The sequence below is a fragment of the Geodermatophilus sp. SYSU D00867 genome (genome assembly GCF_054050315.1).
This window is the reverse complement of sequence record NZ_JBJGZC010000029.1, coordinates 1-56,475: the sequence shown is the minus strand read 5'-3', so window position 1 is coordinate 56,475 and position 56,475 is coordinate 1. Positions and strand designations below refer to the sequence as shown.

Genomic DNA, 56,475 nt, shown 5'->3' with positions numbered 1-56,475 from the left:
GGCCGGGCGGTGGTCGAGCCGGGTCCGGAGGCCGAGCATGTGCACGAGCTCGTCCGTCCACGCCGGATCCGGCCGCTTGCCGGCCAGGGTCAGCGGCAGCGCGATGTTCTCCGCCGCGGTCAGCGCCGGGATGAGGTTGAACGCCTGGAACACGAAGCCCAGCCGCTCGCGGCGCAGCAGGGTGCGGCCGCGCTCGGACAGCGCGCCCAGGTCGGTGTCGCCGACGAACACCTGGCCGGAGTCGATGTCGTCCAGGCCGGCGAGGGCGTGGATCAGGGTGGACTTGCCCGACCCGGACGGTCCCATGACGGCGGTGAAGTCCCCAGCAGGGATGGTGACGCTGGCCGAGTCGAGGGCGCGGACGGCGGCCTCGCCACGGCCGTAGGTCTTGACCACGTCGACCGCGCGGGCGGCGATCACGGGCCGGGTCGGGGGCGGGGCGGGCTGCGTGTCGGTGACGGTCATCGTCTCTCCCGGGAGGAGCGGGTCGTCGGGGGCGGCAAGCGGGTCGAGGTGGTGGAGGCGGCGGTCAGGCGCAGGGGCACGGGCGGGGGCGTCGCCAGGGCCGGGCCGGGCGCAGGCAGCGGACCAGCCGGGCGTGCTCGGCCTCGCGGATCAGTTCCTGCTGGCGCGAGCGGGTGAGGTGCTCGTGGGTGGAGGTCATGGCGGGCTCCTGGCAAGCGGTGGCGGACGGTGGACTCCGGACGCCGCTGCCCGGGTCGTGGGGCCGGAGTGCCGGTGGACGACCCGGACAGCGGGGTGGCGATGAGGGCTACGGGACGAGGGCGTAGCCGGCCTCGTCGACGGCGGCGGCGATGTCGGCGCGGTCGACCGGGCGGTCGGCAGTGACGGTGACGGTGCCGCTGGCCAGGTCGACGGTGACCGACCGGACGCCGGCCACGCCGGAGATCTCCTCGGTGACCGCCCGCTGGCAGTGCGCGCAGGTCATGCCGGTGACGGTGAAGGTGGTCGAGCCGACGAAGGTGCGGGGCGTGTTGGACAGCACGGGGACTCCTCGGGGTGGTGGTGGGGTCGGGGACGAGAGTCGGCGTGGGGGTGGGTCGCTCTCACCGGGGAAACCGCCGGGATCCACGCCGGGTTCGCCAGGAGGCCGGGTTCGCCAGGAGGCCGGGAGCGCCGGGTGGCTCAGTGGCCGTGGGCGCCGTGGCCCTGGGCGCCGTGGGCGCCGTGGCCCTGGGCGCCGTGGCCGTGGGCGCCGTGGCCGTGGGCGCCGTGGCCGGCGGCTGCGGCGGCCGGCCGGCCGCCGGGCACGGCGAGTGCGGTGAGGACGAACAGGGCGACCAGGACACCGGCGGCGGCAGCGAAGGCGCGCCCGTAGCCGTCGACCAGACCGGCGGAGGTGGCGAGGTCACCGGCGACGGCGGTGAGCCCGGCGACGCCGAGGGCCGCGCCGATCTCGTGTCCGGTCATCATCAGCCCGCTCGCCACGCCGGAGCTCTCGCCCGGCACGTCGCCCATCGCGGCGACCGCGATCGCCACGAACATCGGCCCCACGCCCGCGCCGACGAGCAGGAGGCCGGGCAGCACGTCGGCGGCGTAGGAGGTGCCGCCGGCGTTCGCGGCCAGAAGGAGCGCGCCGCCGGCCATGACGACCAGGCCGCCGAGGACCAGCGTGCGGGCACCGACCCGGCCGACCACCTTCGACGCGGCGGTGGCGGCGAGGGTGATCGCGCCGGCCAGGGGCAGGAACTCCAGGCCGGCCACGACCGGCGAGGCTCCGACGACGTCCTGCAGGTACAGCGAGGTCAGGAAGACGGCGCCGACCACCACGCCGGTGACGCCGGCCATGACCGCCGACGCGGAGACCAGCGACCGGATGCGCCAGGTCGCCGGGGGCACGAGGGGATCGGTGGTGCGGCGCTCGAGCCGGGCGAAGGCGGTCAGCAGCACCGCGGCGGCGGCCAGCGCGAGCCAGGTGCGGGGCGCCGTCCAGCCGGCCGAGCGGGTGGCCTCGATGCCGGACACCAGGGCCAGCAGCCCGCCCACCAGGGTCAGCGCGCCCGGCACGTCGAGCCGGCGCAGCGCCCCCGCCCGGGAGGCGCCCCGGGCCACGGCGCGCAGGGTGCCGAGGACGACGGCGACGCCGATCGGCACGTTGACGAAGAACACCGCCCGCCAGCCCAGTGCGCTGGTCAGCGCCCCGCCGAACAGCACGCCGGCGGCGATGCCGAGGCTGCCGACGGTGCCCCACACGGCGAGCGCCGTCTGCCGCTGCCTGCCGGCGTAGGCGGTCATGACGATCGACAGCGCCGCGGGGGTGAGCAGCGCGGCGCCGGCTCCCTGCGCGGCGCGGGAGACGACCAGCATCCACGGGGCCTGGGCGAGCGCGCTGGTCAGGGAGGCGGCGGTGAACAGGCCGACGCCGGTGAGGAACGCCCCCCGGCGGTCGATCAGGTCCGCGATGCGACCGCCGAGCAGGAGCAGGCCGCCGGAGAGCAGCACGTAGGCGCTGACGGTCCACTGGTAGTCCGCGGCCGAGAGGTGCAGACCGCGGCTAATCGACGGCAGTGCGACGTTCACCACGGAGACGTCGAGGATCACCATCACCTGCGCGGTGATCATCAGACCGAAGACGGTCCACGGCCGGCGCGGCTCGTCGACGGTGGGCACGGTCGGGTGGGCTGACGGGTGCGGGTGGGCGGGCGCCGCCGGTCCGGCGGCGGAGTGGGTCGTCACGGGTTCCCTCCTCGGGAGGCAGGTCCGGGTGTGCCGCCACCGTCCGGCGTGGCGGAGTCCGGTCGCGCCGGTGGTTCCGCCGGGATGGCCTGCCCGCGGGCGACGACCCGTCCGGCCGGGAACCGCGCGGGGAAGGCGGCTCGGTTCCGTCCGGTGGCGCACTAGGGTCTCGGCGTGCTCTCCGGCAGGGACTCCGAGCGGGCAGCCATCGCCGCACTGGTGGACGAGGCATGGGCCGGCCGGGGCGGGGCGCTGGTGCTGGTCGGACACCCGGGCGTGGGCAAGTCGGCGTTGTTGCGCGACACGGTGGCCCGGGCCGACGGCATGACGGTGCTCCGCACGCAGGGTCTGGAGTCGGAGTCCCCGCTGGCGTTCGCCGCGCTCCACCGTCTGCTGCGCCCGGTCGTGGCCGACTGTGCGCACCACCTGCCGCAGCCGCAGGCCCGGGCGCTGCGGGCGGCCTTCGGTGAGGTCGACGACGGCCCCGGCGACCGCTTCCTGGTCTTCCTGGCCGCGTTGAACGTCCTCGCCGACGCCGGACAGCGCCGCCCGGTGCTCGCCGTCGTCGACGACGCCCACTGGCTCGACGACGCGTCCGCCGCGGCGCTGCTGTTCGTGGCCCGGCGACTCCAGGTGGAGCGGGTCGCCCTCCTGTTCACCGCCCGCGACGCCGACGTGCGCACCTTCGACAGTGGTGACCTGCCCCGCCTCGCCGTCGGGGCCCTCGACGCCCAGGCCGCCGGTGACCTGCTCTCCGCCCGCGCCGGGGTCCCCGTCCCCCCGGAGGTGCGCGACGCGCTGGTCGCGAGCACCGGCGGCAACCCCCTGGCGCTCGTGGAGCTCGCCGGGGCCCTGACGCCGGAGCAGCTGTCCGGCCGGGTGCGGTTGCCGACCCGGCTGCCGCTGACCGAGGGCGTGGAGCGGGCCTTCCTCGACCGCTACCGGCGGCTGCCGGAGCAGGCCCGGACGGTTCTGCTGGTCACGGCCGCCGACGACTCCGGTCAGACGCGGGTGGTGCGGCAGGCGGCCGCCTCCCTGGGAGCCGGTGAGGACGCACTGCAGGTGGCCGAGCGCTCGGGGCTGCTCCAGGTCCGCGACGCCGCCGTCGACCTCCGGCACCCGCTGGTGCGCTCGGCGGTGTACGGCGCCGCCACCAGCACCGAGCGCCGACGGGCCCATCGAGCCCTGGCGGCCGTGCTGACCGGCCCTGACGAGGCCGACCGGCGCGCCTGGCACCTCGCCGCCGCCGTCGAGGAGCCGGACGAGGCCGTGGTCGCCGAGCTCGACGCCGCCGCCGAGCGGGCCCGGGCGCGAGGAGGTCTGGAGGCGGCCGCGTCCGCCTGGGAACGCGCCGCCGAGCTCTCACCGGCCGGGAACGCCCAGGCCGAGCGGCTCTACGCCGCCGCCCGCTCCGCCTGGCTGGCCGCCCGACCCGCCCGGGCCCGGGCGCTGGTCGACGCCGCCGCGGCGCAGGCGCGTGACGCGCTGCTGCTCGCGGACGTCCTCCGGCTCCGGGCGCGCATCGAGTGGAACACCGGCTCGCTGCACGCCGGGCAGCGGATGGTGCTCCAGGCCGCCGCCGAGGTGGCGCCGCACGACGCGCAGCGTGCGCGGGAGATGGCCATGTTCGCCGCGGCGCTGGCCGCGTTCGGTGCGCGCTCCGGCAGCGCCGTCGCCCCTCCGGCCCTGGTCCCCCGCCCCGGGCCCGACGCGCCGGTGCGCGCCCGGTGCTTCTCCGACCTGCTGCACGGCCTCGACGCCGCCGTCCACGGCGACTGGCAGGGGGCGATGCCGCCGCTGGAGGAGGCCTTCGCCCTCGCCGAGCACCTGGCCGAGGAGGACCTGGACCTGCTGCCCAACCTGGGCATCGCCGCGATGTACCTGGGCGACGACGCGTTGACCCGGCGCTACCACGAGCAGCTGCTGACCCGGGCGCGCAGCACCGGCGCCGTGCTGATGATCCTCTACTCGCTGGCCCGGCTCGGCTTCGCGGAGGTGGCCACCGGGCGGTGGACCGCGGCCCGCGCCGCGGCCGCCGAGGCGCTGCCATTGGCCGACCAGTCCGGGCACCGGGGGCTGGCCGCCCTGCCGACCGCGTGGCTGGCGTTGCTGGCCGCGCTGCGGAGCGACGGGGCGGTGGACCGGTACCTCGCCGACGCGGAGCGGATCTGCGCCGATCACGCGCTCGGCATCCTGGCCGAGGTGGTGCCCGACGTGCTGCGGTGGGCCCGTGGCGTGCGCGACGCGGCCGATCCGGCCGCCGCGCTGCACCAGCTGGAGCAGATCCGCCATCCGATGACCCGCCGGCTGGCCGCCACGGACCGCATCGAGGCCGCCGTGCGGGCCGGGCGGCCGCACCCGGCTCACGCCTGGGTGGAGGAGCTGGCCGGCTTCGCCGAGGCCACCGGCTCCGCCTGGGCCTCCGCCGTGGCCGAGCACGGCCGGGCGCTGCTCACCGACGGCCCCGAGGCCGAGCGCCACTTCGAGCAGGCCCTCGCCGCGCACGCCAAGAGCGACCGCCCGCCCGACCGGGCCCGCACCCAGCTGGCGTACGGCGCCTTCCTGCGCCGCTCCCGCCGCCGGGTCGACGCCCGGCCCCACCTGCGCGCCGCCCTCGAGACGTTCGAGGACCTCGGCGCGCAGCCGTGGGCCGAGCGCGCCCGGCAGGAGCTGCGCGCGTCCGGCGAGACCGCCCGCCGTCGCGACGCGTCCACGGTCGTGGACCTCACCCCGCAGGAACTGCAGGTGGCCCGGTTGGTGCGTCAGGGCCTGGCCAACCGGGACGTCGCCGCGCAGCTGTTCGTCAGCCCGCGCACCGTCGACTTCCACCTGCGCAACGTGTTCGCCAAGCTGGGCGTCACCAGTCGCACCGAGCTGGCCGCCCACCCGCTCGACTGACGCCCGCGTCGGCGGCCGGGACCCACCCGGCGGTCTCGCCGGTGCCACGGGAGCTCCGCAGCGCTCGGTACGGTCGGCGCCGTGCTGGCCGGACGGGACGCCGAGCGTGCGCGGATCGCCGCCCTGCTCGACGGCGCACGCGCCGGGACCGGGGGTGCGCTGGTGGTCCGCGGCGTCGCCGGGGCCGGCAAGTCGACGCTGCTGGCCGAGGCGGTGGACGCCGCCGCGGGCATGCGGGTGCTGCGCACCTCGGGCGTGGAGTCGGAGTCGCCGCTGGCCTTCGCCGCCCTGCAGCGGCTGCTGTGGCCACTGCGGACGCTCCTCACCGGGCTGCCGGCGCCACAGCAGGCCGCGCTCGGTGCCGCCCTCGGCGAGGCGGCCGGTGAGGGCGAGCGCTTCCTGGCGTTCCTCGGCACGCTGAGCCTGCTCGCCGACGCCGCCGAGGACTCCCCCGTGCTGGCCGTCGTCGACGACGCCCACTGGCTCGACGACGCCTCGGCCGCGGCGCTGCTGTTCGTCGCCCGCCGGCTGCAGGCCGAGCGGGTGGCCGTGCTGTTCGCCGCCCGCGACGGCGACGCCCGCCGCTTCGACGCACCCGACCTGCCCGCCGTCGTCCTCGGCGGCATGGCCGGGGCGGACGCCGAGGCGGTGCTGTCCGCGCGGGCCGGCGCCACGGTGGACCCGGCGGTGCGCGACCGGCTGGTGGCGGCCACCGGCGGCAACCCGCTGGCGCTGGTCGAGCTGGCCGGGGTGCTCACCCCCGAGCAGCTGGCCGGGCGGTCGCCGCTGCCCACGCAGCTGCCGCTGACCGGTGGGGTGGAGCGGGGCTTCCTGGACCGCTACCGGCGGCTCGGCGAGCCGGCGCAGCGGTTGCTGCTGCTGGCCGCGGCCGACGACACCGCCCGGCTGACGGTGGTCCGGGCCGCGGCGGAGCACCTCGGAGCCGGCGACGACGCCCTCGACGAGGTGGAGCGCGCCGGGCTGCTGCACGTCGACGGGGACGTGCTCGCCCTCTACCACCCGCTGGTGCGCTCCGCGGTCTACCGGGCCGCCACCAGCGCGCAGCGCCGCGCGGCACACCGCGCCCTGGCCGCGGCGGTCGGCCCCGACGCGGACCGCCGGGCCTGGCACCTGGCCGCCGCCGCCGACCGGCCGGACGAGACCGTCGTCGCCGCCCTCGACGACGTGGCCGAGCGCGCCGCCACCCGCGGTGGCCACGAGGCGGCGGCCGCCGCGTGGGCCCGCGCCGCCGAGCTCACCACCGCGGGCGCGGCCCGTGGCCGGCGGCTGTACACGGCCGCGTCGTCGGCCTGGCTGGGGGCGCACCCCTCCCAGGCCACGGCGCTGGCCGCCGCGGCCGCGGCCGAGCCGCTCGAGCCGCGGGTGCGGGCGCGGCTGCTGACCCTGCAGGGGCAGATCGAGTGGAACACCCGCTCGCTCGACGACGGCTACGACCTCGTCCTGCAGGCCGCCCGGGTCGCCGCCGAGGCGGACGAGGCGATGGCGCAGGAGCTGGCGATGCTCGCCGCCTCACTGGCCGCCTTCGGTGCCCGGTCGCCCCGGGACGTCGACCCGGCCGCGCTGGTCCGCCCCCCGGCACCGGACGCGCCGCCCCGCGTGCGGGCGGCCTCCGCCCTGCTGCGCGGGTTCCGCGCCACCGCCTGCCGGGACTGGGCCACCGCCGCCGAGTGCTTCCGCGGCGCCTTCGCCCTCACCGACGCCGACCCGGTCGACGACCACGTGCTGCAACCCAACCTGGGGGTCGCGGCGATGCTCGTCGACGACGACGAGCGGGGTCTCCGGCTGCACGCCGAGCAGCTGACCGCCGCCCGCCGCGCAGGCGCGCTCACCATGGTCGAGCACGCCCTCACCCGGGGGGCGCAGTTCCAGATCGCCACCGGCGACTGGGCCCAGGCCGCCGGCGCCGCGACCGAGGCGCTGGCGCTGACCGCCGGCACGGGACACCCCGGCCTGACCGCGCTGCCGACCGCCGAGCTCGGGCTGCTGGCCGCCCTGCGCGGGGACGACGCCGCCGACCGCCTCCTGGCCGAGGCGACCGCGATCCGGGAGGCGCACCCGGTCGGGCTCGCGGACTTCCTCGTCGCCGACCTGGTGCGCTGGGCACGGGGCCTCCGCGCCCGGCAGCCGGCGTCGGCCCTGTACCACCTCGAGCAGATCAGCTCACCCGGATACCGCCGCATGGCCGCGCTCGACCGGCTCGAGACCGCGGTCCGCGCCGGCCGCGAGGACCTCGCCCGCACCTGGCTGGGCGAGCTGGAGGACTTCGCCGCGGGCACCGGCGCCCCGGCCGCGCGCGCCGTCGTCGAGCACGGTCGCGCCCTGCTCGCCGGGGACGACGCCACCGAGGAGCACTTCCGGCGTGCCCTGGACGCGCACGCCGCGTCGCTGCGGACGCCCGCCCGGGCCCGCACCGAGCTGGCCCTCGGCGAGCACCTGCGCCGTGCACGGCGCCGGGTGGACGCCCGGGAGCACCTGCGCACCGCGCTGTCGCTGTTCGAGGAGCTGGACGCGACCCCGTGGGCCGAGCGGGCGGCGCAGGAGCTGCGTGCGTCCGGGGAGACCGCGCGGCGCCGCGACGTCTCCACGACCACCGAGCTGACCGCGCAGGAACGTCAGGTGACGGCCCTGGTCCGGCAGGGCCTGTCCAACCGGGACGTCGCGGCACAGTTGTTCGTCAGTCCGCGCACCGTCGACTTCCACCTGCGGAACGTGTTCAGCAAGCTCGGGGTGGCCTCCCGCGCCGAGCTCACCGCCCTCCCGCTGGACTGACGCGCGGCTGCCCGGCTCCCGGGGGACGGCGGGGAACCCGGTGGTTCTCCCGGCGTGACGCCTCCCGTCCGCTCCTAGCGTCCGGCGCAGAGCCAGCCCGGACCGAGGAGCCTCCACGACCAGCACCGCCGCGCACGCTCACCGCGGCCTCGGCTGACCGCACCGCCCGTCCCCTCCCCCACCCCTGCCAGGAGCCGTCATGCCCACCCCCGTCCCCACCGATCGGTCCGTCGACGTGCTCGTGATCGGTGCCGGCCAGGCCGGTCTCGCCATCGGCCACCACCTCGCCCGCCGCGACGCGGACCTCCTGCTGCTCGACGCCGGACCCGAGGTCGGCCACTCGTGGCGCTCCCGCTGGGACTCGCTGCGGCTGTTCAGCCCCGCCCGGTACGACTCGCTGCCCGGCCTCCCGTTCCCCGCTCCCGCGGACACCCACCCGAGCAAGGACGACGTCGCCGACTACCTGGCCGCCTACGCCCGGCGCTTCGCCCTCCCGGTGCGGACGAACTCCCCGGTGCTGCGGTTGTACCGCGACGGCGACGGCGGCTTCACCGCGACCACGCCGACCGGGACGGTGCGCGCCGAGCAGGTCGTCGTCGCCACCGGGCCGTTCCAGACCCCGCACGTCCCGGCTCTGGCCCAGCAGGTGGACCCGGCGGTACCGCAGCTCCACAGCGCCGGGTACCGCAACCCGACCCAGCTGCCCGGCGACGGCCGGGTGCTCGTCGTCGGCGGCGCCAACTCCGGCCTGCAGATCGCCGCCGAGCTCGCCGCCACCCAGCCCGTCACCGTCGCCGTCGGCACCCGGCCGACCGAGCTGCCGCAGCGCATCGCCGGCCGTGACCTGTTCACCTGGCTGGACACGGTCGGGTTCTTCACCGTGCCCGCGCACACCCGCATCGCCCGCCGGCTGCGCGCCCGCGGTGACCTGGTCATCGGCACCCGCACCCGCGACCTGCGCCGCCGCGGCATCGACCTGCGGCCCCGGCTCACCGCGGTCACCGGACGCACCGCCCGCTTCGCCGACGGCACCACCCTCGACGTCGACGCGGTCGTGTGGGCGACCGGGTACCGCAGCGACCACTCGTGGCTGCACGTGCCCGGCGTGGTCGTCGACGGGCAGGTCCGGCACGACGCCGGGGTCACCGCGGTGCCCGGGCTGTACTTCCTGGGGTTGCCGTGGCAGACGTGCCGCGGCTCGGCGCTGCTGGGCTTCGTCGGCGCGGACGCCGCCACCCTGTCCGACCGCATGGCCGCCGACGCGCGCGGGTCGCGGCCGCAGGCCGCACCCGGCCGTGGAGAGCCCGAGATCCCGGCGGTCACGCCGGCGTGACGCCTCCTCCGCGTCACCGTCCCGGGTGGGGACCTCGGAGGCGGCCGAGGTGGTCGTGGACCATGCGAATGGCGACCGCGCCCTCCCCGACCGCGGAGGCCACCCGCTTCACCGACCCGTGCCGGACGTCGCCGACGGCGAACACGCCGGGCACGCTGGTCTCGAACTCGCGGACCTCACCGCCGGCGGGGCCGCCGCGCCGGTCGGCGCCGGTCAGGACGTGGCCCGTGCCGTCCCGGTCGATCGCACCGGGCAGCCAGTCGGTGTGCGGCTCGGCGCCGATCAGCACGAACAGGCCCGCGGCGGGGACCGTCTCGGTGTCCCCGCCGTCCCGGTCGCGCACCACCAGGTGGGTCAGCCGCCCCTCACCGCTGCCGCCGACCGCCTCGGCGCCGTGGCGGACGGTGACGTTGGCCGCCGCGTCGATCTCGCGGACCAGGTAGTCGGACATGGTCGCGGCCAGTGAGGCGCCGCGTACCAGGAGCGTCACCCGCCGGGCGTAGCGGGCCAGGTGCAGCGCGGCCTGCCCCGCCGAGTTGGCCCCTCCGACGACGTACACCTCCTCGCCCGCCATCGCCTGCGCCTCCGGTGCCGCGGCGCCGTAGAAGACCCCCGCCCCGACGAGCGCGTCCAGGGACGGGACGCCGAGCCGCCGGTAGGTCACCCCGGTGGCGAGGACGACGGCCCGGCTGGTGACGGCGCTGCCGTCGCTCAGCGAGACGACGAGGCCGTCGCCCGAGGTCTCCAGGCCGACCGCGCGCGGTCCGTAGACGAACTCCGCGCCCAGCAGCCAGGCCTGCTCGTAGGCCCGCTGCGCCAGGTCGGCGCCGGGGATGCCGCGGGGGAAGCCCAGGTAGTTGCGGATGAGCGAGCTGGTGCCGGCCTGCCCACCCATCGCCTCGGCCTCCAGCACGACCGTGCGCAGCCCCTCGGAGGCGCCGTAGACCGCCGCGGCCAGCCCCGCGGGGCCCGCACCGACGACCGTGACGTCGTGGGGCCGCGGGTCCGGCCGGGTCCTGACGCCGAGCGCGTCGGCGATCTCGAGACCGGACGGGTCCTCGAGGACCCGTCCGTCGAAGAGGACGACCACCGGCAGGCGGGCGGCCGGCCGGCCCACCTCCCGCAGCAGCGCCCGGCCCTCCTCGGACGCCACGTCGTGGAAGCCGTAGGCCACGCTGTTGCGGCTGAGCAGGTCCCGGATCTCGTGGGAGCGCGCCGTCCAGCGCTCCCCGACCACCCGGGCCGCCAGGAACCGCGGCCGGTTCGGCAGCGCCCACTGGTACAGGAACTGCCCGATCGCCTGGTGGAAGTGCTCGTCCCCGGGCTGCCAGGGCTTGGTGACCCAGTCGATCTGCCGCAGCACCGACACCGGCAGCACGGGGGCGGTCGACCGGTCGTGCCAGGTGATCAGCACCGACCGTCGCGCCTCCGGGTGCAGCGCCCGCACGCGGTCGAGGAACTCGACGCCGGTCATCCCGGGCATCCACTGGTCGGCGAGGACCAGCGCCACCTCCCCGCCCGCCGCCCGCACCCGCGCCAGGTCGCCGAGCGCCTCCTCCGCCGAGGTGAGGCAGCGGACGTCGTAGTCGGTGCCGTAGCGCTTGGTCAGCTCCTCCTGCACCGGACGCAGCGCGGCCGGGTCGTCGTCCACCGCCATCAGCACGGGCCTGTCCATCGCGTCCCCTCCGCCGGTGACCGCGCAGTGTGCCGCAGGCCGGTTCGCGCGTGGGGTGGGTGCTCGGCCCCCGCCACGGCAGGAGGCCCCGCGGTCGCCGACCACGGGGCCTCCGTGCGTCCTCGGAGCGGCCTGACGTCAGCCGCTGCGATCAGGCGGCCGTCGCGCGGGCGGCCTCCTCGATCAGCCGCGCGACGACGTCGGGCCGGGAGACGGTCACGGCGTGCGACGCATCGACCTCGACGGTGTGCGAGTTCGCCCGCTCGGCCATGAACCGCTGGGCCCCGGCCGGGACGGCCAGGTCCTGGAGCGTGACCAGGGTCCAGGACGGGACGGTCCTCCAGGCCGCCTTCGTCGCCTTGTCCGCGAGCGCGTCGCCGGTAATCGGCCGCTGCGTGACGGCCATCAGCTCGGCGACGTCCGCCGGCACGTCGGCGGCGAAGACCGGCCGGAACCTCTCCTGCTCGATGTAGAGGTCGTCGACGGTCTGCCCGTCGGGACCCTGCACGGGCACCGGGCGCAGCGCCGACCCCAGCTCGTTGCCCGGGAACCTCCCGGTCAGTTCACCGGTGCTCTCCCCCTCGTCGAGCAGGAAGCTGGCGACGAAGACCAGCGCCCTCACCTGCGGGAGCCCCGCGGCCGCCTCGCTCACCACGCTGCCGCCGTACGAGTGGCCGGCCAGGACGACCGGCCCGTCCACGCTCTCCAGGACGTCGCGCAGGAGCGCGGCGTCGCCGTGCAGCGAACGGAGCGGGTTGGCCACCCCGATCACCGGATGGCCGTCCCGCCGGAGCCGGGCGATCACGCCGTTCCAGCTCGACGAGTCGGCGAAGGCCCCGTGGACCAGCACCACCGTGGGCGGGGCGGTGCGGGTCTCGAGCGTGCTGCTGGTCATGGCTCCTCCTCATCGGTCAGGCGGGCGCTCCGACGTCGCCCGTCCGGTGGCACCTCTCCTGCGTCCCCCGCCAACGCCTCCGCTATGCGATATATTGCATGCAGGGATGATGGGCAGGAAGGGTCTCCTCCGGGCTTCCTCGTTCCGCCTCGTCCCGCCGTCCGTGCGCCCGGTACCGCCAGGAGGTCCACCCGTGCCGATCCCCCCGACGAGCCCCGGGGTCGACCGCGGCCTGCTGCGCGACGACGTCTACCGCCGCCTGCGCGACGCGATCGTCGACGGCACGTTCACCCCCGGCGAGCAGCTCAGGGACCTGGAGCTCGCCGCCTGGCTCGGCGTCAGCCGGACGCCGGTCCGCGAGGCGCTGCTGCGCCTCGCGCACAGCGGGCTGGTCCTGGCCCGGCCGGGCCGGTCGACGGTCGTGAGCCCGCTCGACGTCCGCGCGGTCCGGGACGCCCGCGACGTCGTCGCGGCGATGCACGAGCTCGCCGTCCGGGAGGCCGTCCCCGTCCTCACCGAGGCGGACCTGGCCGCCATGCGCGACGCCAACCGCCGGTTCGCCGCCGCCGTCGACTCCGGGGACGTCGAGTCCGCCCTCCGGATCGACGACGAGCTGCACGGCGTCCTGGTGCGCATCTCCGGCAACCGGGCGCTCGCGACCGTCCTCGAGCAGTTCACGCCCACGGTGCGCCGTGCGGAGCGGTTGCGGTTCGGCTCCCTCCGCGGCCGGGCGTCGGTCCCCCGGCACGACGAGCTGATCCGGCTCTGCGCCGCCGGTGACGTCGAGGGCGCGGCCGCCGTCGCGTACGACACCTGGCACAGCCTGCCGAGCGCCGGGGCGTGACCGCCGGACGGCGGTCGTCACGGGGCGATGACCAGCCCCGCGACGAGGTCGCCGTCCATCGTGAAGCGGTAGCGGAGGTCGACGACGCCGCCGGGGAAGTCGCCCTCCAGCCGGTGGGTGGCGACCCAGTGCGCGTCGTCGACGCGCTCGGCACCGACGAGCTCGGTGGTGTAGCTGAACCCGGCGCCGGCCTCGGACAGGAAGCGCCGGATCTCCTCGGTGCCCCGGTGGGTCCTGCCCTCGTCGACGACCACCGCGGTCGGGGTGAAGGCGCGCAGCGCGACGTCGGCCTCCCGGGCCCGGTGCGCGGTGAGGAAGCCGCGGATCGTCGCGGGCAGCTGGTCGGGCCGGATGCCGGTCGGTGTGGTCACGCCCCGACGGTGCACCCTCCCCCTGGGGGAGGGTCGAGCGGTGGACCCTCCCCCAGGGGGAGGGTCCACAGTGCTCCGGTGCTGGCGATCGGCGAGTTCTCCCGGCTGACCCACCTCAGCGTGCGCACCCTGCGCCGGTACCACGACGCGGGCCTGCTCGAGCCGGCGACCGTGGACGAGGCCACCGGCTACCGCTACTACAGCGCGGACCAGATCCCGACCGCCCAGGTCGTCCACCGCCTGCGCGAGCTCGACGTCCCCCTGTCCGACGTCCAGCGCATCCTGCGCTCCCCCGACCCGGGCGCCCGTGCCGCGCTGGTCTCCGAGCACCTGCAGCGGCTGGAGTCCGAACTGGACCGCACCCGGGCCGCGGTGGCGTCGCTGCGCCGGCTGCTGCGACCGGAGCCGGCCCCGCTCGACGTCGAGGTGCGCGCGGTGCCGGCCACGACCGTGGCCGCGGTCGAGGACGACGTGACGCACGACCAGCTCCTCCCCTGGTACGCCGGCGCCACGGCCGAGCTGGACGCCGTGGTCGGCGAGCCGACCGGCGTCCCCGGAGGGCTGTACGACAACGCGCTCTTCGAGGCCGGCCGCGGGCACGCGCTCGTGTACCGGCCGACGGCCCGGCCGCCGAGCAGCGGCCGCGTGCACCCGGTGACCCTGCCGGCCGTCGAGCTGGCCGTCACCACCCACGTCGGCGAGCACCACGACATCGACGTCACCTACGGCGAGCTGGGGACCTGGGTGGTGGCCAACGCCCTCGCGGTGGCCGGGCCGGTGCGGGAGACCTACCTGGCCGGCCCGCGCGACACCCCCGACCCGTCGGCCTGGCGGACCGAGATCGGCTGGCCGGTCTTCCGCGTGGCCGCGCGCTGACGGTCACCCGCGCGGCGTCAGGCCCCGCCGCAGCTCCTCCAGGGCCTGCGCGAGGCCGACCCGGGGCACCCAGCCCCACCTCCGCGCGCGGTCGGTGAGCAGCTGCCCGGTCCACACCGGCTCGTCGGTCCACTCCGGGGCGACGCCCAGCGCGTCGGTCACCGTGCCGAGGTAGTCCCGCCACGTCGCGGGCTCACCGGCGACGATGACCGGGGTCGTGCCGCCGGCCACGGGGCCCCGCTCCGGGTCGTCGGACGTCGCGACGGCACCGGTGGCGACGTCCGCGACGAAGGCCGCCGGGTCCTCGACGTGCACCCAGGGCCAGGTCTGCGACGGGTCGGCCCGGCGGTCCCCGCCGTCGCGGATCCCCCGCGGTCGCAGCGTGTTCCACACCGAGGTCTCGCCGGTGCCCAGGACCGCCGGCGGGCGGACCAGCACGGTCGTGAGCCCGCCGACCTGCGCCAGCGCGGCGTCGGCGGCGTTCTTGGTGTCGGGGTAGTCGCCGCTGCCCTCGGGCAGGAGGGGGCCGTCCTCGGCGATGTCCCCGACGCCGGCCGAGCGGTCGTAGACCCCCGCCGTGGAGAGGTGCACCAGCCGGGCGACGCCGGAGTCGCGGGCGGCCCGGGCGAGGACCGCCGTGCCCTCGACGCCCACCCGGTGCTGGACCTCCCGTGGCGAGCCCATCGGGTGGACCGTCGTGACGGCCGCGTCGGCGCCCCGGGTCACCGCGCGGGCGAGGGACTCGTCGGCGAAGTCGCCGACGTGCTCGGTGACCCCGTCGAGCGCGGGCGCGCCGCCGGCGCGGCGGACCACGGCGCGCACCCGCGCCGACCGCTCGACGAGCGCCCTGCACACCGCGGTGCCCACCAGGCCGTTCGCACCGGTCACCACGACGACGGGAGAGACGGGGGCCATGTCGCCCACCCTGTCAGCGAGCCCCCGACGGCGCTCGTCGGTGGGCCCCTCACGACGAGAGGTAGCGGATCACCGCCAGCACCCGGCGGTGGTCGTCGTCGCTGGGCGCCAGGCCGAGCTCGTCGTAGATGTGGGACGTGTGCTGCACGACCGCCCGTTCGGTGACGGACAGGGTCCGGGCGATCGACGCGTTGGTCCGCCCCTCGGACATCAGGGCGAGCACCTGCTGCTGGCGGGGGGTCAACCGGTCGAGCGCACCGTGGTGCCCCCTGGCGCGGGCGACCATGAGGCTCACGACCTCGGGGTCGAGGACGGTGCCGCCGGCAGCGATGCGGCGGATGTCGTCGGTGAACGTGTCGACGTCGGCGATCCGCTGCTTGAGGAGGTAGCCGACGCCCGACGAGCGGTCGCCCAGCAGCTCGACGGCGTAGGCGCGCTGGAGGTGCTGCGACAGCACGAGGACGGCGATCCCGGGGTGCTCCCGGCGGATCCTCACCGCCGCGCGCAGGCCCGCGTCCTTGCGGTCGGGGGGCATCCGGATGTCGGTGACGACGACGTCGGGGGCGTGCTCCTCCGTGCTGCGGACCAGCTCGTGGGCGTCCCCGACCGCGGCGACGACGTCGAAGCCGGCCGCCTGCAGCACGTGCGTGAGCCCGGTGCGCAACAGCGCCTCGTCCTCGCCGATCACGACCCGCACGGCAGCTCCACCAGCAGCCGGGTGCCCCCGCCGGCCGGGCTGTCGACGGTGAACCGGCCACCGAGGGCGTCGACACGGTCGGCGAGGCCGCGCAGCCCCACCCCACCCTCCTGGGTCGCACCGCCGACGCCGTCGTCGGTCACGCCGATGACGAGCCGCGCCGGCGCGTGCTCGAGCGTCACGGTCAGGGTGGCGGCCGCGGCGTGCTTGACCGCGTTCGTCAGCGCCTCCGCGACCACGAAGTAGGCCGTCCTCTCGACCGTCGCCGGCAAGCGCCCGTCGACCTCGGCCACCGCCAGCCGGGTGGGCAGCGGCACGCGGTCGACCAGGTCCTCGATCGCCGCGGTCAGGCCCCGCTCGACGAGGGCGGCCGGCATCAGGGCGTGCACGATCCCCCGGAGGTGCCGGGCGGCACCGTCGATGCCGACACGGAGGCGCGTCGCCGCGCCGGGGAGATCGGCCGCCCCGTCGACGTGCGCCAGCTGCTGTGCCTCCAGGGCGAGCAGGACGAGCTCCACCTGCAGACCGTCGTGCAGGTCCTGGGCGATGCGCTGCCGCGCCCGGTCGCCGGCCTCGACGAGGCGGGCGCGCGACTGCCGGAGGTCGGCGTGGCTGGCCCGCAGCTCGGCCGTCAGCCGGTCGTGGTCGATGGCGAGGGCGGCCACCTGCCCCGCCCCGCGGACCAGCTCGGCGTCGTCGACCACCGTCGTGTCGTAGACGACGGCGCCGATCCGTCGCGACCCGAGCTCGATGTCGACCAGGTCGCGGTGCTCGCCCAGCGCCGACGCGTCGAACGGTGCGCCGCTCCCGTCCACGAGCGTGCGCCCGTCGCGCGAGGCGTAGACGACCTGCAGCGACGGGTCCCCGAGGACCCGCCCGAGGGCCTCGGCGAGCCGCTCCGGGGTGGCGGCGGGCGAGGCCACCCAGGCACCGAGCTCCTGGATCTCGGCGGTCCTCGCGAACCCCCCGCGCAGCACCGCCGCCGCGAGGGCGACGGGCACCCCGGCGAGCAGTCCGATCTGGAGCCCGACCACCTGCACGGGCGAGAGACCGGCGGACGGACCCAGGAGAGGACCCAGCGGCGTCGCCAGGACGGCCAGGATCCCGTAGGCGTACAGCGGCAGCAGGACCCTCCGTTGGCCGGGCGTCGCGGTCCGCAGCCGCCCGGCGAGCACACCCGCCGTCATGAGCATGACGACCATCCCGGCGGCCCGCTGGAGCCAGGTCCCGGCGGCGAGCAGGTCCACCCGGTGGCCGACGGAGAGCACGCCGCCCGGGCTGGCACCCGCGTCGAAGAGGTAGGTCGGGACCTGCAGGACCAGGGACACCCCGAAGGCCCCCACCACCGTCAGGCGGGAGGTGCGCGAGCGGAGGCGGCCGGACGGGAAGGCGTGCAGCAGCCAGACGGTCACGGCGAGCGGGGTGGTGGCGAGCACGACACCGACCGCCACCAGGACGGGTGTCCCGGTGTTGGCGAGGGCGGCCACGAACCACGAGAGAGCCCCGATGACCATGATCGGGCCGGTCCGGTTGCTCGGCCGGCGCCGCCACGCCTCGAGCCCCGCGGCCAGGTGGACGAGCCCCCCGGCCGGGAACAGGGCGAGCAGCCACCACCCGGCGCCACCCCGGTCGGCGAACAGGGCGATCTCGACGCCGGCGACGACGGCACCGGACGCGCCGATCAGCGCGAGGCCCACCATCAGCGCCCGGGCCAGCGGCGACCGGACACCGCCCCGATGCGCCACCGGTGCAGCATGGCACCGGCGACGTGCGCCCGGTGCGGCGTCGCACCGGCCACGACTCCCGCCGGACCCTGTACCCAGGTCCAGGTGAGCGGGCCACCCCGGTCCATTGGCCGGCGGTCGCGACCTCGCCAGGGTCGGCTACGCCCCCGGACCGGCTCCCCTCGGAAGGTCGACCATGACAGCTGCAGAGCGCTCGTGCGGGTCGCGTCGTCCCCGGTCGGCCGGCTCGCTGACCGCCTCGATCGCGGCCACGGCGGCCGCGCTGCTGGTCGTGGCCCCCGCCCCGGCGCACGCGTCGCCCGGGAACGCGACGGCGTCGTCGGGGGTCCCGGCGTACGCCGCGGCCGTGCAGCCCGAACTCGACCGGATCGTGCGGGACCTGGCGGTCACCGGCGCCGTCGTCCTGGTGCGGTCCCCCGAGCTGGGCGACTGGGCCACCACGATGGGCACCGGGACCTGGCACGGCACCGAGCCGGTCTCGCTCGCCGACCACGTCCGGATCGGCAGCAACACCAAGACCTGGACCGCCACGGTGGTCCTGCAGCTGGTCGACGAGGGCAGGATCGGCCTGGACGACCCGGTGTCGCGGTATCGCCCCGACGTGCCCGACGGGGAGGACATCACCATCGCCCAGCTGCTCGACATGACCAGCGGCCTGGCCAACTACACCACCGACCTCACGCTGAACGAGCAGATGGACAGCAACCCCGGCCGGGTGTGGGACCCGGAGGAGCTGCTCGCCATCGGCCTCGCCGAGCCGCCCGCCTTCCCCCCGGGCGAGGGGTTCCTGTACTCGAACACCAACACCGTGCTGCTGGGCCTGATCATCGAGCAGCTCACCGGGGTCCCGGTGGAGCAGGCCTTCCAGGACCGGATCTTCGACCCGCTGGGGCTGGACGAGACCTCCTTCCCGGCCCGGACCGACGCGTCGATCCCCGAGCCGCACCCGCGGATGTACACCTTCGGCACGAACGTGGAGACGATCGACAGCCTCGTGCTCCCACCCGAGGTCCAGGCCGCGGCCACCGCCGGGACCCTGGAGCCGATGGACGTCACCGACACCAACCCCTCCTGGGGGTGGACCGCGGGCGCCGGGATCTCCACCGCGGAGGACCTCGCCGATTACGTGGAGGAACTGGTCGACGGGTGCCTGCTCAGCCCGCGGCTGCAGCAGGAGCGGATCGCCAGCGTCCAGCCGGTGGACCCGGACGACCCGGCGAGCCCCGGCTACGGGCTCGGCCTGGCCCGCTTCGGGCCCGTGTACGGGCACACCGGTGAGCTCCCCGGGACCAACTCCTTCATGGGCCACGACCCGGTGCGGGACATCACCGTCGTCACCTGGACCTCCACCGCCCCCGCACCCGACGGCGAGGGCCCGGCCGTCGAGCTCGCCAGGACGGTGATCGACGAGCTCTACGCCGGCTGACCGGCACCCCGGCCGGCCGGGTCCCCACGACGGGGCCCGGCCCCGGGACCCCACCCCGTCCCCTCCACGGGAGGAGCTGTTCCTCGTGCGCCGATGGATGCGACCCGCCGCCCTCGCCCTCGCCCTGCTCGCCGGGGCCGGGACGACCGGCTTCACCGCCACCCCCGAGCACCCGGCGGGGTCCGCTCCCGCCCCGGCCGCGACCCTCGACCCGGACCTCGCCGCACGGATCGACGAACTGGCGCGGGCCGCGCTGACCGACGGCGTCACCGGCGCGGTGGTCGGCATCTCCGACCCGGCCCGTGGGAGCTACCTGCAGGCCTACGGGACCGCGGACACCACGGGGACCCCGATGACCACCGACGTGCACTACCGCATCGCCAGCGTCACCAAGACCCTCACCGCCCAGGCGGTGCTGCGCCTGGTCGACCAGGGGCGGCTGTCCCTCGACGACCGCCTGGACGAGTACGTCCCCGACATCCCCCACGGGGACGAGATCACCATCCGGGACCTCCTGGGCATGCGCGCCGGTGTGTACGACTTCGTCGCGGACGAGGACTTCCTGGCGCGGTACGCCGCCGATCCGCTCCTGCCGGGGTGGTCCCCCTACGACGCGCTCGAGATCATCCGCGCGCACGCCGGCGAGGCCACCCCACCGGGCGAGGCGACCGTGTACTCCAACTCGGAGTACGTGCTGCTCGGGCTGGTCCTCGAGCGGGTCACCGGCCGCTCGGCACAGCAGGTGACCACCTCGGTGATCGAGGAGCTCGGCCTCCCGGAGACGTCGTACCCCACCACCGCGGCCCTGCCGGAGCCGTTCGCCCACGGCTACGTGAACACCGACAGCGAGCTGGCACCGCCGGACCCCGGCGCGGAGGAGCCCCGGGACGTGACGTACAGCAACCCCGAGGTCCCGTTCACCGCCGGCGCGGTCGTCTCCACCGTGCCGGACATGCTCCGCTACGCCGAGCAGCTGGCGACCGGGGCGGGCCTCACCCCGGAGACCGCCCGGCTGCGCCAGGAGTGGACGCCGCTCACCTCCAGCGGCATCCGGGTGCAGTACGGCCTCGGCGTCCTCCAGCTCGGGGACTGGGTCGGCCACAACGGCTCGGTCTTCGGCTACAGCGACGTGATCTCCCACCTGCCGGAGCAGGGGGCGAGCGTGGTGGTGATGGTGAACGCGGCCGACGGCGAGGCCGTCCCCGCGACCGACCTCTGGGGCGGGATCGTCAGGCTGCTGTACCCCGACAGCCTGCCGACCTGGTGACCGTCCGGGCGTCGCGGTCCGCCGCGACGACGGAGCACGGGCGCCCACCCGACCAGGCCGCCGCACCGCCCCGACCCCCGCGCGACGACCACCCGCGGCACGCCGTCCGCGACGGCGCGCCCGGCACCCTGGCCCCGCACGCCGCCGAGGGCCACACTCCGTGTCCCGTCCTCCTCCTGGAGCTCGCGATGCTGCGGACCCGGTTGTGCGACCTGCTCGACATCGCCGTGCCGGTGGTGGTCGCGCCGTTCGGGCCCTGGGACGAGACGGCGCTGGCGGTGGAGGTCTGCCGGGCCGGGGCGCTCGGCAGCCTCGGCACCGCGCTGCGCCGGCCGTCGGAGCTGCGCGCGCAGTGGCAGCGGGTGCGGGAGGGCACCGACCGCCCCTTCGCGGTCAACCACACCGGGCGGCCGTTCGACCCCGAGGCGTTCGCGGCCACGCTCGAGTTCGCCCCCGCGGCGATCAGCTTCCACATGGGCGTCCCCGCCGACCTCGTCGCGCGTGCGCACGACGCCGGGATCCGCTGGATCCAGGCGGTCGGCGACGTCCGGGCCGCGGAGGCCGCGCTGGAGGCCGGTGCCGACGTGCTGGTCGCCCAGGGCACGGAGGCCGGCGGCAACGGCGGGTGGGTCGGCAGCCTGGTCCTCGTGCCGGCCGTCGTCGACCTGGCCGGGGACGTGCCGGTGGTCGCCGCCGGCGGCATCGCCGACGGCCGGGGCCTGGCCGCCGCCCTCGCGCTCGGGGCGCAGGGGGCGAGCCTGGGCACCCGCTTCCTCGCCACTCCCGAGATGGGCGTCGACCAGGAGTGGAAGGACCGGATCGTGGCCGCGGACGCCACCGAGGCGGTCAAGGTCCCGCACAGCGAGCGGGTGATGCCCCGGTTCACCCTCCCGCAGATCGGGCAGCCGTACGCGCCCCGGGCGCTGCGGACCGAGCTGGTCTCCCGGCTGGAGCGGGCGCCGGAGACGGTCGACCCGGAGCGCGTGGGGCACGAGCTGCGCGCCCGCGTGCGGGCCGGCGGCGGCCACGACCTGCTGCCGTTCGCCGGGCAGTCGGTCCAGCTCGTCCACGACGTCGTCCCGGCCCGCGAGCTGGTCGCCCGCCTCGTCGCCGAGGCCGAGGAGGCCCTGCGGACGGCGGCGGGGGCGGTCACGACCGGGCCGGCACCGCGGCCGCGGACCCCGGCACCCCCGGCCGCGCGGGGACCCGTCGACCAGCGGGCGTGAGGGCGCCGCGAGGACGCGGCCCCCGCCGGGACCGGGACCGATGCCCCGGCCCAGCGGAGCGAGCGGCGTGCGGTCAGGGGATCCGGTCCGGTATGCGGCGGCCCTCGATGAGCAGGCACACGTGCTGCAGGCCGGCGATCGACGCCGCCTGCAGCAGGGGCAACCGCACGAACACCGCGCCGAGGGGACCCAGGAACGAGGCGAAGAGCCACACCGAGGTCGCCAGGCACAGCAGGCGCCGGCCGGACCCTCCGCTGTCGACACCGCGCCGGGCGAGGGGCAGGACGCCCAGCCCGAAGGCCGTTCCCAGGACCACCGACAGCAGCGCGGCGCTGCGGGCACCCCCGAGCCAGTCCGCGGGGAGGACGCCCAGCACGGCCGCCGCGATCGCGGCCGACCACCACAGGCGTCCCGCCGGGCGGCCGGTTCCGCGGCCTGGCCGCTCGTAGCAGTCCAGTTCGGTGGGCGGGTGCTCGGCGAGCATCCGGGACCGGTCCTCGTAGACCGCCACGGAGGGGTGGTTCCGCCGGACCCGCGCGGTGAGGTCCACCGGCACGGCGCCCGACAGCCAGAGCGCCTCGATCCGGCAGAACTCGGCGCGCAGCCCACGGGTCCCCGCGACGACGTGACCCCAGCAGGAGACCACGGCGAGGACGTGGCGGCTGCGCGGCTGGTCACCGGCCCACTGCTCCGCGCCGAAGGCGTAGAAGCCGCACGTGCAGTCCGGAGCAGGGCTGGGGTGCGGCGGGCGGTCCCCGTTCAGGCAGCGCGCCTCGTTGGCGCCGTCGTGCCAGGGGTCGGTGGAGAACAGCGGGTAGAGGGCACCGTCCGGACCGATCCGGAAGGTGCGCAGCGCTCTGATCTGGCCCACACGTGGCTCGAAGCCACCGTAGGGATCCACCGCTGCTACTCCACGGGCGAGGGATCCCGGGGCGGCTGGGGTCGCTCCGGGGAGACCGGCTCGAGGGGCGGCTCGGGCACGGGCAGGACCTCGATGCGGCGGACTTCCTTGCCGATGTTGCCCACGACACCAGCGTAGGGATCCACTGCGCGATCGGGACGTCTTCCGTCCCCGCGAGCTCGGGCGGTGCCGGGGGCGGCGCACCGTCCCGTGGACGTGCCGTCCGCTCCGCGCACGGGACCGCTCGTCGCGGGGAGCGCCCGGTGGGAGGATCGGGCGTCGGGGACGGAAGGGGTGGCGCCGTGGCCGGGCAGCAGCCGATCGAGCCGAGCGAGATCTACCGGGCGGACGGCAGCCGGGTGCCCCGGCGCCGTGCGCCGCTGGGCACGGTGCCGGCCGCGGTGCGGTCCCTGCTCCCGGCGCTGTCACGCGGCACGACCGCCGGGTCCCTGGTCACCGCCTCGGCGCTCGCGGTCGCGGCGGCCGTCACCGCACGGGCCGCCGAGGCGGCACGCCACGTGCTGGAGCAGGCGGCTCGGGAGGCGCTGTCGACGCGTCCCACCGGGTCGTGGATCGAGGTCTCCGTCACCCGGATCGAGGTGCGCTGGCCGCGCTGAGCCGTGCCGGGCGCCGTGGAGGACGCGGCAGGCGGCGCCACGGAGGTCCGGCACCGTCGCGGGCGGGCTCGCGAGCGGCGGGGTGGACCGGCGTCGGCGTCTCCGGGTGGGGTCGTGTCCCGGCCGGGCGGAGTCCCGTCCCGGGTCGAGCGGACGCGCCGGACTCCCTGGCGCGACCGGGCGACCGGATGTAGCAAGGAGGTCCTGCCGTCGACGAGGGAGCACTCCGATGGCCGACAAGTCGCCCCACGACGACCACGCGACGAAGAGGTCGGGCAAGGCCGTCAAGGCCAAGCGCGACGAGCGCAAGGAGAAGCAGCGGGCCGCCAGGGAGATGGAGCGGCTGATGCGCCCGCGGAAGGCCAAGGCCTGACCGACCTCCGCGGGCGGGACCCCGCCCGCGCCGTCACCGGTCCCCGGGCAGGAGGCCCGGCGTGTGTGCGCGACCGCTCCAGCGCCCGGGGCGCCGCCCTCCACCTCATCCCGGGGCGATGTTCTGGTTGCGCCGGAACAGGTTCGTCGGGTCGTACTGCCGCTTGAGCGCGGTCAGTCGCCGGAGCTTGGTCTCCCCGTAGGCCTGCCTCACCCGGGCCTGCCCCTCCTCCATGAGGAAGTTGACGTAGACGCCGGTGTGGAACGGGGCCAGGGCCGTCCAGTAGTCGCGCGCCCACTGGCGCTGCTCCTCGAAGCCGTCCGGGCCGGCGGTGTTGCCGTTGATGTTGAAGGTGAACCCGGCGGACCGGCCGTTGAAGGCGGTGGCGTCGTCCGGGACCCGGGCGACCGCCCCGCCCATCTGCCACAACGCCACGCTGCTGAGCGGCGAGGTGATCCGGCGGCCGAACTCCACGACGACGTCGATCACGTCGTCGCTGAGCCGCGCCACGTCGCAGGAGCGGACGGAGTACCAGCAGCCGTGCCGGAACGAGGGGTCGAACATCTTCTGGTGCGCCACGAACGGCTTCGGCGACACGACGTCCAGCACCGGCGTCCCGAAGCCCCGCATCGGCGCCAGGACCCGCTGCCCCTCGTCGACGTCGCCCGCGTAGCAGGCCGCCACCGCCACCACCGGCCGGCCGACCAGCTCCGGCGGGACCACCGGCAGGGCCGGGGCGAGCCGCTGGACGACGATCGTCATCAACTCGTCGGGCCCCTCGGCCACCCAGTCCCGGTAGAAGCGCAGGACCCGCTCGGCGTCGTCCGTCGACCAGAAGGTCGCCCCGGCCATCACCTGCGGCCCCAGGGGGTGCATGCGGAACCGGAACCCGGTGACCACCCCGAAGTTGCCGCCGCCGCCGCGCAACCCCCAGAACAGGTCCGCGTTCTCGTCCTCGCCGGCCCGGACGACCTCGCCGTCGGCGGTCACCACGTCCGCGGACAGCAGGGAGTCGACGGTGAGGCCGTCCCTGCGCATGACCCAGCCGATGCCACCCCCGAGGGTCAGCCCGGCCAGCCCGGTGTGCGAGACGATGCCGGCCGGCACCACCAGGCCGTGCTCCTGGGTCCGCTCGTCCAGCTCCCCCAGCAGCACCCCCGCCTGGACGGCCGCCACCCGGGAGTCCGGATCCAGCCGGACGCGGTTCATCCGCCGGAGGTCGATCACCAGGCCGCCGTCGCAGGTGGACAGCCCCGGGAAGCTGTGCCCTCCGCTGCGGACGGCGATGGGCAGCTGCTCGTCGCGGCCGAACCGGATGGCGGCGCGGACGTCGTCCGCGCCCGTGCACCGGGCGATGACGGCGGGCCGGCCGTCGATCGACCCGTTCCAGAGCCTGCGGTGCTCGTCGTACCCGGCGTCCGCAGCGGTGAGGACCTCGCCCCGCAGCGCGGCACGGAGGCCGGCGACGGCGGTGTCGCTGACCGGGGCGGCCGTGGACCGGACGCCCCCGGGATCCGTCGTGGTGGTCATGGGAGAAGTGTCGGGACGACGGGCGGGCGCGACAGGGACCTAGGTTCCACCCTGCTCCCGGCTCAGCCGGACGGGGTCGAGGACGTCGATGTGGTCCCGGTGCGTGGCGATCACCCCGGCCTCGCGGAGCTCCCTCAGCACCCGCACCACCACCTCACGGACGCTGCCCACCGCATCGGCGAGCGCCTGCTGGCTCACGGGGACCGTGAGCACCGGCCGCGTCCCCCCGGCGGTCCGGGACCCCTGGGACGCCAGGTCCAGGAGGTGCCGGGCGACCCGTTGCCGCACGGTGGTGAAGGCGCTTCCGGGGATCTCGGAGATGAAGCTGAGCGCCCGCTCGGCCATCTCGCGCAGGAGCGCGTCGGCCACCTGCGGGTCCTGGGCGGCGGCGCGGCGCACGACGTCGGGCGACAGACGCAGCACCTCGGAGTCGACCACCGCCTGGATCCCCGCGGGCAGGCGGAAGTCGGCCCCGTACATCGACACGACGCCGACGAGCGCTCCGCGACGGGCGTACCGCACGGTCAGGCTGCGTCCGTCCGGCGCCGTGACGAACACGCGGACGAGACCGTCCACCACCAGTTCCAGCAGCTCGGCCGTCTCGCCCTCCCGGTGGATCACCGAACCGGTCGGCACGCGGACGAGACGCGCCCCCGTGAGCAGCCGCTGCTGGGCGGGGGCGGGGAGGCGGGCGAGCTTCGACGCAGCGAGGGCAGCCAGGACGCCGTCCACCCCCGCACGGTAGGTCCCCGGGGCGGGCGGATCCACGGCCGCACCGGGCGCCCCGCGCGGGGCGACCGTCAGGAGCCGGCGGTCAGGCGCCTGCCCATCTGCTCGTGGACGGCCTGGATCGCCTGCAGCGGGCGGATCATCACGCGGAACTCGACGATCCGCCCGGCGTCGTCGCAGCGCACGATGTCGACCCCGTTGACGTACCTGCCCTGCACGCTCGTCTCGAACTCCAGCACCGCGGTGTCGCCCGCGACGACCTGCTTGGTGTACCGGAACGCCCCGTCGGGACCGTCGCCGGCGAGGGCGTCGGCCGCCGCCTGGAGGTACCGCGTGGTGATCGCCCTGCCCTCCTGCGGCGTGAACACCACCGGCGAGTAGAAGACGACGTCGTCGGCGAGCAGCTCGTCCAGGGCGTCCGGCGCCTTGCTCTCCATGTAGCGGTGCCAGCGGGCGACGACGTCGTCGATCACGGGGTGCCTCCTCGGCGGCGGGTCAGCGGACCGTGCTCACGGAGCCTGCCGGGGCCCCTGCCGGTCCAGCCAGTCGACCATCGCCGCCCGGGTGGCGGCCGACAGCCGGTGCCAGTCGGCCAGCGGCACCCGCGGCACCCCGGCGGCCCGGCAGGCGGCGGCCACCGCGCCGGCCGGCGCCTCGGGGTCCCAGGCGGGGTCGAGCACCACCGCGGGGCGGTCCGCCGTCGTCGCGAGCAGGTCCGCGAGCGTGTACCCGGGCCGGGCGCGCAGCAGCGGCTCCCCGCAGCTCGGGGCGGTGAGCACCATCCCGGCCGGCGGCACGTCCCCCAGGGCGGACAGGTGCAGCGCCACCAGCGCCCCGGTGCCGTAGGCGGCGACCCAGGCCCGGTCGTGCCCGGTGGCCGCCGCGGCGACGGCGGCCACCGCGGCCGCGTCGGCGGTCATCCGGCCCAGCGGGGAGGAGTCCGGCCCGGGGTGCTCGCCGTGCCGCGAGCCGCTGCCGACCGGGTCGTGGCAGGCGACGGCCCAGCCGGCCGCGGCCAGCAGCGCGGGCAGCGGCTCGGCCTGCTCGTACCCGGCCCGCCACCCGGTCGCGGCGCACGGCGGGCCGAGCCAGAGCACCAGCCCGCGGCTCCTCCGCCCGTCCGGCGGGCGCAGGAGGGTGACCGCGACGCCGTCCGGGGTCCGCAGGTCCTCCTCCCCCGCCCCGCCGGCGGCGGTCCCGGCCGGGCCGAGTGCGGCGCGGACGGCGGCTCGCAGCTCCTCGCCGCGGAACGGGCGTGGCCCCGAGCGCACGCGGTCGGCCGGCCACGGGACCGGTGACGGCGCTCCCGGCGCGCGCCCGGGACGGCGGGGTGGGCCGCCGAGCGCCGCCTGCGCCCAGTCCAGCTGGGCGGCCACCGCGGACCCGTCCGCCCGGTGCCCGCCCGGGCGCAGCACCAGCTCCAGCGCGTCGGGCCGGCCGAGCAGCGCGTGGGCCTCCCGCGCGGCGTCCACCGCGGCGCGGGCGGCCGGGACGCGCTCGACCGGGTCCTCGACCGCCACCGACACCAGCACCGGGCGCGGGGCGGCCAGCGCGAGCAGCTCGTGCGCGTCGGTGGGCAGCCGGTGCTCCCGCCCGGCGAACCAGCGCAGCCGCGGGTGGAACCAGCCCGGGTAGTGCCGGGTGAGCAGCTCCACCCCCTCGCCGAAGTGCCGGTCGGTGCACAGCCGGGCGGGGATGGCGCCCAGCACGCCGCTGGAGCTGGACACGACGCCGGCGAAGCGGTCGTCGAACGCGGCGGCGAGCAGCGCGGTCTTGCCGTTGCGGCTGTGCCCGCCGACGAGCACCCGGCGGGCGTCCACGCCGGCCTGGTCCTGCAGCGCGTCGAGGACCCGGGACAGCGCCCACGCCCGCCAGGCCAGCCGGCCGGCGACCACCGAGGGGAAGGCTCGCTCCACGTCCTCGGTGTCGTCGTCGCCGTCCGCGGCCGAGACCAGGCAGGCCCCCCACCCGCGGGCCAGCGCCGCCTCCGCCCACGACCCGTGGCCGGACTGCAGGAGGTAGACCGGGACGTCGCGGCGCACGCCCGCCGCGGGCACGGGCAGCAGCAGCCGCGCCCGCACCGACCAGCCCGCGCCGACGACGAGCTCGCGGACCTCCACGCCGCCCGCCGTGCGCACCCGGTCGACGCGGGCGGGCGTGCGGCGGGGTGGAGGCGGGAGGTCCCCGGTCAGCCACCGCCGCCAGCGGGCGCGCAGCACCGCCCGCCGCGCCGGCCACCCGGCGGCACCGGCGCGGCCGCCGGGGAGGCCCTCGACCGGGGACCACAGGCCGGTGCGGGCCGGCAGCCGGGCGAAGTCCGGCGCCGGCTCCCCGCCGGCCGCCAGCCAGGCCTCGAAGGGCCCGCTCGGCGGCAGGATGCCGGCGAGCTCGGCGGTGTTGCGCCGCCGGCGGGCCGCGGCCGAGCGCCCGTCCCGGGACCGGCTCCCCGGCACCACCTGCGTCATGCGTCCGCACCGTAGGACCGCCCGGTGTCCTGACGCTGTCCCACGCGTCGCGTCGGTGCTGCGCCGGGCCCGGGGGGTTCGGCGGGCCCGGGGCCCGGGCACCAGGGCGGCGTGCGCGTGCTGCTGGTGATCACCGACGAGGACTGGTACGAGGACGCCGGCTACGCGGCCGCGTGGGTGCGGGCGCTGGAGGCGGAGGGCGCGGAGGTCGAGCGGCTGGCCCGGGTGCCGGACGACTGGCCGGTCACCGGCCCGCCACCGAGCCGCTACGACCTGGCGATCGCGCACGTGCTGGTCGAGGAGGTCGTGGCCTACGCGCCGACCTTCGCCCTGGCCACGCTGCTCGAGGCGGCCGGCGTGCCGCTGCTCAACCCCGTCACCTCCCTGGTCGCCTCCGCCGACAAGCTGGTGACCCACGCCGTGTGGGCGGCCGCCGGCGTGCCGCAGCCGGCCGCGTGGGACCTCGCCCGGGTCCGGGAGTGGCCGATGCCGGGACGGCGGATGGTGCTCAAGCCCTCGCTCGGCGACGGTGCCCGCTACGTCGAGCTGGTCGGCGACCTCGACGCCGCCCGTGCGGTCGAGGCCGGCTGGCGGGAGCACGAGGCGGCCGGCGGGCACCGGCGCGGCACGTCGCTGCTGCAGGAGTGGATCGCCGAGCCGGCGTGCGCGCGGGTCTTCGCCACGCCCACCACCACCTCCCTGGTCTACGAGAAGTCCCGGGAGGAGGGGGCGCTGGTCACCCACGGCACGGTGTACCCGAAGGTGTACGAGGCGCCGCCGGAGATGGCGCAGCTGGCCTCGCGGATGGTCGCCGCGCTCGGCGGCGGGCTGATGGGCGTGGACGTGCTCGTCGAGCCGGACGGCCGGCTGCTCGCGCTGGAGGCCAACGCCCCCTTCGGCTTCGACGTCACCGACCCCGAGCAGGGCCGGTGGGTGGCCCGCGCCGCGCTCGCGGTCGCCGAGCGCGCGGCCGCGAACCGCCCGGCGGCGGCCGCGTGAGCCCGGAGGACGGCCTCGACGAGGCGCTGCACCGGCTGCCCGAGCTGGTGCTCGAGCCGCGCTCGGGCTCGGGCGGCTGGGGCGTGCTCATCGGCCCGCGCGCGGACGCCGGCCGGCTCGCGCGCGCCCGTGCCGCCGTCCTGGCCGACCCCGGGGAGTGGATCGCCCAGGAGCCGGTGGCGCTGTCGACCCACCCCACGGTCGTCGACGGCGCGCTCGTGCCGCGGCACGTGGACTACCGGCCGTACGCCTCCTGCGCCGGCGAGGAGACGACCGTGCTGCCGGGCGGCCTCACCCGGGTGTCCCTGACCGGGGGTGAGCTGGTGGTCAACGCCTCGCAGGGCGCCGGTGCCAAGGGCACCTGGGTGGTCGGCTGAGCGTCCCCCGGCGCCGGGATGGGCGAGCATGCACCGGTGGGATCCCCCTCCCGCACCCGCCGGGTCGCGGCCGTGGTCGTGGCCGCCGGGTGCACCGCCGCCGTTCCCGTGTCCGGGGAGCTGTCCCCCGGCGCGCTGCTGGCCGTCGGCGGCACCGGCCTGCTGGCGACGGCGGCCGGGCTGGCCGCGCACGCCGGCGCGGGCGCCCCGCGGGTCGGCCGCCGGGCCCTGCCCTGGCTCGCCTGGCTGGCCGCAGCCCTGGCGTGGGAGGCGGTCACCCTCCTCGACGGCGACCTGCCGGCCCTGAGCGACCTCGCCGACCTGCTCCTCGCCCACCCGGCCGCGCGGGCGGCGGCGACCCTGGGCTGGCTGGCGGCCGGGGCCTGGCTGCTGACCCGGCCCGCGGCTCCTCCGGAGCGGTCGTGACCGGCACCGCGGTGTCGGTCACGGCGGTGCTGCTGCTCCTGGCCGCCGGCCTGTCCCTGGAGGTCTCCGCCCGCCGGAGGGGCTCCCCGGCTCCCCTGGCGCAGGCGCTCGCTGCGGCGATGCGCACGACCCCCGGCCGGCTGGCGGTGCTCCTCGCGTGGGCCTGGCTCGGCGTGCACTTCCTGGCCCGCTGACCAGGCCGTCCCGCTCCCGGCCCCTGGTGGACGGCGGCCGGCGGCCACCGCGGCGGGGTCCGCTTCCTGTCACACCCCGGGGCCACACTGTGGCTGTCCGGATCGCACCGCAGGTGTCGCCCCCGCACACCGGAGCCACCGCACACCGGAGCCACCGCACCGGCGGGATCCGGGAGGAGGTGAGGACGAGATGAGGACCTACGACCCCGCGGACGGCATCCTCTACGTCCACCTGGCACAGGACGCCGGCACCCCTCCGTCGCCACCGCCCTCCCCCGAGGAGTGCCGCCGGCTGCCGACCGGCTACCCGAACGTCTCCCTCCGGGCCCGGCTCGCCGGCACCCGGGCGACCGCGTCCCGTCCCGCGCTCGTCCTCCTCCCCGGAGGATCGGCAGCGGCCGACGTCCCCGCCCCCGTCGCGGCGCCGCTGCGCCTGGCCCGGTAGCGGGGAGGGCGGCCTCCGGGCGCGGCGTCCGGCGACCCCGCAGCCCAGCCCGGCGCCCCCGTCAGTGCCTGCACGGGCACGGCCCCCGGCGCCCCGGGGCCGAAGTGCCCTGGAGCGGCGCGCCCCCGGAGGGCTTGGCTGGTCCCACGGGGGTGTCCGACACACCGGGGAGCCGATCCGATGGTCACCACCCTGCCGGCCCTGACGCCGCTGGAGCAGAGCCTCCTCGTGACGCTCCGCTCCCGGGCGGCGGACGCCCGCTCGCCGCGTCCCGTCCTGGGGGACGCGCTGGCCGACGAGATCGTCCGGGAACTCGGCCCGGACGCCGCCCGGGTGCGCGTCGACGCCAACCTGGTCACCAGTTGCGCGCTGCGCGCCAAGCGGCTCGACGAGATCGCGGCCGACTTCGTGCACCGCCACCCGGACGCCGTCGGGCTGGACCTGGGCGCCGGGCTGGACACCCGGTGGGCGCGGATCGCCCCGCCGCCCACCGTGGACTGGTTCGACGTCGACCTGCCCGCCGTCGTCGCCGTCCGGGACGCCGTCGTGCCCGCCCGCGCGCGGACCCGCACGATCGCCGCGGACGTGCGGGACGGGCACTGGCTGGACGCGGTCCCGGCCGGCCGTCCGGCGGTGGTCGTCGCCGACGGCCTGATCGGGTTCCTCGACCGGAGCGAGGTGACCACCCTGCTCGACCGGCTCACCGGCCACTTCCCCACCGGCGAGATCGCCTTCAACAGCTACTCCCGCTTCGCCCTCCGGGCGACCCGGCTCGTGCCCGGCACCAGGGCCGTCTCCGGGCTCCTCCGGTTCCCCGGCATCGACGACCCGCACGAGCTCGAACGCTGGGACCCGCGCCTGCACCTGGTCCGGGAGATCCTGCTCAGCCGGGAGCCCGAGGTCGCCCTGTTCCCGCCGCTGCTGCGCCTGTACCACCGGCTCGCGGCGCACAGCACGGCCTGGTCCCGCCGGGGGACGGTCGTCCTGCACTACCGCTTCCCGCGCTGACCCGTCGTCGCCGCGGCCGGGGCGGCGGGCGCGAGGGCGCGGCCGACGCCGGCCGGGGAGGCGTCGCGTCGCCGCACGCGCGCCGGCCACTCGGCGAGGAGGGCGCGCAGGACCGCCGGCCGCTCGTGGGGCAGCGCGTGCCCGGCGTCGTCGACGACGGCGAGCGTGGCGTGCGGGTGGACGTCCAGCAGGTCCACCGCGGCGGCGTACGCGACCGTGGAGTCCGTCCGCCCGGCCACGACCAGCGTCGGGCCCGGGTAGGGCGGCGCACCGTCCGGGGTGAGCTCCCAGCGGGCGCCGATCCGCGGTGCCCCGGGACGTCGCGCACGCCCGGCAGCAGCGGGCAGACCAGCGCGAGGCCCGCGACCTGCGCCGGGCGCCGCGCGGCCATCGCCCGGGCGAGGTGGCCGCCCGCCGAGTGCCCGACCAGCAGGTACCGGGTCCCCGCCGGTCACCTCGTCGGCGGAGGCGAGCAGCGCGCCGAGGACGTCGTCGGCGCTGCGCAGGGCCGCGGAGCGGGCGTCCGGCCCATCCCGGGCAGGTCGGGGTGGACGCGCCGGAGGCCGGGGACGCCGGCGAGCAGCGGCTCGAAGCACGCCTCGGTCTCGCGGTGGTCGACCTCCGCGCCGTGCAGCACCCGCACGGCCCGCCCGGTCCCGTGCTCCACGGGGTGCACCGCCACCCGGGCAGCCTCCTACCGCGCGGCCGCGGCATCCACCGGGACCGGCGCCCCGTCCGGCCGGGCGCGCGCCGGCATCATCGGGCCGTCGCCGGCGGGGTCGAGCACGTCCTCCTCGAACCACGCGTAGCGGCCGGCGAGCACCCGCTGCGCGGCCGCGTACTGGCGGTCGTCGTCGTTGGCCCACAGCTCGCGGAACAGCCGGCCGGCCCGGCGGCGGGCCTGGCCGCAGAACAGGTCGGCCAGCTCGACCGCCTCCTGGCGGTGGTCGGGCCGCTCGCGGGCGAGGGTGTCGGCGTGCACGCAGGCGCAGGCGACGGCGTAGAGCTCGGCACCGATGTCGACGATCCGCCCGAGCAGCCGGCCCTTGCGCTCCAGGCGCCCCTGGTGGCGGGCCATCGCGTAGAAGGTCGAGCGGGCGAGCTTGCGCGCGGAGCGCTCGGCCCAGCGCAGGTGCCCGGCCAGCTCGCCGAACTCGGCGAAGGCGCCGGGACGCCGGCCGGGGCCCGTGGCCAGCGCCGGGAACCACCGGGCGTAGAAGGCGCCCGCCCTCCCGGCGGCCCGCGCCTTGTCGGCCAGGCCGGAGTCGCCGAGCAGGCCGCCCGCGACCTGCAGGTGCTGGTCGACGGCCTCGCGGGCGATGAGCAGGTGCATGATCTCGGTGGAGCCCTCGAAGATCCGGTTGATGCGCATGTCGCGCAGCATCTGCTCGGCCGGCACCGGCTTCTCGCCGCGCCGGGCGAGGGACTCGGCGGTCTCGTAGGCGCGGCCGCCGCGGATCTGCACCATCTCGTCGACGGCGGTCCACCCGAGCTCGGAGCCGTAGAGCTTGGCGAGGGCGGCCTCGATGCGGATGTCGTTGCGCTTGTCGTCGGCGAGGCGGCTGGACACCTCGAGCACTGCCTCGAGCCCGAACGCGGTGCCGGCGAGCCACGCGAGCTTCTGCGCGATCGCGTCGTGCTCGCCGATCGGCCGGCCCCATTGCCGGCGCTCGGCCGACCACTCGCGCGCGATCTTCAGGGCGTACCGGGCCTCCGCCAGGCAGAACGCCGGCAGCGACAGGCGGCCGGTGTTCAGCGTGGTGAGCGCGATCCGCAGCCCCCTCCCCTCGCCGCCGATGACGTCGCCCGCGGGGACGAGGACGTCGTCGAAGCGGGTCACCGAGTTCTCGATGCCCCGCAGCCCCATGAACGCGTTGCGGTGCTCGACCGTGACGCCCGGGCGGTCGGTGGGGCAGATGAAGGCGGTGATGCCGCCCCGGTGACCCTCGGACGCGGGGACGACGGCCATCACCACGACGACGTCGGCGATGGCGCCGTTGGTCGCCCACAGCTTGGTGCCGGTGATCCGGTAGCCGGTGCCGTCGTCGGTCGGGACCGCCGTGGTGCTCATCCGGGCGGGGTCGGAGCCGACGTCGGGCTCGGTGAGCAGGAACGCCGAGACGGCGTCGCGGGCGAGCCGGGGCAGCCAGGTCCGCTTCTGCTCCTCCGAGCCGAACAGCCGCAGCGGCTCGGGCAGGCCGATCGACTGGTGCGCCGACAGCAGCGTCGAGATCGACGAGTGCCAGGTGCCGGCCAGGGCCAGCGCCCGGTTGTAGTACACCTGGCTCAGCCCCAGTCCCCCGTACTCCTCGGGGATCTTCATGCCGAGGGCGCCGAGCTCCCCGAGGCCCCGGACCACGTCGGCGGGGATCCTCGCCTCCCGCTCGATCCGCTGGGGGTCGACGCGCTCGGTGAGGAAGGCGCGGAGGCGCTCGAGGAACGCCTCCCCCTTCGCCACCGCGGCCGGGTCGAGTTCCGGCTGCGGGTGGACCAGGTCCAGGCGGAGGTTGCCGAGGAACAGCTCCCGGCCGAACGACGGCCGGGTCCACGCGGCCTCGCGGCCGGCCTCGGCGACCTGCTTCGACTGCTCGTACGTGGGGTTCGACGCCATGGGTCAGCATCGCGCCGGTCCCCACGCCGGGACAACGGTCCCCGGCGCCGGGATGCCGTGGAGGCCGGGGAGGCCGGGGAGGCCGGGGAGCGGACCGTGACGGCGCGGAGCCCGGCCTGACCACACCACCCGGGACGGCGTCCCCGTCGGGCCGGAGGAGGTCCTCCCGAGTCGCCCCTCGGACACGGGCCGTGACCTCCACGGCTGGACGGGGGCCGGGATCGCGCGTGCGGGAGGAGGATCGGGCGGCCACCCGGTCGCCGCGTCGTCGGAGGTGTCGTGGACTCCTGCGGAGAGGGCCTGCAGCCCTTCCTCCCGTACGTCCCGTCCGACCTGGTGTCCCGGCGGGCGCTGGAGAGGATCCTGTCCGTCGCGCAGCAGCTGCCGGCCGCACTGGGCGCCGGCCCGTTCGGGCTGGAGTGCCCCTTGGACGGCGCGCCCGTGGCCGACTTCTCGGTCGCGGTCCTGGCATCACGGGGCGATCCGGCGGACCTGTCCCGACTCGGGAGGGCGGACTCCGTCAGGCCCCCGGGGGACGGTCCCGGCTGGGAACGGATCCGCCGGTTCGCCTCCGCGTGGGCGGACGCCGCATCGCCGCTCCACCGTGCCGTCGAGGAGGTCTGGCTGGAGTTCGACGTCGGCTCGGCCCGGCAGGCCGCCGCGCTCACCCCCAGCGTCTTCTTCGACCCGGGACACCCGGGCCCTCGGGATCCCGCGCCGCCCCGGCGGCCCGAGGAGCTCGTCCGGATCGCAGGAGCGGCCCTGGGGATCCTCCAGGAAGGACGCCCCTCCCCCGGCACCCTGTCCGCACTGGCCGAGTTCGTCCGGGTCCTGCCGGCGACCGCCCGGGTGCGGTTCCTCGGCGCGATGATCCCGCGCGCCACCACGGCCGTCAGGGTGGTCGTGGCGGGGATGAGCCTCGGCGACGTGCTCACGTGTCTCCGGCGACCGGGGTCTCGGGGGACCACCGACGGGTTGGCACGCATCGCACCCATCGCGGACCTGGCCGATCGGATGTGGCTCGCCGTCGACGTCGACGAGACCGGGGTGGCCGAGAGGCTGGGCCTCGACTGCTACTGCGGGAGCGGTGCTCCACCGGCAGGGGACGGGGGATGGCCCCGCCTGTTGCAGGCCCTCGTCGAGGCCGGCGTCTGCACCTCCGCCAAACGAGACGCCCTGCTCGGTGCCACGGAGCTGTCGAGCCGCGTCCTCGAGGCGGCCGTGTGGCCCGAGAGCCTGCGGCGGGTCTCGAGGCTCCTGGGCCCGGGGGCCTTCGACCGGCTGGAACTCGACGTCCACCACGTCAAGGTGGTCCTCGGGCCCGGTGCACGCCTGCAGGCCAAGGGCTATCTCCGCGCGGGGTACCGATAGCGCCGGTCGGACGAGTGGAGGACCGCAGGCCCTCGGACCGTGCCCCACGGGCACGCGGACCCGGACGGGAGGGAGTTCATCCCCCCAGCCGCGTCGCGATCTCCCGCGCGCGGCGCTCGGCCGCCACGGATCCCTTCCGCTCGGCGACGGCTGCCGCCTCGTTCGCGGCCGCGGCCGCGTCCGGGATCCGGCCCAGGGACTCCATCACCCGCGCGAGGTTCACGAGGGCCAGCCAGTGCAGGAGCAACCCGTCGCTCCGCTGGATGAGGTCCACGGCCTCCCGGGCGAGCGCCTCCGCGTCCTCCACCCGTCCGCTGCGCGCAGCCACCGTGGAGGCCACCGTCCGCCAGACCATCTGGGAGTACACGTCGTCGGGCGCGGCCGCATCGCGACTCGCCCGGGCCAGGACCGCGGCCTCGTCCTGCCGCCCCACCTGCAGGACCGCCTCGCCCAGGAGTCCGGCGACCGTGGAGAACCACATCACCTCGCCCATCCCCCGCAGCGAGTCGAACCCCGCGCGCAGCACGCGTTCGGCCGCGGCGGGGTCACCGGCGAGGAGCTCCACCCACCCGGCGCTCTGCGCGTAGGGACCCGCCATCCAGACCGTCAGCGCCACCTCGCCCAGGAGGTCGTGGGCCCGTGCCAGGGACCCGCGGGCCTCCTGGGGACGGTCCAGGGCGGCCAGCAGCAGCGCCTCCGCCGTCAGCGCACTCGCCATGGTCTTCTTGTCACCGTCGGCACGCAGCAGCAGCTCGTGACAGTGCCGCAGCCCCTCCTCGCAGGGAGTCGGCCCGGCGCAGATCATCAGGGGCACCCAGGACAGCGCCTCCAGCCGGTCACGCTGGTCCCCGGCCCGGTCGGCGTTCACGCTCGCCCCGGTCCAGTGGATCGCGGCCTCCGCGAACCGGCCCCTCATCAGGCTGACGAGGCCGAGCAGGGACGACGTCATGGCGAGCCCGCGGTCGTCCTGCAGCTCGGTGAAGGCCCGCTGTGCCCGTGCCGCCTCGGCCTCGGCCACCTCCGCCCAGCCGACGGGGTCGGTGAACATCCGCATCCAGAGCCGGAGGACGGTGGCGCGGGCCCGCGTCCCGTGGTCGCCGGCCCCGGCCGCCCCCTCCATCTCCGCCACGACCTGTTGCAGGTCCTCGAAGGCACCGGTCTCCATCAGCGCGGATGCCAGTTGCGGCAGGACGGCGGTCCGCTCGGCCCGCTTCGGGTCGAGCAGCGACACCGCCCGCTGCAGCAGGTTGACGGCTGCGGGGACGTCACCCCGTCCGTGGGCCCGCAGCCCTGCCACCGACAGCTGGGTGAAGGCACGCTCGGCCAGGTCGGCGGAGCGGGAGGACGGCGGTCCCAGCTGGAGCAGCGTGTGGTGGGCCTGCTCGAGGTGGTGGCCCACGATCTCCTCGTGGCCTGCGCCGCCCTCCCCCAGCCGGCTCTGGGTCCAGGCCGCGAAGCGTTCGTGCAGGTCGACACGCTCGGCCTTCGGGATCAGCTCGTAGGCGGCGTCGCGCACGAGGCCGTGGGAGAACTCGAAGGCGTCCTCGTCCCCCGGCTCGTCGGGTCGCGGCTTGACCAGCTGCTTGCGCATCAGTGCCTGCAGGCGGGCCGCCGTCCCGGACGCCTGGCCGTCGTCGCCACAGAGAGCGGCCACGTCGCTCCAGCTGAACACCTGCCCCACGATCGCGGCCCGCTGCAGCACCACGAGCTGCTCCGGTTCCAGACGCTCCAGCCGCGCCGACATCAGGGCCTGGATCGTCGTCGGGATCGGCATGCGGACGACCGAGCGGTCCATCACCCACCGACCGGACTCGAACCGCAGCTCACCGGAGTCGGCGAGCATGCGCAGCATCTCCTCGACGAACAGCGGGTTGCCCTCGGCGACCGCGTCGATCCGCGCCTCCGCCTCGGCGTCGACGTGACCGCCGCCGACCAGCCCCTCGACGAGCTGCCGGGTCTCCTCCGCGTCGAGGGGGCGGAGGAAGACGATCTCGGCGTTCGTCCGCGGCGTCGTCCAGTCCGGTCGCTCGTCGAGCAACTGCCCCCGCGCCAGGCAGACGACCAGGAGCGGAGCCCGTCCCGTCCAGTCGGCCAGGTACTGCAGCAGCTGCAGGAAGGTCGGCTCACCCCAGTGGACGTCGTCGAACAGGACGACGAGCGGGCCGGTCGCCGCCAGCGTCTCCAGGTACCTGCGGATCGCCCAGAACAGCTCCGGGACGGAGGCCTGCGCCTCGCTGTCCCCGAGCAGGCCCGCCAGGCGGGCCATGACCAGAGCGCTCGTGTGTCCGGGCGGGAGCAGCGCGGCCGCCTTGTCCCTGGCCTGCGCGGGGGGATCCGTGGCGGCGATCCCGGCGGCGTCGCGGAGCACCTCGACGACCGGCCAGAAGGTGATGCCCTCGCCGTAGGGCCGACAGCGACCGCTCAGCACCCGACCTCGCCCCGCGAGCCGGGCGACCAGCTCGTCGGCCAGCCGTGTCTTGCCGATGCCAGGGTCCCCGACGACCGTCACCAGCTGGCAGCCGCTGCCCGCCGCGCGGTCGAAGGCCGTCAGCAGCCGGTCCAGCTCGTCCCGGCGGTCCACCAGGGCGGCGTCCAGCCGACGCCGCACCCCGGCTGCCCCGGGGATGGTGCGCTCCACCGCCCACGCCGTGACCCCGTGCGGCTTGCCCTTGAGCGTCAGGGAGCGGGGCCCCTCCGCTTCCACGGCGTCGCGGACGAGGTGGTGGGTCGCCTCGCCGATGAGGACCGTGCCGGATGCGGCGGCCTGCTCCAGCCGCGCGGCGGTGGTGACCGTGGGCCCGGTGACGTAGAGCTCCCCGTGGCCGCGCGTGCTCACCAGGGCCTCGCCGGAGTCGATGCCCGTGCGGACGGCGACGGTCCGGCCGTAGGCCCGCAGGAACTCCTCGTCCATCGCCGCGAGCCGGTCGCGGATCTCCACAGCGGCCGTGACGGCGCGCAGCGCGTCGTCCTCGTGGAGCGTGGGGACCCCGAAGACGGCCATGACGGCATCGCCGATGAACTTCTCCACGTACCCGCCGTGACGGGAGACCACCTCGTCGGCGACACGGAAGTAGTCGTCCAGCAGCGCCCGCGAGGACTCGGCGTCCAGGTCCTCGGTCAGGACGGTGGAGTCGACGACGTCGACGAACAGGACCGTGACCAGCTTCCGCACCCCACGGACAGCAGGTGGCGAGGAGCCGAGCTCGTCAGGCGGGCTGCTGACCATGACGCCGCTTCGCTTCCGCTACGGCCGGGGTTCGTCTCGCGCGTCCAGTCTGGTCGCCCCGGTGACGCCGGGACAAGCGGCACCCGCTTGACAGCGACCCGGCGGCTGCGCCCTACTGGCTGCCCCGCCGGCTCCGTCGAGGAGGCGTCCGATGGCGATGGACGACGGCACGAACCAGGAACGCCCCTGGGACGAGGCGCGCAGGGCGCTGGGACGAGTGGCCGAGCTGTTCGACGAGAACCCCGACTTCGATCTCGATGACCTCTACCGGGTGGAGGACTACGAGGCGATACCCGAGGAGGTCCGCCGGACCATCGAGGCACTCGACGCCGACGAGCGCCGGTTCGTGAACCGGATCTTCACCACGCTGGCGAGGAACCACTTCTACCTGGAGGGCCGCCTCGGCCCGCTGACCGGGTACTGATGCAGCCTCGTCCCGGCGGGACGGGCCCGGAGCCGGCGGAGAGCCGCCGGCTCCGCGGCAGACTCGAACTCGTGCTGCCCCTCGCGGTGGCGACCAGCCGGCGGATCGTCGACCACCCCGGGTTGCACGGCGTCTACCCCGAGTTCCTCGTCATGTGGCACGGCATGATCCGGGCGAGCGTGCCCCTCATGGAGACGGCCCTGACCGCGGCCCGGGCCCTCCCGGACGACCCGGTCGCCGCGCCGCTCGCGGACTACCTCGAGCACCACATCCCCGAGGAGCGCGGGCACGACGACTGGCTCCTGGCCGACCTGGAGGCCATCGGCGTCCCTCCTGACCGGGTGCTCGCCCGTGTGCCGTCGCCCCCGGTCGCCGCGCTCGTCGGGTCCCAGTACTACTGGGTGCACCACGTCCACCCCGTGGGGCTGCTCGGCTACATCGCACTGCTGGAGGGGTACCCGCCCGCGAGGCAGGACATCGACCGGATGCAGGCGGTCAGCGGATACGGACCGGAGGCGTTCCGGACGCTCCTGCTGCACGCCGAGCTGGACCCGCACCACGGACGGGAACTGGACGACCTCCTGGACGCCCTGCCGTTGTCCGGGCAGCAGCGGACGCTGATCGGGCTCAGCGGCATGGCCAGCGTGCAGCTGCTCAGCCTGGCGCAGCAGGAGCTGCTCGACCGGTTCTGAACCGGGGCGGCAGCTCCCTCGGCGCCGGTCCGGTGCGCGTGGGCTCCTGACGGTCAGGCGCCGAGGGCCTCCTCCTGCCCGGACGACGTCCGCAGCGCGTCGGTGAGGAGGGCGACCAGCGCCTCGAGCTGCACGTCCGCCGACGAGGACACCTCCTCGTCGGAGCCGTCCAGCGCCCGGGCGGCGAGGCCCGCCTTGGTGTCGATCAGCTCGGCGATCCGCGCGTCGAGGGTCTGGGCGGCGATGATCCGCCACGCGGTGACCGGCTCGGTCTGGCCGATGCGGTGGCTGCGGTCGATCGCCTGGGTCTGCTCGGCGTCGGTCCACGACAGCTCGGCGAGCACGACGTTGGACGCGACCTGCAGGTTCAGCCCCACGCCCGCCGCGGTCAGCGAGCACACCGCGACGTGGACGTCGGGGTCGGTGACGAACGCGTCGACCTCCCGCTGCCGCGCCGCCGGCGTCTGGTCGCCCCGGATGGAGGAGAACCGCACGCCCTGCCGGGCGAAGGTCTCCTCGGCGGCGTCCATGACGTCGACGTGCTTGGCGAAGAAGACGACCTTGCCGGCGCTGCGGGCCAGCTGGGCGGCGTAGTCGGCGGCCAGCCCGGCCTTCGCCCGGCCGATCCGCCGCATCATGCCGAACACGTTCTCGCCGGTCGTGGTGGTGGCGTCCTTCAGCTCGGACCGGGCCACCCGGCGCACCAGGTCGGCGTCGATCCCCTCGACGACGCCGGAGGTCCGCGCCGCGAGCGCGGTCTCGTACTGCCGCACCATCCGGCGGACCAGCTCCTGCTCGGCCGCCCGGATCGACCGGCCGGCCGCGCCGTCCAGCTCGACCGGGAGGTCGGCGATGCGGCGGGCGGGGATGTCGGCGGCGACGTCGACCTTGCGGCGGCGCACGATCCCCAGGTCGATCACGCACTGCCGGGCGGCGGCGGAGAAGCCGCGGTCCGCGGGCGTCAGGCCGGTGTCCTCGAGCGCGTCCATCAGCTCGCCGAGCGGCTTGGCGTCGTCGATCCAGCCGAGGAACTGCCAGATGGCCCGGAAGTCCTCGATGTCGTTGATCAGCGGGGTGCCGGTGAGGGCCATCAGCAGCGGCCGCACGGTGCGCGACCGGATCCGCTCGGACAGCGCGAGGACGTGCTGCGAGCGCTGCGAGGTCTTGTTCTTGATGAAGTGCGCCTCGTCGACGACCATCCCGCGGAAGCCGAAGTCGCCGAGCCAGCCCACGTGGCGGTCGAGGACCTCGTAGTTGACGACGACGACGTCGGCGAAGCCGTCGACCGTCTCGCCGTCGCCCTGCACCACGGTGGCCGGGCGGTGCGGCGTCCAGCGGCCGGCCTCCCGCGCCCAGTTGGTCTTGACGACGTTGGGCACGACGACGAGCAGCGGGTAGGCGTCCGCCGCCTCCGCGGCGAGCAGCGCCTGCGCGGTCTTGCCCAGGCCGGGCTCGTCGGCGAGCAGGAAGGTCCGGTGCCCGGCCGCGGCCGCGGCGACCAGCTGCCCCTGGTGCGGCATCAGCTCCAGCCCGGCCGGGGTGAAGCGGTCCGTCGGGAAGGGCAGGTCCATGCACGCCGGGGCCCCGCCGCCGGCGCGCTCGAAGGAGGTCAGCAGCGGGCCGAGCAGCTCCCAGCCGGCCAGGCGGCGAGGGCGCGGGGCGCGCGGGGCGGCGGCGGAGAAGTCCGGGGCGAGGAACGGGTTGGCCAGCTGCCGGGAGATGACCGACTGCGGCACGGCGCGGCGCTGGGGGGTGGCGGGCTCGTCCGGGACGTCGGCCGGCGCGGCCTCCTCGACGACCGGCTCGACACCGGCGGCCTTCTGCATCTCGCGCACGAGCGACCGGGCCGCGTCGGAGACGACGGCGTCCTCGCCGAGCAGCGCCAGCAGCCCGGCGTCGCGGACGGCGGTCGTCGCGAGGATGGTCGCCACGCCGTCCAGGCGCTTGAGCTGCTCGCTCCGGCGGCCGTCGCTGAGGCCCGTGTCCGCGCGGACGCGGGCGCGCTCGTCGCGCAGCAGCAGCGCGACGGCCTGGAACCGCGTGCGCACGGAGGGCGTCACGCGCCCGCGCCGGGCGGCCGCCTCCACGTCCCGGACGGTGCGGGCGAGCACCGCGACGACGTCGTCGTCACGGCGGCCCCGCCGCTGGTCGCGCGGGGCGCTGCGGCGAGCGCCTGACTGGCGCTGGCCTGGTCGAGCCAAGGATCCTCCTCTGCAGTGCCGGGCACGGTCGCCGCGGCAGCGTCGCGCACGGTCCCGCGGCCGGAGCGGGGACGCTCCGGACGGGGTCCGGTGCCCCGCGTCGGGCGGGGCGCCCGAGGGCGCCCGGGGACCGCGGACGGCGGCCCGGGAGCCCCGGCCGGCGGGAGGTCGCCGTCGGGCGACCCGCTCCGGTCCCGGGGGCGGGGCCTCCATGGTGTCAACACCCGGGGAGCCGCGCTGTTCCCGGGCCCTCCCCCGCCGGCCGGACGGGACCGGTCGTGGCCGAACCCCTGGTCCGACTGTGGCACAGGTCACACCATGGCGGGATGACGCAGCCGTCCCCCGCGGTGCCCGGGTGGGCCGCCCGCGCGCTGTCCACCGTGTTCGACCCCTGCTGCCGGGAGAAGGGCATCTCCGTCGTCGACATGGGCCTGCTCCGGTCGGTCGACGTCCGCGACGGCCACGTCCGGGTCGAGCTGCTGCTCACCTCGGGCTGGTGCCCGTTCGCCGCCCGGGTGGTCAGCGACGTCGAGACGGCGATCCGGCAGCAGCCCGGCGTCGAGACCTGCGAGGTGGAGGTCGTCTGGGACGAGGCCTGGACGACCGACCGGCTCTCCCCCGCGGCCGCCCGCCGGCTGCGGTCCCTCCCCGACCCCGTCGCCGTCCCCGACCGCGACGCCTTCCTCACCGCCCACCGCTCCCGGCCGCTCGGCCCCAGCCCAGGAGGACGACCATGATCGGCGACGCATTCGTGTTCGACGGGGTCGCGCACCCGTTCAACTTCACGGCCAAGAACGCGTTCGGGTCACCGGGGCAGATGTTCGCCAACCACCTGTACGCCTTCCACACGACGCTGACCCCGGACGGCGAGCCGACGCTGTCGGCGGAGGAGTTCCTCCGGGAGTGGACGCCGGCCGACATCCGGCAGATGGTCTACGAGCAGTCCGACACCGACATGCTGGCCGCGATGCCGCTGCCGCTGACCGACCTGTTCCGCGACGGGCTCTCCCCGTGGGAGACGTGCGCGGAACTGGCGATGCGGGACCCGGACCGGACGGTGTTCTGGGGCTCGGTGAACCCGCTCGAGGGACGCCGGGCGCTGGACCTGATGGAGCGCCAGGTCGGCGAGTTCGGCGCCAGGGCGTTCAAGTTCTACAACGTCCGCTACGACTACGGCTCCCCGTTCCCGTGGCGGATGGACGACCCGAGGGTCGCCTTCCCGGTGTTCGAGAAGGCCCAGGAGCTCGGGGTGAACCTCATCGGCGTGCACAAGGGCGTGCCGCTGGGGCCGCAGCCGGTCGAGGCGACCCAGACCTGGGACATGGACGGCGCCGCGGCCGCCTTCCCGGACATCAACTTCGTGATCTTCCACGTCGGGCTGCCGTTCATCGACGAGACCTGCTGGCAGCTGATCCGCTGGCCCAACCTGTACGCCTCGCTGGCGGCGACGATCAACTTCCTCGTCCGGGCGCCGCGGATGTTCGCCGAGATCCTCGGCAAGCTGCTGTTCTGGTGCGGCGAGGACAAGATCGTCTACGGCTCGGAGGCGCCGATCTTCCACCCGCAGTGGGCGCTGCGGGCCTTCATGGACTTCTCCATCCCGCAGGACCTGTGCGAGGGCTACGGCTATCCGCAGCTCACGGACGTCGCCAAGCGGAAGATCCTCGGCGAGAACCTGCTCCGCCTGCACGGGTTCGACGTGGAGGAGACGAAGGCGCGGCTGGGCCGCCCCCAGCAGCACTGATCCCGCGTCGGGGACGGAGGACGATCCGGCCGGCGGCGCTGCCGGGCAGCCGCGGCGGCTCGCCGCGCTCGGGGAGCGCGTGCGCGCGGGGCTCCTTGCCGCCGCCCCGTCCGGTGACCGTCCGTGCCCGGCTCACGGCGGAGTGAGCGACTCGCCCGGGGACCCGGGAGACCACGCCGCGGAACTGGCAGGTGTCGTGCACCCGGCACCGGGACTTCGGCGACAGCGGACGCACGGTCCCCCTGGTGACGCCTGCGCGGACTGTCGATCCTCACGGCCTCAGATCCGAGGAGGTCCCCGTGAACCGCTCCGCGCTCGTGTCGTCGCTCCTCACCGGCGCCCTGCTGCTGGCCGGCTGCTCGGGCGGAGCGGACGGCACGGCCTCTCCGACCACCGGCAGCTCCGCGAGCCCCTCCGTCGAGGCGTCCGCGACCCCGCCGCCGGCACCGGCCGACGCGACCGACGACGGCACCACGACCGACGACGGCACCACCACCACGGACGACGGCACCGCGGACGACGGCACCGCGGACGACGACGGCACCGCGGACGACACCACCGCCGCCGACGACGACGGCACCGCCGCGGGGACCTCGGCGCCCCAGGACCCCGGTGACGAGGGCACGGGTGACGAGGGCACGGGTGACGAGGGCACGGGCAACGGGACCGAGGGCCTCCCCGGCTGGCCGATCGAGTCCACCCCGACGCACGGCGCCCTCCTCTGGGCCGCCTACGTCGCCGTCGGAGCACCCGGCGACCCCGCGCTCCAGCAGGTCCTCGCCGACGTCCAGGAACTCTGGCCGGGCGCCGGCCTGGGCGAGCTGGCGTGTGACGAGGGGGCGGCAGAGGCGCTGGGCCGCGACCGGTCGGAGCACGCCGTCGCCGTGTACTTCCCCACCGAGCAGCACGTCACCGAGTTCCGCAGGCGCTGGGAGGCGCCGTTCGTCGGGGCCGTCCGGGTGACCACGCTCTGCGCGGACTGACGGCGGGCGCGCCGGGCGGTGGGCGCCCGGCAGCCGCGGGCCGGGCACGACGTCGAGGTGGCGCCGGGCCCGCACGGCACCTCCCGCACCACGGGCCGGCGCGCCGCCCCTGCGCTGCCGGGAGTGACCGGGAACCCGTTGGCGGCCGAACCGTTGGTGCCCCAACGTCTTACCCTGGCGGGGTGACCACGAGCCAGACGCCGCAGGCTCCCGCCGGGTCCGAGGACCTGCGCGCCCTCGCCTCCGAGGACGTGCTCGCCCTCGACCGGCAGGTGTGCTTCGCGCTCTCGGTGGCCGCGCGCAACGTGGTCGCCGTCTACCGTCCCGTCCTCGAACCGCTGGGCCTGACCCATCCGCAGTACCTGGTGATGCTCGCGCTGTGGCAGCACGGGTCGCTGTCGGTGAAGCGGCTGTCGGGGCTGCTGCAGCTCGACCCCGGCACCCTCTCCCCCCTGCTCAAGCGGCTCGAGACGGCCGGCCTGCTGCGCCGTGAGCGCGACCCCGCGGACCAGCGCAACCTGGCGCTCGCGCTGACCGAGGAGGGGCTGGCGCTGCGTGCCCGGGCCGAGGCGATCCCGGCCGGCGTCGTCGAGCGTCTCGGCATGCCCCTCGAGGAGCTGGTGAGCCTGCACGGGGCCCTCGCCCGGGTGATCGCCGCCTCGCAGGAGGCGCTGGCCGCCCGCGATCGAGCGTGAACCGCCCCGACTGTCGGGTCCGACACATGGTCCACCAATGCTTGGTGCCCCATGGGATCCGGGGGACGATGGAGGCGTGGCCGTCACCGAGCAGGAGCACACCACCGACATGACCCAGCCCAGCCCGACGTCCGGCGCGCCGGCCGACCCCGTCGTCCGCCCCGCCCCCCACCGGTGGCTGTGGTACGCCCTCGGCGGCGGACTCCCCCGGCGCAACCGCGGCTGGGTCCTGTTCGACACGACGACGAGCACCTGGTGGGCGCGCCACGTCGTGCGCAGCCTCGTGCAGATGGCGGTCCCCATCGCCCTGGTCATGCTGCTGCTGCCGGCCGGCTGGGGGCTGCGGCTGGCGGCGGCCGGCGGGGGCATCGCGCTGGGGATGGTCTACTCGCTGGCCTACATGGTGGAGGCGACCGAGAACCGCGTGGTCAAGGCCGGCTACCCGGTCGGCACCGCCGCCGCCCACCGCGAGGCCCGGTGGGAGGCGCGCGAGCAGCGCGACCGGCAGCGCCGCCAGGCCGCGGCGGCCCGGCGCGCCGCCCGCTACCGCGACCGGACGGGCCGCTAGGTGCGCAGCCGCCGGGTGCACTGACCGGCGGCTCCGGTCGACGGCGGGTACCGCGGTGCTGGTGCCCGCCCCCTTCCCGGGAGCACACTGCCCTCCGTGGCCTCGGCACCGGCCACGTCGGCCGGGAGCGCACGCCGCCGGCTCCGGGAGGAGCCCCCGCGGCGCAGCCGTCCTCGTGCCCGTCCCGGGGAGGTGCGGTGAGCGGCCGGCACCGCGACCCCGCGACCGGGTCCCCACTCCGTCACCGCCGGGAGGACGTCGCCCCGGCACTCGCGGGCGCGGGGCGGACCACACCCGGCACCCTCGCCCACCTGATCGCCGTCCACGGACGCCGGCCGACGGTCGCGGCGATGCTGCTGGTCGCGATGGCCCTCCCCCTGGTCGGGCTGGTGTTCCTGCTGCGCAGCGACTTCGAGGGGCTGCACTGGACCGGGCCGGCGCTGCACTTCTCCGTCTTCCTGACCGTCGGGGCCGTGGCGGCCAGCCTGTCGCTGGTCGCCGGGGAGGCGGCCCGCCGGCGCGGGGACGCCCGCGTCCTGCTCCTGTCCCTGGCGTTCCTCGCGACCAGCGGCTTCATGGCGCTGCACGCCGTCGGCACCCAGCACGTGCTCACCCACGACGCGCTGCCCGGCTTCACCGTCGCCATCACGACCGGGCTGCTCGTCGCCGCCCCCTTCGCCGCGGCCTCGGCGCTGGTGGACGCTCGGCCCCCGGCCGAGGCGTGGGTGGCGCGCCACCGGCGGGCGCTGCGCGGCGCCGTCCTCGGGTCGATCGTCGTCTGGGGGCTGTGGTCGGTGGCCGAGTGGCCGCCGCTGCAGCAGGTGAGCGCCGAGGGCGGGGAGCACGTCGCGCTCACGGCGGCCGCGGCGGTCGGCGCGCTCCTCTACCTGCTGGCGGCGGTCCGCCTCTGGTGGGTCAACCGGAGCCACTTCGGGCTGCTGCTCTTCAGCGTCGTGGCCTGCTACGGCCTGCTCGCGGAGGCCCTGGTGGGCGTGGCGCTGGCCGGCGAGCGCAAGTGGCACCCCGCCTGGTGGGTGTGGCACGCGCTGATCGTCATCGCCTACCTCCTGGTCTTCGCCGCCGCGCGGCGCGAGTGGCGCGACGAGCGCTTCCGCACCCTCTACCTGCCGACGACGCGCGAGCACCGCGGCGAGGTGTCCGTCCTGGTCGGCGACCTGGCGGGCTTCACCACCTTCACCGCCCGGCGCGACGCGGTGGAGGTCGCGGCCATGCTGCGGGCCTACTACGAGCGGGCCGCGCCGCTGATCTCCCGGAGGTTCGGCGGCGAGGTGGAGAAGTTCGCCGGCGACGGCGTGTTCGCCACGTTCAACCGCGCCGGGGACCAGCCCGACCACGCACTGCGCGCGGTGGAGGCGGCCGCGGCGCTGCAGGCGGAGGTGGCGCGGATCCGCGCCGAGCACCCCGACTGGCCGGGGCTGCGGATCGGCGTCGAGAGCGGCCCGGTCGTGTTCAGCGAGATGGGCGGCAGCGGCTACCTGGTCTACCCCGCCGTCGGGGACACCGTGAACGTCGCGGCCCGGCTGCAGCAGCACGCCCCGGTCGGCGGCGTCCTGGTCGGCACCGGGACGCGCGACCAGCTGCCGGGCGCGGTCGACCTCGTGCCGGTGACGGGACTGCAGCTCAAGGGCAGGGACGCGGCGGTGGACGCCTACCTCGTACAGCTCCCCCTGCGGACCTCCGCCGTCCCGGCCCCGCGGCCCGGCGGCAGGCGCGGCGCCTCCTCGGCCCGGTCCGCGCGCTGACCGGCCCGGACGGGCGGCCCGCCCGGCGTGGTCGAACCCGGTGCGGGACGGGGCGGTCCGCTGGCACGGTGCCTCCTGCACGGGGGGAGGCGCAGGCGACGTGGCCGCGGCGAGAGGAGCCGACATGGGCACGAGGGAGGTGGCGCCCCGGGCGGCGCACGCGCTGGCGACGCTCCTCGGCGCCGACGGGTTGCCCGTCCGGCTGCGGGCCTGGGACGGCAGCGAGACCGGCCCGGCGGGCGCACCGGTGGTCGTCGTCCGCTCGCGGCGGGCGTTCCGCCGGGTCCTGTGGTCGCCGGTCCAGCTCGGCCTGGCCCGCGCCTACGTCGCCGGCGACATCGACGTCCCCGGCGACGTGTTCGCCACCCTCACCGCGCTAGGCGTGCTCGCGACGTGGGGACAGGGGGAACCGGCCCCGCCGCTGCGCCCGTCCGCGCGCTGGGCGCTGCTGCGCACCGCCGCCCGGCTGGGCGCCGTCGGGCCGCCGCCGGCCCCGCCGGCGGAGGAGGCCCGCGTCGGCGGGACCGGGCTCCGCCACTCCCGCGGCCGGGACGCCGCCGCGATCGCCCACCACTACGACGTCGGCAACGACTTCTACGCCCTCGTCCTCGGGCCCACGCTGGTCTACTCCTGCGCGGTGTGGATCGACGAGCGCACCGGCCTCGACGCCGCCCAGGAGGCCAAGCTCGACCTGGTCTGCCGCAAGCTCGGGCTCCGGCCCGGGATGCGCGTGCTCGACGTGGGCTGCGGGTGGGGCGGCCTGGCGCTGCACGCCGCGCGCCGGTACGGCGCCGACGTCGTCGGGGTCACGCTGTCCGCCCAGCAGGCCGCCCTGGCGCGCGAGCGGGTCGCGGAGGCGGGCCTGGCCGGCCGGGTCGAGGTGCGGGTGCAGGACTACCGCGAGGTCACCGACGGGCCGTTCGACGCGATCGCCTCGATCGGGATGGCCGAGCACGTCGGCCGGCAGCAGATGCCCGGGTACGCCGCGCACCTGCGCGACCTGCTGCGCCCCGGCGGCCGGCTGCTCAACCACGCCATCGCATGGCGCGACGGGCGGTGGCGGCCGGACCCGGACTCGTTCATCGCCCGCTACGTCTTCCCCGACGGGGAGCTGCTGGGCCTGGCGGAGACCGTCGGCGCGCTGGAGGACGCCGGCCTGGAGGTGCTCGACGTGGAGGCGCTGCGCCGGCACTACGCCCTGACCCTGCGCGCCTGGGTCGCCCGGCTGGAGCGGCACTGGGACGAGGCGGTGGCCGCCGCCGGCGAAGGGCGCGCCCGGGTGTGGCGGCTGTACATGGCGGCGTGTGCCCTGGCGTTCGAGGCGGGCACCATGGGCGTCGACCAGGTGCTCGCCCAGCGGCCCGGCGGCGCGCCGCCCCCGCTGCGGCGCACCGCGTGGGTGTGAGCCTCAGGCGACGTCCTGCGCCGGCGCCCCCGGACCCGGCTCGGCGAGGATCCAGCCGGTGCGCCCGTGCAGCGGCGGGGTCTTGGTGCCGTCGGTGAACCAGACGACGACGCCGCCGTGCGCCCGGCAGCGCGAGCGCACCACCCGGACCCGGCCCCCGCGGGCGGTCTTGACCGGCCGGACGAGCGGGAGGCCGAAGTCGGTGCCGATGACGTCGCCGGTCAGGACCGGCTCCCCGGCGGACAGGTGGGACGTCGGGACGGTGGTCATCAGTGCCTCCGGGATGTTCTTCGAACGTGTGTTCGATGGTGCACCCGAGGGGTGACGTCGCGCCACCGGGTCCTCAGTCGGGCCGGATCCCGTTCCGCGTGACCCGGATCGTGGACGCGCTGCGGGTGCGCCGGGTGGGCACGACCTCGCCGAGCTCGGCCAGCCGCTCGACCGCGGCGTCCTTGTCGACCTGCGTGCGCATCCCGCCGCCGGACCACTCGCAGTGCAGGTCGCCGGCCGGCCCGGAGCGGCCCCGCAGCCGCTCGCGGGCGAACTCCTTGTGGCGCCGCGCCTCGTTCTCCGCCGCCCGCCAGGCGTCGTAGTCGTGGACGGCCTCCACGTAGTCGGCGTCGGTGACCGTCAGCCGGGACTGGCGGGACACCTCGCCCTCCGTCTCGGGGTCCACCGGCGGCCCCCAGCACAGGTCGAGGAACGGGCACCAGTCGCACATCCCGTCCACGCCGGGCCCGAACCCGTCGCGCGGGACGGCGTCGACGCCGTCCTCCTCCACGGTGGCGTAGACGTCGGTCAGCCACATGAGCGCTTCGGCGGTCAGCGCCGGGTCGTGGTCGGCCTCGAAGACGACGTCCTCGCCGGAGTCGCGGGACAGGTAGCGGATCCGCAGGCCCTCGACGTCCTGCCCGTCCCCCGACGGCAGCCGCCGGTCGGCGGTCTGCCCGGTGCGCAGCAGCCACCCGTAGAGGGCCACCTGGAACCAGTGCCGGACCGGCACGCCGCGGGTGAGGACCCGCTCGAAGCCGAACCGCGACGTCGTCTTGAGGTCCTCCACCACCGGCTCGTGCCACCAGTCGCAGCGGCCCTTGACCTGCTCGCCCCGCAGGCCCACCTCGGTCAGCCCGCCGTACTGGCGGCGCAGCGCCCGGAGCACCCCGCGGTGCAGCTCGGTGCCGATGAAGGCCTGCAGCCCGGCGCGGGCGTTGGTGGGGCGGCGGCGGGCGATCCGGTAGGCCGCCCGGCGGCGGCACTCGCCGACCTCGGAGGCGCCGATCATCCGCTGCCGGGAGCGGGCCCGGCGGCTGTCGAGGTCCCGGACCGCCGCGGCCAGGCTGGGCGCGGCCCGCCGCTCGGCGGCGCTGGGGCGCGCGGGCAGCACGGCGGTCACCGTCCCGCCTCCCGGAGGAGGCGGCGGCGGAGCGGGGCCGGGTGGACCGGCCCCGCTCCGTCCCGCGGCTCAGGCGACGTCCGCACGACCGTCGTCGCCGTCCCGGCGCTCGGCGATGACCGCGCGCACCAGTGCGGTCAGCCGCTTGGTGGCCACGTGCTCGACGGACCGGCCGAACCGGGCGCCGATCTGCTCGTCGGTCACGCCCAGGCTCTCCAGGCTGGCCAGCACGCCCCGGCGGGCCGCGGTGTTCCGCCGCTCCCGCGGGTCGTCCGGGGTCGGCGAGGACTCCAGCAGCGGGTTCGCCGGCGCGGCCTCCTCGGCGTCGGGCCGGGGCGCCGAGACGGCGGCCTGCGCGGCCGCCGCCGCGGCCTGGGCGGCCTGCAGCACCGCGGCGGGCGTCTGCGGGACCGACGGGTCGCCGGCCGCGACCCGGCGCCGGCCGGCGGGGTGGGCCTCCACCGACGCCTCGACCAGCTGCTCGTGCCGGGCGCGGATCAGCTCCGCGACCGTGTACGAGCCGCCGGCGGTGGGGACGTCGGCCTGCAGCAGGCCGTTGCGGTTGGCCTCGGTCCAGACCGCGCGCAGCTCGTCGTCGTCGCGGGCGTCGTCGATCCGCGCGACCAGGTCGGCGGCGTCCGGCTCGCCCCGCCCGCCGGCCCGGGCGGCCGGGCGGGCCTGCTGCGCCTCCTCGGTGCGCTCGTGGTCGAGCAGCCCGCCGCCGTGGAAGGAGACGAGGTCGCGCACGTGCGCGGTGCCCGGGTCGCACTTGAGCGCGTCGAACACCAGCCACTCCAGCAGCCGGCCGGAGGCCTTCGGGTCGGTGACCTCGCGGGCCGGGTCGTCGTTGGGCTTGATGCCCACGTGCACGCTGCGCGCGCCGACGATCAGCGGCCGGCGGCCGCGGCGCAGCCGCATCCACACGCTCGCCGCGTACGGGAACTCCCGGTGGGTCTGCACCGACCAGGTCTTCTGCCCCTCGATCGGGCGGCCGTTGCTGTCGACCTCGGTGACCTCCTTGCCGCGGGCGGTCACGACGACGATCCCCGGGAAGGTGAGCAGCTCGGTCTGCAGCTTGCGCCAGCGGGCGCCGGCGTCGTTCCACAGGTTCTGGCTGATGGTCACCTCGGCGTTGGGGTCGCGCTTGAGCAACTCGCGGTTGCGGGCGGACTTCGCGGCGCGCTCGCTGGCCCAGTCCTTGAGGCCGTCCCAGATCGCCGAGCCGGTGTCGATGCCGAGCACGACCGGGGGCTCGCCGGCGTCGGAGGCGCGGCGGGCCTCGGCCTTGACCGCCTGGACGGCGGCGAGCACCGCGGCGTAGGAGCCGTCGTGCTCGATGAGCTGGTACCTCGCACCGGGGATCGCGCCGTACTCGTCACCGGCGCCCTCGTTGAGGTCGATCCAGTAGAGCGCGCCGATCCGGTCACTGCTGCTGAACTGGGCCAGCGCCCAGCTCTTTCCTGCCTTCTCCTCGCCCTCGAGGAGGATGCACGGCCACGGCACGCGGCCGGTGGGCTTGCGGGTCTTGAGGCCAGGGACGGCCATGTCGGACTCCTTGATGACACGGGGAAGATGTCGATCCCGAACCTACGGAGGGGTACCGACAAAACGGCGTGTCGACTTGACACCCCGTCCCGGGAACCGCGTCAGTCCTGGTCCGGGCCGTCGTCGGAGGACACCCGGCCGCGCAGCCGGTGGGCGAGGGCGGTGTGCCGGCGCCCGGAGCCGGCGGCCCGCACGGCCTGGGCCAGCGCCCGGGGCGAGCCGACCAGCACGACGAGCTGCTTGGCCCGGGTGACCGCGGTGTAGAGCAGGTTGCGCTGCAGCATCATCCAGGCGCTGGTGGTCAGCGGGACGACGACGCACGGGTACTCGCTGCCCTGCGAGCGGTGCACGGTGACCGCGTAGGCGTGCACCAGCTCGTCGAGCTCGGCGAAGTCGTACTCGATCGCCTCGTCCTCGTCGGTGACCACGGTGACCTTCTGGTCCACCGGGTCGATCGCGGTGACGACGCCCTGGGTGCCGTTGAAGACGCCGTTGCGGCCCTTGTCGTAGTCGTTGCGGACCTGGGTGACCTTGTCCCCGACGCGGAACACCCGCCCGCCGAAACGCTTCTCCGCGCGGTCGGGCCGCGCCGGGGTGAGCGCCTCCTGCAGCAGCTCGTTGAGCCCGGCGGCCCCGGCGGGGCCGCGGTGCACCGGGGTGAGCACCTGGACGTCGCGGCGCGGGTCGAGGCCGAACCGGGCCGGGATCCGCCGGGTGACGACGTCCACGGTGAGCCGGGCGGCCTCCTCGGCGTCGTCGGTGGGGAACAGGAAGAAGTCGTCGAGGCCCTGCACCTGCGGCGGGGTGCCGGCGTTGATCCGGTGGGCGTTGGTCACCACGCCGGACCGGCTGGCCTGCCGGAAGACCTGCGTCAGGCGCACGTGCGGCACCGGGGTGCCCTCGGCGAGCAGGTCGCGCAGCACCTCGCCGGCGCCGACCGACGGCAGCTGGTCGACGTCGCCGACCAGGAGCAGGTGCGCGCCCGGCGGGACCGCCCGCACCAGCTTGTTGGCCAGCAGCAGGTCCAGCATCGAGGACTCGTCGACGACGACCAGGTCGGCGTCGAGCGGCCGGTCCCGGTCGTAGGCGGCGTCGCCGCCGGGGCGCAGCTCCAGCAGCCGGTGGACGGTCACCGCCTCGACCCCGGTCAGCTCGGTGAGCCGCTTCGCCGCCCGGCCGGTCGGTGCCGCCAGCACGATCCGCGCGCCCTTGGCCTTCGCGAGGGTGACGATCGAGCGCACCGTGAAGCTCTTGCCGCAGCCGGGTCCGCCGGTGAGGACGGCGAGCCGCTCGGTCAGGGCCAGCCGGACGGCGTCCCGCTGGCCGGGCGCGAGCTCGACGCCGGTGCGCCGGTGCAGCCAGGCCAGCGCGGCGTCCCAGTCGACGGTGGCGAAGGCCGGCATGCGGTCCTCGGCCGCGGTGGCCAGCCTCCGCAGCCCGGCGGCGAGGGAGACCTCGGCCCGGTGGAAGGGGACGAGGTAGTGGGCCACGGTGGGCGGGGCGCCGTGCGCGCCGGGCAGCTCGTCGCGGATCAGTCCCTGGTCCGCGACCAGCAGGGCCAGGCAGTGGCGCACCAGGTCGGCGGGGACCTGCAGCATCTCGACCGCGCGGGCCATGAGTTCCGGCTCGGGGAGGAAGCAGTGGCCCTGCCCGGTCGCCTCCGAGAGCACGAACTGCAGGCCCGCCTCCACCCGCTGGGTGCTGTCGTGCGGGATGCCGACCGCGGCGGCGATCGTGTCGGCCGTCTTGAAGCCGATGCCCCAGACCTCGGCGGCCAGGCGGTAGGGCTCCGTGCGGACGACGCCGATCGAGGCGCCGCCGTACTGCTTGTAGATGCGCACGGCGAGCGAGGTGGAGACCCCGACGCCCTGCAGGAAGACCATCACCTCCTTGATGGCCCGCTGCTCCTCCCAGGCCTCGGTGATCAGCCGGGTGCGCTTGGGGCCGAGCTTGGGCACCTCGGCCAGCCGGGCCGGCTGCTCCTCGATCACCCGCAGCGCGTCGGCCCCGAAGTGGTCGACGATCTGCGCCGCCAGGCGCGGGCCGATCCCCTTGACCAGCCCCGAGCCGAGGTAGCGCCGGATGCCCTGCACCGTGGCCGGCAGCACGGTCGTGTAGTCCTCGACCTGGAACTGGCGGCCGTACTGGGGGTGCGCGCCCCAGCGACCGCGCAGCTGCAGCGTCTCCCCCGGCTGGGCGCCGAGCAACGAGCCCACCACGGTGACCAGGTCACCTCCGCGCCCGGTGTCGACCCGGGCCACGGTGTAGCCGGTCTGGGCGTTCGCGAACGTGATCCGCTCCAGCGTCGCCTCCAGGACCGCCCCCGTCCGCGCCTCTGCCACTCGCCGTCCCCTCGCTGCTCCGCCGTCCCCCCCGATCGTCACACCACCCGATGACGAAATCCGCGGAGCGCACGGAACTGTCGGACGGTGCTCGTAACCTCCGGACGCTCACCTGAGCGATGCACTGACAACACGGAGGACCGGATCATGGCCGGCGACACTGTCATCACCGTCATCGGCAACCTGACCAGCGACCCTGAGCTGCGTTTCACGCCCTCGGGAGCGGCGGTTGCCGACTTCACCATCGCCTCGACCCCCCGCACCCTGGACCGCCAGACCCAGGAGTGGAAGGACGGCGACGCGCTCTTCCTGCGCTGCAGCTGCTGGCGCCAGATGGCCGAGAACGTCGCGGGGTCGCTGACCCGCGGCTCCCGGGTCATGGCGCAGGGGCGCCTCAAGCAGCGGTCCTTCGAGACCAAGGAGGGCGAGAAGCGCACCGTCATCGAGCTCGAGGTCGACGAGATCGGCCCGTCGCTGCGGTACGCGACGGCGACCGTCGCCAAGGTTGCCCGCTCCGGGGACGGTCCCGGTGGGGGTCCCGGTGGCGGACAGGGTCCCCGGGAGGTCCGCAACGGTGCCGGCCGGGGCAGCTCGCCCGATCCCTGGGCCGCGGCGCCGGTCGGCGGCTTCGCCGAGGAGGAGCCGCCGTTCTGACCGGGACGGTGCCGGCTCCGCGGTCCCTGACCCCGGGGCCGGCACCGTCCCGGCGCCCGGCTCGCCCGGGCCCGCTGCCTCGAGCGCGGGTCCGGGCGGGCTCCGTCGACCACGTGCGGCTGTGATCCCGTCGGAGCGCCGACCGACACGGCCCGCACGGGGACCCGGCGCGCCGGGCACCGCCTAGCCTCGGACCCGTGGCGTTCACCGTTCCCGACGCCCACCTCCTCGCCCTGGCCGCCCACGAGGGGCAGACCGACGAGCACGGCCGGGACCTCTACCTGGCGCGCTTGCGACCGATCGCCGAGTCGCTGCGGCCGTACGGGCCGGAGGCGGAGATGGCCGGCGTGCTGCAGGACGTCGCCCGGACGACCGCGGACCATCCCGATCCCGCCCGCCGCTACGACCTGCCCCGGCTGCTCGCCCTGGGTGTCCCGGCGGTCGTCGTCGAGGCGATCGACGCCGTGACGCCCCGTCCGGGCGAGCCCTACATCGCCGGCCTCATCCGGCGGTGTGCGGCGCACCCGCTCGGCCGCCTGGTCAAGCTGGCCGAGAACCAGCACCTGCTCGCGGCCGCCGCCCAGCAGGCAGCCACCGACCCGGCCCGGGCGCGCAGCCTGCGGGAGGGCCGGTACCGGCCCGCGCGGCGGATCCTGCTCGCGGCCGAGGCCGCGGACCCCGTCCACGGCCGGCGCGTCCTCGTCTGAGGACATCGGCGAGGGTTTCGTCAGGACGCAACAGCAAAGCCATTGCAGCCACGCGGTCCTACCCCGTGCTCTTCTGGGGAATGCCGGAAGGGCCCCGCACCGTGGTGGTGGGGGGCCCTTCCTGAATGGTTGTCCGGCGGCGTCCTAGTCTCCCACCCCGTCTCCGGGGCAGTACCATCGGCGCTGAGAGGCTTAGCTTCCGGGTTCGGAATGGATCCGGGCGTTTCCCTCTCGCCATGGCCGCCGTAACACTGTGAACGTCGCCCCGGCCCACTCCGGATACCGCCGGAGGTGGGGGGGTTGGCTGCGTTCAGAACTGCACAGTGGACGCGTGGTGCACACCTGTTGTGTGTTGGCAGGAAGGTGTGTGGTCAAGCCCTCGGCCTGTTAGTACCGGTCAGCTCCACGCCTTGCGGCGCTTCCACTTCCGGC

At 76.2% G+C, this 56,475-nt stretch carries 52 protein-coding genes and 1 rRNA gene (1 of these 53 only partly in view); 28 read left to right on the top strand and 25 right to left on the bottom strand.

From position 1 onward, the window contains the following. The 4 genes from ACI8AK_RS21265 to ACI8AK_RS21250 form a co-directional block, all read right to left on the bottom strand. Positions 1-465 carry the 5' portion of an ABC transporter ATP-binding protein gene (locus tag ACI8AK_RS21265; protein WP_456957898.1) on the bottom strand. It extends 330 nt beyond the left edge of the window, so only the first 465 of its 795 coding nucleotides appear in the window; its start codon is at positions 463-465; the stop codon falls past the left edge of the window. Positions 466-529: 64 nt separating this feature from the next. After that, positions 530-664 carry a hypothetical protein gene (locus ACI8AK_RS21260; protein ID WP_387989504.1) on the bottom strand — a complete coding sequence of 45 codons (135 nt, stop codon included), beginning with the start codon at positions 662-664 and terminating at the stop codon, positions 530-532. 108 nt (positions 665-772) lie between these two features. Continuing rightward, a complete protein-coding gene (locus ACI8AK_RS21255; protein WP_387989501.1) occupies positions 773-1,006 on the bottom strand; it encodes a heavy-metal-associated domain-containing protein in 234 nt (77 codons plus the stop codon). Between the two features lie 140 nt (positions 1,007-1,146). Next, positions 1,147-2,697, bottom strand: coding sequence for an MFS transporter (locus ACI8AK_RS21250; RefSeq protein ID WP_456957896.1), 1,551 nt, complete (start codon positions 2,695-2,697; stop codon positions 1,147-1,149). Between the two features lie 174 nt (positions 2,698-2,871). Between ACI8AK_RS21250 and ACI8AK_RS21245 the strand changes: the two genes are divergently transcribed. The 3 genes from ACI8AK_RS21245 to ACI8AK_RS21235 all read left to right on the top strand — a co-directional run bounded on the left by ACI8AK_RS21245 (position 2,872) and on the right by ACI8AK_RS21235 (position 9,718). Continuing rightward, on the top strand, positions 2,872-5,595 hold the full coding sequence (locus ACI8AK_RS21245) for a helix-turn-helix transcriptional regulator (protein ID WP_387989495.1): 2,724 nt from the start codon (positions 2,872-2,874) through the stop codon (positions 5,593-5,595). Between the two features lie 81 nt (positions 5,596-5,676). Then, positions 5,677-8,385 (top strand): ATP-binding protein, encoded by a 2,709-nt coding sequence (locus ACI8AK_RS21240; protein WP_456957894.1) that lies wholly within the window; start codon positions 5,677-5,679, stop codon positions 8,383-8,385. A 199-nt stretch (positions 8,386-8,584) separates the two neighbouring features. After that, positions 8,585-9,718 carry a flavin-containing monooxygenase gene (locus ACI8AK_RS21235; protein WP_456957892.1) on the top strand — a complete coding sequence of 378 codons (1,134 nt, stop codon included), beginning with the start codon at positions 8,585-8,587 and terminating at the stop codon, positions 9,716-9,718. 13 nt (positions 9,719-9,731) lie between these two features. Here ACI8AK_RS21235 and ACI8AK_RS21230 read toward each other — a convergent pair whose 3' ends face one another. Together ACI8AK_RS21230 and ACI8AK_RS21225 are read right to left on the bottom strand one after the other, a co-directional pair. Then, positions 9,732-11,393, bottom strand: coding sequence for an FAD-dependent oxidoreductase (locus ACI8AK_RS21230; protein WP_456957891.1), 1,662 nt, complete (start codon positions 11,391-11,393; stop codon positions 9,732-9,734). A gap of 151 nt (positions 11,394-11,544) precedes the next feature. After that, entirely contained in the window at positions 11,545-12,288 is a 744-nt protein-coding gene (locus ACI8AK_RS21225; protein ID WP_456957889.1) for an alpha/beta fold hydrolase, read from the bottom strand. 193 nt (positions 12,289-12,481) lie between these two features. Between ACI8AK_RS21225 and ACI8AK_RS21220 the strand changes: the two genes are divergently transcribed. Beyond that, positions 12,482-13,132, top strand: a complete 651-nt coding sequence (locus ACI8AK_RS21220; protein ID WP_456957887.1) for a GntR family transcriptional regulator — start codon at positions 12,482-12,484, stop codon at positions 13,130-13,132. Positions 13,133-13,149: 17 nt separating this feature from the next. On the opposite strand, the gene ACI8AK_RS21215 is transcribed toward ACI8AK_RS21220, so the two are convergent. Beyond that, positions 13,150-13,503, bottom strand: coding sequence for a nuclear transport factor 2 family protein (locus ACI8AK_RS21215; protein ID WP_456903620.1), 354 nt, complete (start codon positions 13,501-13,503; stop codon positions 13,150-13,152). A gap of 78 nt (positions 13,504-13,581) precedes the next feature. Here ACI8AK_RS21215 and ACI8AK_RS21210 point away from each other — a divergent pair, with 78 nt between their 5' ends. Then, positions 13,582-14,379, top strand: coding sequence for a MerR family transcriptional regulator (locus tag ACI8AK_RS21210; RefSeq protein ID WP_387989475.1), 798 nt, complete (start codon positions 13,582-13,584; stop codon positions 14,377-14,379). 3 nt (positions 14,380-14,382) lie between these two features. Here ACI8AK_RS21210 and ACI8AK_RS21205 read toward each other — a convergent pair whose 3' ends face one another. The 3 genes from ACI8AK_RS21205 to ACI8AK_RS21195 are packed head-to-tail and all read right to left on the bottom strand — an operon-like array spanning position 14,383 to position 17,736. Next, positions 14,383-15,294: an NAD-dependent epimerase/dehydratase family protein gene (locus ACI8AK_RS21205; RefSeq protein ID WP_456957885.1), complete on the bottom strand. Its 912-nt coding sequence runs from the start codon at positions 15,292-15,294 to the stop codon at positions 14,383-14,385. A 49-nt stretch (positions 15,295-15,343) separates the two neighbouring features. Beyond that, positions 15,344-15,991 (bottom strand): response regulator transcription factor, encoded by a 648-nt coding sequence (locus ACI8AK_RS21200; RefSeq protein WP_456903622.1) that lies wholly within the window; start codon positions 15,989-15,991, stop codon positions 15,344-15,346. After that, a complete protein-coding gene (locus ACI8AK_RS21195; protein WP_456903623.1) occupies positions 15,979-17,736 on the bottom strand; it encodes a sensor histidine kinase in 1,758 nt (585 codons plus the stop codon). Before ACI8AK_RS21195 ends, ACI8AK_RS21200 begins: the two co-directional genes overlap by 13 nt. Positions 17,737-17,911: 175 nt before the next feature. On the opposite strand from ACI8AK_RS21195, the gene ACI8AK_RS21190 reads away from it, so the two are divergent. The 3 genes from ACI8AK_RS21190 (at position 17,912) to ACI8AK_RS21180 (ending at position 21,655) form a co-directional block, all read left to right on the top strand. Continuing rightward, the gene (locus ACI8AK_RS21190; protein WP_456957883.1) at positions 17,912-19,162 is read left to right on the top strand and encodes a serine hydrolase domain-containing protein; all 1,251 of its coding nucleotides are present in this window, start codon (positions 17,912-17,914) and stop codon (positions 19,160-19,162) included. Between the two features lie 85 nt (positions 19,163-19,247). Beyond that, positions 19,248-20,429 (top strand): serine hydrolase domain-containing protein, encoded by a 1,182-nt coding sequence (locus tag ACI8AK_RS21185; protein WP_456957881.1) that lies wholly within the window; start codon positions 19,248-19,250, stop codon positions 20,427-20,429. Then, positions 20,426-21,655: an NAD(P)H-dependent flavin oxidoreductase gene (locus tag ACI8AK_RS21180; protein WP_456957879.1), complete on the top strand. Its 1,230-nt coding sequence runs from the start codon at positions 20,426-20,428 to the stop codon at positions 21,653-21,655. Before ACI8AK_RS21185 ends, ACI8AK_RS21180 begins: the two co-directional genes overlap by 4 nt. A gap of 73 nt (positions 21,656-21,728) precedes the next feature. On the opposite strand, the gene ACI8AK_RS21175 is transcribed toward ACI8AK_RS21180, so the two are convergent. Then, positions 21,729-22,526, bottom strand: coding sequence for a hypothetical protein (locus ACI8AK_RS21175; RefSeq protein ID WP_387989456.1), 798 nt, complete (start codon positions 22,524-22,526; stop codon positions 21,729-21,731). A 332-nt stretch (positions 22,527-22,858) separates the two neighbouring features. On the opposite strand from ACI8AK_RS21175, the gene ACI8AK_RS21170 reads away from it, so the two are divergent. Together ACI8AK_RS21170 and ACI8AK_RS21165 are read left to right on the top strand one after the other, a co-directional pair. Further along, positions 22,859-23,173 carry a hypothetical protein gene (locus tag ACI8AK_RS21170; protein ID WP_387989453.1) on the top strand — a complete coding sequence of 105 codons (315 nt, stop codon included), beginning with the start codon at positions 22,859-22,861 and terminating at the stop codon, positions 23,171-23,173. Between the two features lie 229 nt (positions 23,174-23,402). Next, positions 23,403-23,546, top strand: a complete 144-nt coding sequence (locus ACI8AK_RS21165; protein ID WP_387989450.1) for a hypothetical protein — start codon at positions 23,403-23,405, stop codon at positions 23,544-23,546. 105 nt (positions 23,547-23,651) lie between these two features. Here the strand turns inward: ACI8AK_RS21165 and ACI8AK_RS21160 are convergent, their stop codons facing one another. The 4 genes from ACI8AK_RS21160 to ACI8AK_RS21145 all read right to left on the bottom strand — a co-directional run bounded on the left by ACI8AK_RS21160 (position 23,652) and on the right by ACI8AK_RS21145 (position 28,270). Next, positions 23,652-25,076, bottom strand: coding sequence for an FAD-binding oxidoreductase (locus tag ACI8AK_RS21160; protein ID WP_387989447.1), 1,425 nt, complete (start codon positions 25,074-25,076; stop codon positions 23,652-23,654). A gap of 39 nt (positions 25,077-25,115) precedes the next feature. Continuing rightward, the gene (locus ACI8AK_RS21155; RefSeq protein ID WP_387989444.1) at positions 25,116-25,808 is read right to left on the bottom strand and encodes a Crp/Fnr family transcriptional regulator; all 693 of its coding nucleotides are present in this window, start codon (positions 25,806-25,808) and stop codon (positions 25,116-25,118) included. A 68-nt stretch (positions 25,809-25,876) separates the two neighbouring features. Then, positions 25,877-26,278, bottom strand: a complete 402-nt coding sequence (locus tag ACI8AK_RS21150; protein ID WP_387989441.1) for a nuclear transport factor 2 family protein — start codon at positions 26,276-26,278, stop codon at positions 25,877-25,879. 36 nt (positions 26,279-26,314) lie between these two features. Continuing rightward, positions 26,315-28,270 carry a glucuronyl esterase domain-containing protein gene (locus ACI8AK_RS21145; RefSeq protein ID WP_456957877.1) on the bottom strand — a complete coding sequence of 652 codons (1,956 nt, stop codon included), beginning with the start codon at positions 28,268-28,270 and terminating at the stop codon, positions 26,315-26,317. Between the two features lie 111 nt (positions 28,271-28,381). Between ACI8AK_RS21145 and ACI8AK_RS21140 the strand changes: the two genes are divergently transcribed. From ACI8AK_RS21140 to ACI8AK_RS21115, 6 genes are all read left to right on the top strand, one after another. After that, entirely contained in the window at positions 28,382-29,269 is an 888-nt protein-coding gene (locus tag ACI8AK_RS21140; RefSeq protein ID WP_456957875.1) for an ATP-grasp domain-containing protein, read from the top strand. After that, on the top strand, positions 29,266-29,646 hold the full coding sequence (locus ACI8AK_RS21135; RefSeq protein ID WP_456957873.1) for a circularly permuted type 2 ATP-grasp protein: 381 nt from the start codon (positions 29,266-29,268) through the stop codon (positions 29,644-29,646). Before ACI8AK_RS21140 ends, ACI8AK_RS21135 begins: the two co-directional genes overlap by 4 nt. A 36-nt stretch (positions 29,647-29,682) precedes the next feature. Further along, the gene (locus ACI8AK_RS21130; RefSeq protein ID WP_456957871.1) at positions 29,683-30,072 is read left to right on the top strand and encodes a hypothetical protein; all 390 of its coding nucleotides are present in this window, start codon (positions 29,683-29,685) and stop codon (positions 30,070-30,072) included. After that, positions 30,069-30,266: a DUF6186 family protein gene (locus ACI8AK_RS21125; protein ID WP_456957869.1), complete on the top strand. Its 198-nt coding sequence runs from the start codon at positions 30,069-30,071 to the stop codon at positions 30,264-30,266. Before ACI8AK_RS21130 ends, ACI8AK_RS21125 begins: the two co-directional genes overlap by 4 nt. Before the next feature lie 190 nt (positions 30,267-30,456). Then, positions 30,457-30,711, top strand: coding sequence for a hypothetical protein (locus tag ACI8AK_RS21120; RefSeq protein WP_456903631.1), 255 nt, complete (start codon positions 30,457-30,459; stop codon positions 30,709-30,711). Between the two features lie 180 nt (positions 30,712-30,891). Continuing rightward, positions 30,892-31,719 (top strand): class I SAM-dependent methyltransferase, encoded by an 828-nt coding sequence (locus tag ACI8AK_RS21115; RefSeq protein ID WP_456957867.1) that lies wholly within the window; start codon positions 30,892-30,894, stop codon positions 31,717-31,719. On the opposite strand, the gene ACI8AK_RS21110 is transcribed toward ACI8AK_RS21115, so the two are convergent. The 3 genes from ACI8AK_RS21110 to ACI8AK_RS21100 form a co-directional block, all read right to left on the bottom strand. Continuing rightward, positions 31,701-31,958 (bottom strand): alpha/beta fold hydrolase, encoded by a 258-nt coding sequence (locus ACI8AK_RS21110; protein WP_456957865.1) that lies wholly within the window; start codon positions 31,956-31,958, stop codon positions 31,701-31,703. The two genes, ACI8AK_RS21115 and ACI8AK_RS21110, sit on opposite strands and share 19 nt — an antisense overlap. Positions 31,959-32,170: 212 nt before the next feature. Beyond that, a complete protein-coding gene (locus ACI8AK_RS21105; protein ID WP_456957863.1) occupies positions 32,171-32,401 on the bottom strand; it encodes a hypothetical protein in 231 nt (76 codons plus the stop codon). 12 nt (positions 32,402-32,413) lie between these two features. Then, positions 32,414-34,330 (bottom strand): acyl-CoA dehydrogenase family protein, encoded by a 1,917-nt coding sequence (locus tag ACI8AK_RS21100; RefSeq protein WP_456957861.1) that lies wholly within the window; start codon positions 34,328-34,330, stop codon positions 32,414-32,416. Between the two features lie 279 nt (positions 34,331-34,609). Between ACI8AK_RS21100 and ACI8AK_RS21095 the strand changes: the two genes are divergently transcribed. Beyond that, positions 34,610-35,701 carry a hypothetical protein gene (locus ACI8AK_RS21095; protein ID WP_456957859.1) on the top strand — a complete coding sequence of 364 codons (1,092 nt, stop codon included), beginning with the start codon at positions 34,610-34,612 and terminating at the stop codon, positions 35,699-35,701. A gap of 76 nt (positions 35,702-35,777) precedes the next feature. Here the strand turns inward: ACI8AK_RS21095 and ACI8AK_RS21090 are convergent, their stop codons facing one another. Continuing rightward, positions 35,778-38,873, bottom strand: a complete 3,096-nt coding sequence (locus ACI8AK_RS21090) for an ATP-binding protein (RefSeq protein ID WP_456957857.1) — start codon at positions 38,871-38,873, stop codon at positions 35,778-35,780. Positions 38,874-39,078: 205 nt separating this feature from the next. Here ACI8AK_RS21090 and ACI8AK_RS21085 point away from each other — a divergent pair, with 205 nt between their 5' ends. Beyond that, complete coding sequence (locus tag ACI8AK_RS21085; protein ID WP_387989402.1) at positions 39,079-39,351, top strand: hypothetical protein; 273 nt, start codon at positions 39,079-39,081, stop codon at positions 39,349-39,351. A gap of 71 nt (positions 39,352-39,422) precedes the next feature. Further along, entirely contained in the window at positions 39,423-40,043 is a 621-nt protein-coding gene (locus tag ACI8AK_RS21080) for an iron-containing redox enzyme family protein (protein ID WP_387989399.1), read from the top strand. 53 nt (positions 40,044-40,096) lie between these two features. Here ACI8AK_RS21080 and ACI8AK_RS21075 read toward each other — a convergent pair whose 3' ends face one another. Further along, a complete protein-coding gene (locus ACI8AK_RS21075; RefSeq protein ID WP_456903635.1) occupies positions 40,097-42,244 on the bottom strand; it encodes a DEAD/DEAH box helicase in 2,148 nt (715 codons plus the stop codon). Positions 42,245-42,570: 326 nt separating this feature from the next. On the opposite strand from ACI8AK_RS21075, the gene ACI8AK_RS21070 reads away from it, so the two are divergent. The 7 genes from ACI8AK_RS21070 (at position 42,571) to ACI8AK_RS21040 (ending at position 49,402) form a co-directional block, all read left to right on the top strand. After that, positions 42,571-42,981, top strand: a complete 411-nt coding sequence (locus tag ACI8AK_RS21070; protein WP_387989393.1) for a metal-sulfur cluster assembly factor — start codon at positions 42,571-42,573, stop codon at positions 42,979-42,981. Next, positions 42,978-43,988, top strand: a complete 1,011-nt coding sequence (locus ACI8AK_RS21065; protein WP_456957855.1) for an amidohydrolase family protein — start codon at positions 42,978-42,980, stop codon at positions 43,986-43,988. Before ACI8AK_RS21070 ends, ACI8AK_RS21065 begins: the two co-directional genes overlap by 4 nt. 299 nt (positions 43,989-44,287) lie before the next feature. Beyond that, positions 44,288-44,971, top strand: coding sequence for a hypothetical protein (locus tag ACI8AK_RS21060; protein ID WP_456957853.1), 684 nt, complete (start codon positions 44,288-44,290; stop codon positions 44,969-44,971). Positions 44,972-45,153: 182 nt separating this feature from the next. Then, positions 45,154-45,666, top strand: a complete 513-nt coding sequence (locus ACI8AK_RS21055) for a MarR family winged helix-turn-helix transcriptional regulator (RefSeq protein ID WP_387989385.1) — start codon at positions 45,154-45,156, stop codon at positions 45,664-45,666. Between the two features lie 76 nt (positions 45,667-45,742). Further along, positions 45,743-46,234 carry a DUF5313 family protein gene (locus tag ACI8AK_RS21050; protein WP_456957851.1) on the top strand — a complete coding sequence of 164 codons (492 nt, stop codon included), beginning with the start codon at positions 45,743-45,745 and terminating at the stop codon, positions 46,232-46,234. A 350-nt stretch (positions 46,235-46,584) separates the two neighbouring features. Then, entirely contained in the window at positions 46,585-47,997 is a 1,413-nt protein-coding gene (locus tag ACI8AK_RS21045; protein WP_387989380.1) for an adenylate/guanylate cyclase domain-containing protein, read from the top strand. A 124-nt stretch (positions 47,998-48,121) separates the two neighbouring features. Next, positions 48,122-49,402, top strand: coding sequence for a class I SAM-dependent methyltransferase (locus ACI8AK_RS21040; RefSeq protein WP_456957849.1), 1,281 nt, complete (start codon positions 48,122-48,124; stop codon positions 49,400-49,402). Between the two features lie 3 nt (positions 49,403-49,405). Here the strand turns inward: ACI8AK_RS21040 and ACI8AK_RS21035 are convergent, their stop codons facing one another. From ACI8AK_RS21035 to recD2, 4 genes are all read right to left on the bottom strand, one after another. Beyond that, positions 49,406-49,672: a hypothetical protein gene (locus ACI8AK_RS21035; protein WP_387989374.1), complete on the bottom strand. Its 267-nt coding sequence runs from the start codon at positions 49,670-49,672 to the stop codon at positions 49,406-49,408. A gap of 73 nt (positions 49,673-49,745) precedes the next feature. Continuing rightward, on the bottom strand, positions 49,746-50,795 hold the full coding sequence (locus ACI8AK_RS21030; protein WP_387989371.1) for a PD-(D/E)XK nuclease family protein: 1,050 nt from the start codon (positions 50,793-50,795) through the stop codon (positions 49,746-49,748). 69 nt (positions 50,796-50,864) lie between these two features. Continuing rightward, positions 50,865-52,340 (bottom strand): hypothetical protein, encoded by a 1,476-nt coding sequence (locus tag ACI8AK_RS21025; RefSeq protein WP_387989368.1) that lies wholly within the window; start codon positions 52,338-52,340, stop codon positions 50,865-50,867. Between the two features lie 101 nt (positions 52,341-52,441). Continuing rightward, positions 52,442-54,682, bottom strand: a complete 2,241-nt coding sequence (gene recD2, locus ACI8AK_RS21020; RefSeq protein ID WP_387989365.1) for an SF1B family DNA helicase RecD2 — start codon at positions 54,680-54,682, stop codon at positions 52,442-52,444. 147 nt (positions 54,683-54,829) lie between these two features. On the opposite strand from recD2, the gene ACI8AK_RS21015 reads away from it, so the two are divergent. Both ACI8AK_RS21015 and ACI8AK_RS21010 read left to right on the top strand, forming a co-directional pair. Continuing rightward, the gene (locus ACI8AK_RS21015; protein ID WP_456957847.1) at positions 54,830-55,336 is read left to right on the top strand and encodes a single-stranded DNA-binding protein; all 507 of its coding nucleotides are present in this window, start codon (positions 54,830-54,832) and stop codon (positions 55,334-55,336) included. Positions 55,337-55,533: 197 nt separating this feature from the next. Continuing rightward, positions 55,534-56,043: a phosphohydrolase gene (locus ACI8AK_RS21010; RefSeq protein WP_456903642.1), complete on the top strand. Its 510-nt coding sequence runs from the start codon at positions 55,534-55,536 to the stop codon at positions 56,041-56,043. A gap of 131 nt (positions 56,044-56,174) precedes the next feature. On the opposite strand, the gene rrf is transcribed toward ACI8AK_RS21010, so the two are convergent. Then, a 5S ribosomal RNA gene (gene rrf / locus ACI8AK_RS21005) occupies positions 56,175-56,291 on the bottom strand. Positions 56,292-56,475 lie beyond the last annotated feature (184 nt).

Excerpts from the sequence above, each read along its gene's own strand:
- ACI8AK_RS21260 (WP_387989504.1), bottom strand. The coding sequence starts at position 664 with ATGACCTCCACCCACGAGCACCTCACCCGCTCGCGCCAGCAGGAACTG.
- ACI8AK_RS21235 (WP_456957892.1), top strand. The coding sequence starts at position 8,585 with ATGCCCACCCCCGTCCCCACCGATCGGTCCGTCGACGTGCTCGTGATC.
- ACI8AK_RS21230 (WP_456957891.1), bottom strand. The coding sequence starts at position 11,393 with ATGGACAGGCCCGTGCTGATGGCGGTGGACGACGACCCGGCCGCGCTG.
- ACI8AK_RS21225 (WP_456957889.1), bottom strand. The coding sequence starts at position 12,288 with ATGACCAGCAGCACGCTCGAGACCCGCACCGCCCCGCCCACGGTGGTG.
- ACI8AK_RS21205 (WP_456957885.1), bottom strand. The coding sequence starts at position 15,294 with ATGGCCCCCGTCTCTCCCGTCGTCGTGGTGACCGGTGCGAACGGCCTG.
- ACI8AK_RS21190 (WP_456957883.1), top strand. The coding sequence starts at position 17,912 with ATGACAGCTGCAGAGCGCTCGTGCGGGTCGCGTCGTCCCCGGTCGGCC.
- ACI8AK_RS21165 (WP_387989450.1), top strand. The coding sequence starts at position 23,403 with ATGGCCGACAAGTCGCCCCACGACGACCACGCGACGAAGAGGTCGGGC.
- ACI8AK_RS21160 (WP_387989447.1), bottom strand. The coding sequence starts at position 25,076 with ATGACCACCACGACGGATCCCGGGGGCGTCCGGTCCACGGCCGCCCCG.
- ACI8AK_RS21145 (WP_456957877.1), bottom strand. The coding sequence starts at position 28,270 with ATGACGCAGGTGGTGCCGGGGAGCCGGTCCCGGGACGGGCGCTCGGCC.
- ACI8AK_RS21120 (WP_456903631.1), top strand. The coding sequence starts at position 30,457 with ATGAGGACCTACGACCCCGCGGACGGCATCCTCTACGTCCACCTGGCA.
- ACI8AK_RS21115 (WP_456957867.1), top strand. The coding sequence starts at position 30,892 with ATGGTCACCACCCTGCCGGCCCTGACGCCGCTGGAGCAGAGCCTCCTC.
- ACI8AK_RS21100 (WP_456957861.1), bottom strand. The coding sequence starts at position 34,330 with ATGGCGTCGAACCCCACGTACGAGCAGTCGAAGCAGGTCGCCGAGGCC.
- ACI8AK_RS21085 (WP_387989402.1), top strand. The coding sequence starts at position 39,079 with ATGGCGATGGACGACGGCACGAACCAGGAACGCCCCTGGGACGAGGCG.
- ACI8AK_RS21070 (WP_387989393.1), top strand. The coding sequence starts at position 42,571 with ATGACGCAGCCGTCCCCCGCGGTGCCCGGGTGGGCCGCCCGCGCGCTG.
- ACI8AK_RS21065 (WP_456957855.1), top strand. The coding sequence starts at position 42,978 with ATGATCGGCGACGCATTCGTGTTCGACGGGGTCGCGCACCCGTTCAAC.
- ACI8AK_RS21045 (WP_387989380.1), top strand. The coding sequence starts at position 46,585 with ATGCTGCTGGTCGCGATGGCCCTCCCCCTGGTCGGGCTGGTGTTCCTG.
- ACI8AK_RS21040 (WP_456957849.1), top strand. The coding sequence starts at position 48,122 with ATGGGCACGAGGGAGGTGGCGCCCCGGGCGGCGCACGCGCTGGCGACG.
- ACI8AK_RS21035 (WP_387989374.1), bottom strand. The coding sequence starts at position 49,672 with ATGACCACCGTCCCGACGTCCCACCTGTCCGCCGGGGAGCCGGTCCTG.
- ACI8AK_RS21025 (WP_387989368.1), bottom strand. The coding sequence starts at position 52,340 with ATGGCCGTCCCTGGCCTCAAGACCCGCAAGCCCACCGGCCGCGTGCCG.
- ACI8AK_RS21015 (WP_456957847.1), top strand. The coding sequence starts at position 54,830 with ATGGCCGGCGACACTGTCATCACCGTCATCGGCAACCTGACCAGCGAC.